The sequence below is a fragment of the Mesorhizobium sp. WSM2561 genome, assembly GCF_000513915.1.
GTDB lineage: Bacteria > Pseudomonadota > Alphaproteobacteria > Rhizobiales > Rhizobiaceae > Mesorhizobium > Mesorhizobium muleiense.
In genome coordinates this window covers 1-57,671 of record NZ_AZUX01000038.1, presented here as the reverse complement: position 1 = coordinate 57,671, position 57,671 = coordinate 1, and the positions used below count along the sequence as shown (strand labels likewise).

Genomic DNA, 57,671 nt, shown 5'->3' with positions numbered 1-57,671 from the left:
CGTCAGCGTCACCGTGTTCACCACACGGTCGAACCAGCTGTTGCGGTAGAGAGCGGCGAGAATGCCAAGTCCTAGCGCGAGTGGAACCGCTATAAGGGCGGTCATCACGGCAAGGAACATCGTGTTGTAGAGCCGGGGCGCAATGATCTCGGCGACTGTGCGCCGGTAGCCGGTGCGGCTTGCGAAGGAAGAGCCGAAATCCCCCTGCACGATCTGGCCGACCCAGGCGAAATAGCGCTCAACCGGCGGACGATCGATGCCGATCTCGCGCTGGAATGCGGCGACCGTCTCGGGCGTCGCGGATTGCCCGAGCATCGCCTTGGCGAAATCGCCCGGAAGCATGGCAATCGCCGAAAAGATGATGATGGAGACGATGAACAGCGTAATCAGGCCGAGGCCCAGGCGCTGCAGAACCGTCCTAACGACCGGGTTCATGGGCGGTGCCTTCGAGCCTTCCCCTGAAAGAGCGAACCGCCCGCGGCGCGGGCGGTTCGCCTGGCGAACGTCACGCGTTGGCTACCCACCAGCGCTCGGCCATCTTCAGTCCGTCATTCTCCCAGTTCGGCGCCAGCTCGCCGTGGGCCAGTTTCTTGGACTTGGCGCTGACAAAATTGTTGAAGACCAGAACGATGGCGCCGCCGTCGTCATGCGTCAACTGCTGCATTTCGGCATACATCGCGGAGCGCTTCGCCTCGTCGGTCTCCGCACGTGCCTGGATCAGCAGTTCGTTGAAGCGGGGATTTTTCCAAAACGTCTCGTTCCAGCTGGAATCCGCCGAGTAGGCCTGCGTGAACATCCAGTCGGCCGTTGCACGACCGCTCCAATAGGAGGCGCACCACGGTTTCTTGAGCCAGATATTGTCCCAATAAGCGTCCTCGGCCTCGCGCACCACATTGACATCGATGCCGCATTGGGCCGCCGTCTCGCGGATGAGGGCGGCAGCGTCCACGGCGCCGGCGAAAGCGGCATCGGCGACGGAAAGGTCGACCTTGAGATTCTCCATTCCCGCTTTTTTCAGATGGAAGCGTGCCTTTTCCGGATCGAACTTGTGCTGCGGCTCCGGATTGATGGCGAACTTGATCGCCGGGGCGATCGGGTTGTCATTTCCGACGGTTGCATGGCCAAGGAAGATCTTCTGCGCGATCTCCTCGCGGTCGATGGCCCATTTCAACGCCATGCGCACATCGGGGTTGTCGAATGGCGCCACCGTCACGTTCATCGGCAGCGTGTAGTGGCCGTATCCGGTGACCTCGAGGATTTCGATAGTCGGCTTGCGCTTCAGCATACCGAGCGTTTTCAGGTCGGCGCGGCCGATATAATCCACCTCGCCGGTCGACAGCGCGGCCATACGCGCGGCGAGGTCCGTGATGGCGATAAACTCCACCTCGTCAAAATAGGGTTTGCCGCTCTTGAAGTAGTTGGGATTGCGCTTGAGCTTCGCCGAGACGCCTGGCTGGAAGTTCTCAAGCGCGAAGGCGCCGGTCCGGATGCCCGATTCCCAGTCCGCCTTTCCGTCCTTGGCAGGCATGACGACAAGGTGATAGTCGCTCATGATGTAGGGAAAGTCTGCATTGCCGCTATTTAGCGTGAAAACGATCGTTTCCGGACCGTCCGCCTTGATATTGGTCACCGATTCCAGCAGCGACTTCGCCGCCGATTTGGTGTCGGCTCCCATGTGGTATTGCATCGAGGCGACCACGTCATCCGCTGTTACGGTCTTGCCGTTGTGGAAGGTCGCACCTTTGCGCAGCTTGAAGACCCATGTCGTCGCGTCGTCCGAGGTCTCGAAGCTCTCGGCAAGGTCAGGCTGGATGCTGCCTTTCGCGTCGACCTCGGTCAGGCTGTTGGACATGGCACCCGAAAAGGCGGTTTGCGTAAAGGTATCGGGATAGCCGGCCGGATCGATCGAATCAGTCGTCGCGCCATGTGCCATGCCGAGCTTGGCGAAGCCGCCCCGCTGCGGATCGGCCCGCGCCACGCTCACGAAGAGCGTGTCGGCGGCGGCGACCGTCAGGCCTGCCGTCAGCCCGAGCTGGATGAAATCACGGCGCGAAACCTTGCCGCGGCCGATCAGGTTTTGCGCCAGGCGCAGATTATATTCAGATTCTGACACTGCTTCCTCCCATTGCGGATTTCCCGCATTCTTGTTGTTGGCATTATCGAGCAGATCTGGCGGATTCAGCCGATTTGCCTCCTTTCGATTTTCAGCGTTTTCGACACAAATCTTACGCCGTTACATAGATTTCACCAGCTTCCACCGTGACCGGGAATGTTCGGGCACGTACGCCCGGATCGACCAGGGCCGCACCGGTTTTTATGTCGAATTCCCAACCGTGCCAGGCGCAGCGCACGATCTCGTTCTCGCGGTGATAGATGAATTGCGCTTGGTCGACCGGCGCCGTGGTTCCGCATTGCGGTCCCTCGCAAAGCGGAGCGCCGCGGTGCGGACAAACGTTCAGCAAGGCATGGAATGAATTTCCGATGCGGAATACCCCGACTGAAAGGCTGCGGATTTTCGCGATGTAGGGAGTTCCGGTCTCGATTTCTTCGACCCGGCAAATGTATGTCTTCTCAGCCATTGTCTGCTCCCGTCAGGCGGCATTAGCCGCTTGCGTGCGGGGAATGCGTTTATAGACCTCGAGCGCATTCAACCCCATGATCTTGCTCCTCCAGGCAGGCGGGATGTGCAGCGTGTTGGCATCGTCATAATCCCAATGCGGGTAGTCGGAGGCAAACATCAGCGTGTTCTCGCCGTCCATCGCTTCGAGAGTGGACCAGAGATGCTGTATGTTCGCGGGCTGCTCCAGCGGCTGCGTGGAAAAGCGGATATTGCGCCGGCAATACTCCGAGGGCAGCATCTTCAGCCACGGCGTTTCCTTGCGCAGCGCTTTGTAATCTGCGTCCAGACGCCATAATACCGATGGAACCCAGGCCACACCGCACTCGATGATCACGAAATACAGGTCCGGCCATTTTTCGAAAACGCCATGCGCGATCATGCTTGCCACATGCGACAAGGCCGACATGTGAAGAATAGCGTGCGTCTCCCAGAAGAAGGTCGTGGGAGCCGGTGCCACCGCGTTCCAGTTGATGCCGCCATGGCCGCCTAGGTGGATCGCGAATGGCAGCCCGACTTCGGCGCAAGCCTCGAAAATGGGATGGTAGAACGGATCACCGTAGGGTTTGACCGAGCCTTGGGAGGCCAGAACCTGCACCATACGCGGATGGTTGCCGAGGCGGCGGATCTCGGCTGCTGCGAGCTTCGGATCCTGCGGCGCGATGATGATGGAGCCCATAAAACGACTGTCTTTGGGAAGCCATTCGGCGATTTGGTAGTCGTTATAGGCGCTGACCAGTGCACTGGCGTAATAGGGATTGGCCAGCGTGGAGGCTTCGATCGGCTCATCGCCGGTGAGGATAGCAGCTCCGACATTGTATTTGTCGAGGTGCTTTTCTTTCATGATGAGATAGTTGTCGGCCTCCGTCTCGGGCCTGACGTCCTTCCGGGAGAAGTCCTGCGGGTGAAACCACGGACGGTGACCGTGGGGGAAGGCGCCTCTCGGACCAGTTTTTTCGCCTTCTGTGAACATGTCTTTCCAGACGCCGGAAAGATAGGGCTCGAGCACCGTAGCGCTCGACCAGTAATTGTGACAATCGCAATCGACTATGAACACCCTATCCAACTCCCTGGCGCGGCAGGCCGGCTAACCCAGCCGGCTTCTTCAACCGCAGCTTCCGCCTTGGGAATTATTTGATCAAGCTTGTGATCTGAGGTAATACGATCGGATTTTTCGATCGCGAGGCGACATGCAGCTGGATCACATCGAGACCTTTCTCGACATCATGGAGTCGCGAAATTTCAACCGTACGGCCGATCGTCTTGGGGTTACGCAGTCGACGGTCAGTACCCGCATCAGGAACCTAGAGCAGGCCATCGGTTCGGAGCTCTTCCTGAGGGGACGCGCCGGGGCCGAACCGACCGCGGCGGGGCGACGTTTCGAAGCCTATGCACGCGCGATGCTGTCGACATGGTCTCAGGCCCGCCATGACGTTCGGGCATTCAACCGGTTCGAGGGCACCTTGCGCGTCGCTGCGCAGGTCGGGATGACGCGATCGATATTGCCGGGTTGGGTGGAAACTCTGTTCCAGGTGCTGCCGAAATCGTCAATTCACGTAGAGTCCGACTACTCGCCGCAGATGATTTCCGACTTGAGCTTGGGAAACCTCGATATTGCTGTGGTCTACGCGCCCCGATACCTCCCTGAAATCTCCTACGATCCTCTCATGGTTGAAGAATATGTGATGGTGTCTTCGACGGCCAGGATCCTGTCGGAGGTCAACCCGGATACGTATATCCGGCCGGGCTACACGGTCGCGCTTGAAAAAGCCCACGCCGAGGCGCTGCCGCAATTGGCGATTGGCCGTCTTTCGATGGGCTCGGAAACGCTCGCCGAAGCGATGCTGCGGCGCATGGGTGGCACTTGCTATATGCGCAGTGACGATGCTCGGCGGTATACCGCCGAGCGGCCGTCTTTTGTGGTCGAGGGCGCGCCCGCGCTTCAGCAGCCGGTTCACACTGCTACTTTGGCGCGCCGCAAGCACGAGCCGATCATCCGCAGAGGGATTCGCGCGCTCCATCTGGCCGTTATGTCCATGGAAAGCTAGATCGAAATATCCGATTGTAAAGCCGACATCTGCCGCTTTTTTGAAAGTATCCCGGCTGCCATTCTGGTCGGGTCAAGCAGAGTCCAATCATGAACGCGCACGCTCCCTTTTCGACCACCGATTTCGCTCCAGCGCTGCGTCAACGGCAATGGGCGGAGAGCTCAAGACAGTTCGTGCGCTGCCGGCGCGTCATCGATGAGACACACGACGTTAAGACATTCGTCTTTTCAGCTGCTTCTGGCCACATGTTCAGCTTTAGTGCAGGCCAGTATTTAGTCCTGAACCTGACAATCGACGGCACCCGGGTAACGAGACCGTACTCGGTGTCGTCGCCCCCGACTCGACCGCTCGACCTGCAGATCACGGTGAAGAGGGTGAAGGGCGGGCTTGTTTCCAACTGGCTTCACGACAATCTCCGGCCGGGCCACAACATTGAAATCGAAGGGCCGGTCGGACGTTTCAACTTCGACGATCTACCATCCGAGAAGCCGCTTTTCCTTTCGGGCGGCAGCGGCATCACTCCCGTTATGTCGATGCTGCGGGCGCTAACCGACCGGGCATCTGGCCATGACATCCGTTTCATTCACTGCGCTCGGACGGCGGACGACATCGCCTTCCGCTCCGAGTTGGAGGCGCTCGCCGCGCGATTCTCCAATGTCGATGTAAGCTTCATCTGCAGCCAGGAAGGTTCGGCGTGGCAGGGCCCTTTCGGTCGCATCGACGGCCCCATGCTCTTGCGGCTGGCTCCGGACCTTCACCAGCGCACGTCTTACGTTTGCGGCCCCGAGCCGTTTATGCAGACGGTTCGGGCCTGTGTCGCGGAGATCGGCATCGCACCATCCCAGTATCACGAGGAAAGTTTCGGCGGCGCCGTGGGCAATTCCATGGCTCCTCAATCGGCTGCCGCTGGTCTTACGCGCGTCCGCTTCGTCCGGTCCGGCGTAGAGCATCTTTGTGCGCCCGAAGAGACCCTGCTCGATGCGGCGCGCAATTGCGGGCTCCACATTCCCACCGCATGCCAGCAGGGTATTTGCGGAACTTGCCGGACGGTCAAGCTTTCGGGTGAAGTCGCGATGGACGACCTTGGAGGGCTCAGCCTTGAAGAGAAGGCGGCGGGTTATGTGTTGGCCTGCTGCAGCCGGCCGCAAGGCACTGTTTGCCTCGAACTCTGAATCTCATTGCGAATCCTGATGGAAAGCCCGGCGCTAGGGCTGGGGTCTCTTTATATTAAATTATCGTGGTGCTCGCACACGAGGCGGTTCCGGCCGGCAATCGGTGCCTTGCCTCGCGCCAGGCCTGTCCAGCGACGGGCGGTCCAGCAGCCCAGGCCACGGCATCGCCGACATACGGAACCGAGGTTCGGTTCGGCAATTAAAGGAGGGCGAACTGGTTTTGCGGAGGTTTGAGGTGAACGGGTTTTTGAATGTGGGACTTTCGACGGCCGTGACGGGCACGGTCGTAAGCTTTGTGACGGCGGCGGTTCTAGCCCTTCTGGCCAAAGCCGAAGGCAAACCCGCACTGCAGCCGACCAACGCCACCAGCCACTGGGTGCACGGCGATAAGGCCGGTGCCGTCAGGAAAGCCGACCTCGCACACACTGCGGTGGGCTTCGGCACCCACCATGCCTCGGCCATGTTCTGGGCCGCTCCGTTCGAGGCTTGGCTCGCCCGAGACCCTCAGCGGTCGCCGCTGCTGATGCTGCGCGATGCCTCGGCAGTGGCCATGATTGCAGCCGTCGTGGATTATCTCGTCGTACCGAAGCGGCTCACCCCAGGCTGGGAGACCGTGCTTTCGAAGCGCTCGATCGCCGCCACGTATGTCGCGCTTGCTCTGGGCTTGGCTGCCGGCGGACTGATAGCGCAGGCGATGCGGGAGACGGATTGATCGGATTCCAAGACTGGCGAGAGACCGCCGATGGTATTCCGCTTTTCGCCTGGCAGGCAGGGCTCAACCGGCACCGGCAATCGCCAGAGCCCACCGACTCGGTCCAGATGTCCGACGCTGGTTCGCACTCCAGCTCTGTCCCTTACCCAATTAGCCGACGAATGTGGCCAGCTCACCGCTGGCGCGTTAAAGTTCATCCAGATGGTGCATGCGTTTCAAAAGGAACCAGTACAAGACCTGTTCGGGGTCATCAGCTTGCTCGCTGTGCACCGTTATGCCCGCCAATGGCCAGCACGGCCTTCTACACCGGGTTGGGGTCGGGCATGAAGGTCCGCATTGGTTCAGCTTAGGACCGAGCCTGCGCCGAGTTGAATGTCTGCTCACTTACATCTCAGATTAGAAGCTGCCTGACCGCTTTCGGCCCCCGAACGGCCTGTCCGAGAGGCGCGTCATGTCTGCCCAATCGTGAAGAGCCACGCTGCTCTAAAACGAACGCAGGCGGCGACTTGAGACTGCACGCCAACAGCGGAGCGTGCTGCTCGAGACGCGAGCGGTCGCAACCCTGTCATCGTTTCGCGGACAGGTCTTCTCGGGTCAGATTGAAGAGATCAGCGAAGAAGAGCGGTTTGTGTCTCCGCCACCCAACCGTCTGCCTCGATTTCTTTGAACAGCTTAAGAGCGCTGTGTAACAGCCCTTTTGCTTTATCTCTGTCCGCAACCAGTTCAAATCTGCCAAAGGCAAGCATGCTTTGGGCGAGCTCGGGTCGGGACTGGATTGTCTGGAGAACGTCAACACTTCGACGGAACTGCCCGTCCGCCGATTGGCGATCTCCCCTGGCCTCGTAGGCTTGGCCGAGCGCGCGACGGGCAGCGCCAATCTCGAGCCGCGCCGTTACACGCTCCGCGAGCTCCAGCGCGCGTTCCGCCGCTTGCAGCCCGGCTGCAGCATCCCCTTCGGCGAGGTGCAATTGGCTCAAGGCGATGTGTGGATAAATCTTGCAGAAATCGTTATCTATCCGCCGTGCCACTGTCTTCATCACCGGATCCAGGAAGGCCCTTGCGTCGGCAATCCGGTTCAGCTTCAGACAGGCGATGGCTGCCCAGCCCGACGCCCACAATACAACGCTCCACCTCGCGTTCTCCCAGGCCGTGGAGAGGTTCTGCTCGACCACCTCCACCGTCCGCTGCCAGAGTCCCTTGTAAAGCAAAGGCTCTGCTTCCATCGCCAGCCACGAGCGCACCTCGACGTCCTGCGTCGACGCGGCGATCTCCCGGACCATCTCGGCGAATTGCAGAGACCGCTGCAACCGCCCGGCGCGGGCATTGTAGCAACGGCCCGCACCTGCGGCGAGCGAACCGAGCTCTTCCAGGGCCCCGACTTCCTGCAACAGCGCCGCGGCCCGTTCAATCTTGCCGAGTGATTCTTCAAGCCGTCCGGTATTGCCGAGGAAGTTGGCATAGCGAAACGCAACTTCGGCCTGGCGCGCCGCATCCGCGAAACCGGCATGTCGTTCGGCGCTGACCAGCAACGGCTCTTCCAGCCAATCCACTCCCTTGAAGGACTGCAGCCCCGCCAGTGCCGCGGTGTCCCCGTCGGCAAACGCGATTGCCCTGTCGACCTGGTGAAGCGCTTCGGCACGTTCCTGCTTGCTCGCGTACTGCCGGCCGCTCCTGGCCCGCGCCAAGACCGTCTCGACGTAGGTTTGCCGGTGCGCCGCCGTGTCGGGAAGGCGTTCGAGAGCCTGGATGGCGCGCCGGTAGTGCTCGGCCGCCTCCCAGCGAGCCCCGCGACTCTCGGCTTTCGCCGCCGCCAGGAGTCGACAGTTCAAGACCTCGTTCCAGGCATTTGCACTCTCGTAGTGATGCGCCAGCAATCCTGGATCGTCGGTTTCCGCCTGTGCAAGCGCAGCGGCGATGCGCGCGTGCAGTTCCTTGCGTGTATCACGCAGCAGGCTGCCATAGGCCGCGTCCTGAAGCAAAGCGTGCCTGAAGACATACGTCGCTCCCGAGACGGTTTGCCGGGAGACCAGCAGCTCGGCCTCCACCAGGGCATCCAAAGCCAGTTGCAGCGCGGCTCCATCGAGATCGCATACGCGCTCGAGCAGTCCGATGGTGAACTCGCGACCGATTGCGGCCGCGGTCTGATAGACCCGCTTTCCGGTGGCGAGCCGATCGAGCCGGGCCATCAGCATGTCCTGAAGCGATGCCGGCACGCCCCGCTCGAGCGCGCCGGCGGCGTTCGGCTGGTTCTGTGCCTCGATCAAGGTCCGGGCCATCTCTTCGAGAAACAGCGGTATTCCATCGCTTCGCTTCACGATCTCCTCGACGACGCGCTCCGGCAGCACGTCGGAGTTGGCAAGCGAATCGATCATTTTCTCGGACTCGCGCCTGGTTATGCGATTTAACGCAACCGTCGTGACATGAGGCTGATCCGACCATGCCACGCTGATCCCGGGGCGCGAGGTGACGAGCAGCAGCACTGGCAGGGTCTCTACCCTGTCGACGAGCCGGTTGAGGAACTCGAGCGTCGACCGGTCGCACCAGTGCAGGTCCTCGAAGGTGATGACCGCGGGGCCTTTGGCGCAGGAATCCTCCAAGAGGCTCATAAGCACATCAAAGGTTCGTTCCGTCTGTTGAAGCGCATCCAGGCTCGGCGGAGCTTCTCCTCCATTCGTTGGGATGGAGAGAAAAGCGGCTAGAATCGACAATTGGACCTGAGCGCTCTCGCCAGACCTGGGAAGCATCGCCGTCAGCCTTCGCAATTTTTCGCCCGGATCGAGGTCCGAGCGAATGTCGGCCGCCTGTTCAAGCTGCGTGACCAGAGGGTAAAATGCTCGGTCCGCGTGCGACGGCGAGCACTGGTAGGTCAGGCGTACATGCGGCCGGTGCAGCAGCTTGGCTCGCACCGCCTCACAAATGCGCGACTTGCCGATCCCTGGTTCGCCCGAAATGAGAACGACCTGGCCCTCGCCCGCCTCCGCTTGCTGAAATCGCTTCGTCAGTTGTTCCACTTCATCGCCGCGCCCGATCAGCGGCGTATGGAGCCGGCCGTGCAGCGCTTCAAAGCGTGTCTCCTTGGCGGCCTTGCCCAGGACACGTGAAGCGCGTACGGGCTCCGGAAATCCCTTTAAGAGGTGTTCGCCAAGATCGGCAGTCTCGAAGAGGTTGCCAAGGAGCTGTCGGGTGCTGGCGGCGACCACGACAGTTCCGGGTTCCGCGATGCCTTGTAGCCGCGCGGCCAGGTTCGGTGTTTCGCCGACCACGGCGCGCTCGCGCGCCGTTCCAGTACCAGTCGTTTCGCCGACCATTACAAGACCTGTCGCGATACCGACACGAGCTGCCATAGGTCGTCCAATGGCGGTATCCAACGTCGAGACTGCCAATGTCAGTTCAAGACCCGCCTCGACGGCGCGCTCTGCATCGTCCTCATGGGCACGCGGCCAGCCGAAATAGACCAGCACGCCGTCGCCCATAAACTTGGCGATATGCCCATCCCATCGCCCCACGATTTTTGTGCAGCTTGTGTGATAGGAACGTATTACGTCGGCCACATCCTCGGGATCGAACTCGACCGAGAGAGGCGTCGAACCCACTAGGTCGCAGAACATCACCGTAAGCTGGCGGCGTTCGGGCGACACTTCTTGCGAGGGCTCAGCCGATGTGACCGGCGCAGCGGCCCCTTCGTGACGCTGCCCGATGTCAGGCGCTGAAAGGCTGGCGATCGCCCTCAGAAGCCTGCGCCGATCACCTACCGCGGCAACGCCCAACTCCTTGAGATCATCGCTCGTCAGGCTGGGCAGCACGTCGGCATCAATTTTGTTGTTGGCAAACGCACCCACGTATTCGCCAAGACCTTGGCTCTCCAGCCACTTGGCGATGTCGCGCATGGCGGTTCCTCAACTGGACCTGGCTAAAGCCGAACGAATTGCAGGCCGATCCCAGGAGCGGCATTCTCGCTCGCGCTGTGTCGGCCATGCAAGTCAATTGTCTGTCGCCTGCCTAGCTCTGAACCGGTCCTAGCGCCCATCGCTGCCCCGATCGCATCTCCGGAATCTTAACATTCGGGAGTTCAAGGAGCTTGGTGCCAGAGAAGGTAAGTCGAAGCCTAAAATGGCTCAAAACCGGGTCGGCTGATCCAGGAGAATGTCCGCGTTGTGCGCCTTTAACTCTCAAACCGGACCGACGGCTCCCGGCCCCAACGCAGTCGACGCGCTCTGCGTGCGGTGCCGACCAAAGCGTCGGCTGACAGTCGCCATAACCTAGGATACTAATCATCTCCAACCGCCATGGTGGACCACCGCCGATCACACGTCACGATTGCCCGGGCCCACCGGGCCTACACCTGCAGCGACGATGCTGTCCGAACCACTATCAAGCCGCGCCCAGACAGATCCACCTCCCGGACCTTTCACGGCTCAACGCGGTCCTCGCAGCATCGGGACGACTGTCGGCGACGAACCGACCTGGATGGCGCCGAGCGGTTCGAAGCCGTACCGGCGGTAAAACGGAATGTTGCGCGGATTCGAGGACTCTAAATAAGCTGGCGCGTGATCGTGATCGCACCGTGCGAGTGCGTACGACATCAAGGCTTTGCCGTGACCTTCGCCTTGGTGCGCCGGGTCGACACCGATCAGGGGCAGGAACCAATGCGGTTCGGTCGGATGGTAGGTGGCCATCTGCTCAAATACAGCCGCGGTTTCGCCGGCCAGAGAGGGCGCAACTGTGCTCTGGAGTAGCGCATCAAGCTCTTTGTCGTCAGGATGCACCCCGGGCGGCAGCCACAGCGCCGCACCGGCGTAGTCCTTGGTGAAAAAGGCGCTTCCCCAAGAGAATGCCGCGCCTCCCAGCGCACGAACCATCCGTGGCAAGGCCGCAAGGAACTGGTGCGAATTAGGCCAAGTCCATCGCGCCATAGGGTCCGCCGTAAACGCCAGAACGACCGTACCGACCACCGGATTTTCATCGGCGGCGGACGCAACTCCTACTGTCTCTGACTTCACGCAATCCTCCTTAGGCAGACAGTCCGCCGAGGTCACACGCCTTAGGTAGTGCGATTTTGCAATCTGTCCAAGCTTCCGCTCGATCGCAGCGCCGCTAGCTGCAGCGGAAGGGTGAGGCCGGCGAAAACGGAGGTATGAACTTCGTCTACGCTGCGCGCGACCACCCAACGTTAACAGCAGTGCAACCAAGACGACCAACGGCTTGAATTGAGGTCGGCTGCCGAACGTCAGGTATCTGCGCAACGGCAGCGAAGAGCTGACGGTCCGGTCTCGGCCCCTAATGCGACACATTTGGTTCTCGGCTCGGAAGGGTCGCTCTTGGCACAACTGAGCCCATGACGAACAGCGGATCCCAGCATGTGAGCGAAGTCGTTCTGACTTGTTCGATGTTTGTTCGCCCAAAGTCGCATAAGATTGCAGTGCGGAACTCAACGGCGACCTGTGCAGGGGTCGCCCGATCACAACCAGTCCAAAGAGAAGATCCCGCCCTTTCACTACTGTTTCCTTCGCGGCCGCCTAACGGCAGGTCGTGTGCGCAAAGCTTACTCTAGGTGGGATCTGTTCGCGACCGCCTTCGATGGCCATAACGGCGAGACTGTTGATCATGTGGAAGATGTTGGCGGTGATACGACCAGTATCCACCACTGCCAGACATTGCACGGCTCGGTAGCGCTAGGGTGTCCTTTGCGGGTAGTGCCTGAGCTCAACCCTAGTCGTTCAACGCCTTTTTCCGCGACCGCTGGTGAAATTGCTGCCACGAGGCCGGGTTTGAACTGGCGTGTTGTTGCGATTTTCGTCGGAGAGTTTGCGCCAGCGAGCAAGACGCTCAGGATCCAGCGTACCAGCGGCCAAAGCTGCTTGTACCGCACAGCCCGGTTCATGAGCATGTGTGCAGTCGCGGTATCTGCAGAGCGGGGCAAGCTCGGTAATTTCGGCGAACAGTGTGTCGATGCCGTAAGCCACATCGCTAACCTGCAGCGTTCGCATTCCTGGCGTATCGATTACCCACCCGCCACCTGCAATGGGGTGCAGAGATCGCGAAGTGGTGGTGTGGCGTCCTTTGGCGTCTTGTTCACGAATGTCTCCGGTCTGTTGAGGTAATTGCTGCGCTGATCCGGCTAGCGTGTTCACCAGCGTCGATTTGCCCACGCCGGAGGAACCGACCAGTGCAACTGTTTGTCCAGCGCCGCACCAGGCGGCTAGGGCGATTGCGGCATCAGCCGTGCGGGGGTTCAACGTCACTACGATCAGCCCCCGCTGTAGTGCGGCGGCTTGCTTTTCGTACTCCCGGGCGTCAGCCACGGTATCGGCCTTGGTCAGCAGGATCACTGGATTTGTTCCGGCCTCGTTCGCCAGCGCCAGATAGCGCTCGAGCCGAGCCGGGTTGAAATCAGCATTGCATGAGGTAACGATAAGCAACGTGTCGACGTTGGCTGCGGCAAGCTGCGGCACCTTGGTGCCCGTGCGGCGTTCCAGCACTGTCTTGCGGGTCAGGCGGCGGTGCAGCAGGTGGGAATGGGGATCGACAAGGACCCAGTCGCCAACGGCGTAGTCGCCAGTGTTCGCTTGCGTCGGCAGTGTCAGGTCCATTTGCCCTGTTTGAGATATGCCGGTCAGGCGGTCACGGTGCACCGTGGCGATACGCGTTGGGACGAGGTTCGCTTCATGCGGACCAACCTGATCGCCGAAAAAATCCGTCCATCCCAGGCTTGCGAGGGACATCGATCGAGTGGCGGTGGAGTGATCCGTCACGGCTTTGACCAAAGGTACGGCGTCGCAGACATCGAACAATATCCTTGGCAAAATGAGATGAGCGCGGAAAACAGGCACTCGGGATGGGCGCGATTGTTCGCGCCGCTATATGGGCGGCATGGCGGGGATTTGGCAAGCCGGCGCCGCGGATCACCGATCGATGGATCGATCCGCATTCGTCGGGAAGCCGGCTAGCGTTTGGCACGCTCGGGGATAATGATACCACCGTTTCCCGCTTGAAAAGACTTAACTGGCCAAACGGCCGCTTTTGGTGCGACCGAGCCGGCTCTGCTGTACAGCCACGGAGCGTCCTACGTCGCGGTTGGGTGGTGATAGCCCATCAAGGCAGGAGATCGTGATAATTTTGACACCAACTCCACATGCTTGTATCCGACAGGGCAATTTCCCAGTTCAGTGCCGAATGCCTGCGCGTAGTGATCGACGGCGGTCCAGCCGTCGCATGATCGGAGTGACCGCCACACCATGCATGACTATTGAACTCAAGACGGCGAAGCAGACGGTGACCCAAAGAATCGTCTCACCCTCAAATCGCGCTTGGCCCAGCGCAAATGCGAGGTAGTAAAACGAACCGAGGCCGCGAATTCCGAAAAATGCAATGACACCCCTTTCACGTGCGGGCGCTGGAAATCCAATTAGTCCCACCCACGCGGATAGCGGTCGCACCACAAACAGCATCAGGGCAGTGGTGGCGATCACCTCCCAGTTCAAAGCGCCGAAGATTGAGCCTTCAGCTATGGCCACCCCAAAACAGACCAGGAGCACCATCATTAGCAATCTCTCGATTTGCTCAGCGAAATTGTGCAGGCTCTCATGATATTGGTGCTGCCGCTCGACCGATCGTAGAGCCACGGCTGCTACGAACACAGCGAGAAAGCCGTAGCCATGTATCATTTCGGTCGAGCCATAGGCGAGGCAGGTGATTCCGAGTGCTACAAAACCGTCCTTCGTCTCTGACAACCCGGCTCGTTTCGGCAAACGAAAGGCTAGGTAGCCCATAGCCTTGCCGCCCAGCCATCCGATGCCCAAGCCCGCGGCAATTTTCCACACAACATCAACAAGAAGCCAGTCGGTGAAGAACGGTTCTCCCGACGCTGTCGACAGCGCAACGGCGATGGCGAGATAGACGAACGGAAAGGCGGCTCCATCGTTGAGGCCAGCCTCGGAGGTAAGTGCAAAACGCACCTCGTCCTCCTTACCGGATTGAGGGGGCCCCACCTGTATGTCGCTTGCCAGAACGGGATCAGTTGGCGCGAGAGAAGCCCCAAGCAGAAGTGCGGCAGCAATGCCCAGGCCGAGAATTGACCAGCCGAGAAGTGCGGTTCCGATAATAGTCAGAGGCATCGCGATGCCCACCAGCCGCCACGAGGTTTCCCAACCTCGCCAGCTCACCGGCCGGTCCAGCTTCAGACCAGCTCCCATAAGAGCGACGATGACAACGAACTCGGTGATGCGCTGGATGAGATAACGGTTCTCAAACGGGTTTACTCCCGAGAACGGAGAGAATGGTGACCAGACTAGGAGCATCCCGATCCCAATGCAGACCATCGGCAGCGAAATAGGGAGCTTCTTCAGAAGCATGGGCAGCCATGCCGTTAGGAGCACGACTGCTCCGAAGGCCGCTAGGAGAAGGGCGTAGGATTCCATGCGAACCTAGGCCGTCAACTGCAATAGAGGCTCGTCAATCAAAACCGGCTCCGGGGTGCTGTCTTGACCTTGGTATCCTTCGCTGGGCTGATCAGCAACATTGCTGCCAAAGGTATCGGCACTGTGTCATGACAAAGGCTCAGAACGCCACCAGTGCGAGCGGCGGCGGACGCGGCTGGCAGGCGTGACTTGAAATGGCTGAGCGCAGGACGCCTGCCGGTATTTCCATAAATGCTGACGACACACGGTCCTTGTCGTTGGCAAGTTTTGTGGACTACCTCACAAAAAAATGGCGGACCGGGCAACCCAGAGGCGTCTAAGTATAAGCGGGAATTGGCCTGGTCGCTGCTGCAGAAGCACGCCAACTGTTGGGATCCCGGCTCGCTCAATCTGGGCGCGACGCCGGTCACTGCGGGCAGCCATCTGGTTTACCAGATCAAGATCGAGACAGTTTCCGGACGGCAGGCACTTCGCTAGCCCTTGGACCTCGATACCGGGCGGAAGGCGCAAAAAAACCCGCGTTCCGGAGGGGGGTCGGGAAGCGGACTCTTCAACGACCGAACGCTCGGGGCGTTCGATGTGTCTTATCAACACAGCAGCGAAGGATTGGTTCCACTTGGAATCACCTAATGCGCCATAGGGTGCGTCTGAATCATGATCCCCGGAAGCGCTGCGATTCCATAGGGATGGATGAGGCTACGCTGCCCGCGGTATGCGCGAGGTGAACGTCGCCCTGGTCACCGACACGCTGGTGCCCTTGGTGTCGCTGATGACCTCGATCTTGGCCTCCAACTGCTTGACCAGCGCCTCGACGATGGCTGTCCCCAAGCCCGCGCTCGACGGCTCGCCGGCGGCTTTCCCGGTGCCATTGTCCGAGACCGTCAGCTTCCAGTCGTCGCCGTCGGTTTCGTAAGACACCTGGATCAGCGCCTTGGCCTTTTCCATCGGAAACGCATATTTGACCGCGTTGAGAACGAGCTCGGTGACGATCAGGCCGAGACTTACCGCCTTCTGCGAGTCTATCCTGCCGCCTTGTGCCGTGACGTTAACCGCGATCGGCTGGTCTTCACCAACCATCGAGACGGCCAGGCTGCTGCACAGCTTCGACAGATAGGACACCACGTCGATCTCTTCGACGCCGGTCGTGGTGTGGAGGTGGCGCTGCACTTCGGCGACCGACAGAACCCGCTGATGGGCATCCTTCAAATGCTGACGAGTTTCCTCTGATGTGACGGAGCGGGCCTTCAACAACAGGATGCTGGCGATGATCTGCAGGCTGTTGGCGACCCGGTGCTCCATTTCGCGCAGCAGCACATCCTTTTGCCGCAGCAGGTCTTCGGTGCGGCCGCCACGCCATTGTTCTTCAGGATGGCACTGATGCGCTTGGTGACCTGGAAGGCATCACCGCGATCGAAAACGATCCTGCTGGCCAAATAGCGATTTTCAACCCGCACCAGAAGCGGGTTCAGAAATCGTCTCGCGAAAGCTGAATTCGAAAACCCGTGCTCGGAGACGCTAACTTGATGGCAGCTTCACGCAGCGCCCTTTTGCCCATCAGGTTCTGCGCGGTGAATTGGTTGCACCAGATGATGACACCGTTACCGCGTCGCAATGCGGCCTGCAATCCATCAACGCCGCTAAGGCGGATACGCGGTTGCCAGCGCAACCGCGTTAGTTCGCCTGCCAGCAGCATGATGCGGCGATGGCGCGCATCGCGACCAGCGCGAAAGAGCGCCCGGGCCTGCAGTTTGGCGGCGCCGCCAATTACCGCCGATACGCTCTCGACAAACCCGGAAAGGTTCTTGCGGGCATGCTTGCCGAGCCGCGCTCCGGCCTGGAAGTGGCACAGGTGAGCCCAATACCGGCGCGGGACGATGACGGCGACCAGAATATCGATGAGGATCAGCAGCGCCTCGCGAAGATCTTTCTCCCGCACGACCCGCGGCTTTTCTTTCTTCACGGCGCGACGGGAATAAAACACGACTTCGTCGGCCTCGTTGACAAAGACACGCTGCGTTACCTCTATTTTGAAGTATTGGTCGGCGGGTGTCTGATCGGCCAACTTCCTCTCCGGATCAGCCAGAATTAAGGGTATGGCACCTGGCCCCGAAACGCTGAGAACGGCTAACGCGGGCGCCGCCCAAAGCATGTGAGAGGTGGACAGTCCCGATGGCACGAAGCGAAGCCGCTGTGAAGCTCTTTATGTCACGGAACGGCAATTCCGGCCTCGTGGTTGAGGAAAATGAGGAATCCATTGGCGCGCGCTAAAGAGTAGGGCCTAACCGCGCTCGCTCTGTTGGGCGTGATCTGTCACTGGTTATCGACTTAATCGGTCGACTGTCTCGATGATCGCTTTTGCGAGCGCCTCGCCCTCGTGGATCGGCTCGCTGTGTGCTATACTCTGTGCTGCTGTGGAGGCACGCGTGCGGCAGGCGCTACTGCCTGATTGTCCGACTCCCAACCGACCAGACAGAGTAGCGGGACTCCTTCGCTGCAACCATGCCGGCGGTGCCGTTATCTGTTGTGTGGTCAGGGTCACGCCGCTTTGCAAGCTTCCCTTGAGACCGCCTGCAGCAAAGTGGTGCCGCACTTGCGACTGGCTGCTTCCGCCTCGCGGATATTGTTGGGAAGTCGAGAAAATAGCTCGACAGCGGGTTCGAAACGTCGGGTATATCGACAGTGATGGCGACAGCATGAAGCGAGGCCCATCTGCTCAACGACGGCAACTGGGTTCGCCGCTATTTTCGGAGGGGTCGGGTGCGGGTACGTCGTCAGTGACAGAGATGCTATTGGGTTCATCAGATTTCGCCTCCGTTGCGGCAAGATCATGCGACCTCACGTCAGTGCAGGCTATCTGTGGAGGCAATGGACAGTGTCCAGCTTTGATCCACCGCAAATACGCGTGATCAAATACCAAAACGTTGACGTCAGATACCAAGTAGGGCCGCAGGTCTCGATCAGCCTTCGTCCGGACTTCTCCCCTTCGTCAGGTTGGGCCGATCTGCCGATGCCGCCGACAAGCGCATGGGCGACCGCGCTACCGACGCTTCAGACCTATCCGAAATTCTCCTGCTGCTCTAGCGTATTTGTCTCATGACGAGAACAGGACATCGTTCGGCCAAGGAATACGAACCGCTGGGCACCAACCGAACCTCTTCAAAAAGAATTTCGGCTTCCTCGACCAGCCGCGCAGTGGCGGCAAATGAATATATGGCATCGGACTTCAGGTAAGCATCGATCGTGCCGATCTCCTCGAGCCTCCAGCCGGTGGCTGCGGAAAGTTCGGCCCGATCCGGGAACAGCTCGTCGATTGCGTCACGTATCTCAGTCACCCTGACTCTGTAGTCCGGTTCTGGCCCCGCCAGTGTCATCGCTACCCGCCATTTGAAGGCATGGAAACCATCGATCCGCCGAGCGCGCACGTCATCCTTGATCGCCCCGATACCTTCGCGCCGATCCGGACCAGCAAAGACACGGATCGCAGCGCAGCCTTCAGGCCGCAGGATGCGCACCGTCTCCCGCAGCAGGACCAAACGCTCGGCGGAGGTACCGAGCGAGTTCAAGCTGCCGTCCCCGATGACAGCGTCGACGCTGCCGCTTGCCAGCGGAAGGTCGAACCAGCTGCCTACGACAGCTTCCCTCGACGGCATGCTGGCTTTCCACAATGCGGAGATCATGCCTCGCGACGAATCGACCGCGCGCAGCGTCTTGCCCAGTCCAGCAAGTTCCGGCGTCACTCCGAGCAGCAAAACATCCGCGTCTGCCGTGGCGGCTTCCCGTTCGATGATACTGACCGTTTCCGCCGGCGGGCGGAGAGGCGCATCCAACAGGTTCCAATGTCGGTGATAATGCTCCCAATGGTTTGTCATCGAAGGCATTCTCGATAAAGTTGCATCAGCGGGCCTTGACCGGTTCGGTTATGGACGTTTGCGAGTCGGAGGCGAGTTGGCGCGGATCGTTGTGATCACCCATGAATATGACGAGCTGCTGAAACGGCGTGGCATGTTGCGGCGCTGGACGAGCAGCTACATGCTCTATGACATCGTTGGCGAGCTGCAAAGGCGCAAACATGAGGTCGTAGTGGCAAGAGGCCTGTTGTCGCGGCCTACAGGCCACGCCGCGCTTCTGCACGTGGACGCGACCGTGACGCCGGACGACTATGTCGACTACGGCCGGAGCTTCCCACTGTGCCTTAACCTTGCTGCGGCCGACATCTCCAAGCGCAAGGTGAGCGGTGCGGTGCTCGACGCGAACGACGGCTGGAATGGACCCGTAATCGTCAAGAGTAACCGCAATTCGGCGGGCGATCCCGAGCGCCGGATGAACAGGCGGGCAAGGCGTGCGGGGCAAACCGAGCCTTTCCCCGAAATACCAGAAATCGGCGAGTACCGGATATACGACACTCCGGGAGAGATCCCTGACGGTGTCACGGCCGATCCGAACCTCTCAGTAGAGCGGTTCGTGGCGGAAAGGGAACCGGACGGTTTCGCGCTTAGGTTCTGGGTGTTTTGCGGAGAGGCGGAACGGTGTACGCGATATGTCTCGTCGCACCGGCTCGTAAAGGCAGCGAGATTTATCCGCAAGGAGGCCGTGCCCGTACCAGACGAACTCCGCCAACGCCGACGCCAGCTTGGCTTCGACTATGGAAAATTCGACTTCGTGGTCCACGAAGGAAAGGCTATCCTACTCGACGCGAACAAAACGCCGGGACGTCCACAAAATCTGACGAATTTGCTCGCCGAAGGAGCCGCCAATCTCTCTGACGGATTTGAAGGTATGCTGTTGCAGCATGGGTTATAGGATCGGAATGTCGCGACTCCGCAGGTCGGTCCATTGAGCAGGCGTTGACTGAGATGGGAACAAAGCCTGCCATCTCAGTCATAACGCCGACTTACAATAGGTGCGCAAGCGTGATGCGGGCTATCGCGAGTGTGCTTTCGCAAACGCACACGGATTTCGAGCACATCATCATCGACGATGGCTCGACCGACAGCACGATGGAGGCTCTGCGAGCGCTCCACGATCCCCGACTCATCCTGCTTCGCTTGCCGGAGCGGCAAGGCGCTAACTTGGCGCGAAACATCGGTATCGATTCCTCGCGTGCCGATATCGTCACTTTCCTTGATTCCGACGACGTCTTCTCTCCTTGTCGATTGCGCGACACGTTAGCGCAATTCGAAGCCGATCCTGACCTCGAACTCCTGATCAGTTCCTTCACCACCATTCGCGGATCACGACAGACTGTCTGCGCAAATCGCCATGGCTATATCGACGGATCCGTCCTGGAAAAGGCGCTGGCCATGCAGGTCATCTTCATCGCCGGCTCGGCGATCACCGTGCGCCGGGACAGCCTGGTTAAGATCGGAGCGTTCGATGTGGCACTCCAGCGGATGCAGGACCGGGAGATGCTGCTGCGGCTTGCACTGCGCTGCGGAGCGCTGCTGACGCAGGAAACCGATTGGACAAAACATACTTCCGATGATTCGATCTCAAGGCAGCCTGACGGCTATTTCAATGCTTATTCGATGCTGCTCAGCAAGCATCCGCGACTTCGGGAAAGATATCCCGGGGCGGTACGCTATATAACGGCCAGCCGATTGCTTCATGCTCTGACAAAAGGTCATTTCGCGGAAGCGATGTCCGGCTTCCGTATCAATCGCTTGTCTCAGGCCATGGGCTTTTCGCTTCTCCAGCTCCTGTGGAGCTTGATGAAGGATCGGCGCCAAAGGCGCGCGCTCCGCACTGCGCTCAGGGCGAGGATTCCTGCCACATCATTCATTGACCCAACTCCGCCGTTCAGTCCCGGCGACTGAGCACGGGAGAAGGGGAACTGCTCAAGGAGCGCGACGTCAACCCCCGATAACCCAGACCTGAGCCTAGCAGACAAAAGGTTGAGGCATGCGGGTTATTGCCGTCCATTTCCAGCGGCACGTGCCCTGGCTGCTCATGCCAGATGACCTGTCGAAGGTCGCGAGAGTCAACCAACTGGCCACACGAGGAGTATTCATAGAAATGCCCGCGCTCGTCCCTATCCGGCTCGTGCCGGGAAGCGGGGTGCTAGGTCGGATAGCTTCGTCATTGCCGGTCAACATCGCCTCCGAAAGGTTCCTCCACTCGCTGACCGTAAGCGCGAACGATCCAGTTCGCCTTGGCTAGCACGGCCTCTCGCATTTGCTGTCGCAGATCATCATCGCGACCTCGAGAGCGAGGAGTGACTGTCAGCCGAGGAAAATCTGCGGCATGCTCTAGCATGCCTATGTTGTCGATTAGGTAGAACAGTCCCGGCGCGGCATCTCCGACCTAATGGAGCCATGCGCCATCGGCGGTTTTGGCGTCGAAAGTGACGGGCACGCTGTGAATCACGCACGCTGCCGCCAAAATCTCCTCCAACTCGTGATCGGTCGCCTTGCAAGCCGGCATGAGTTTCCGAAGGTCGCAGATTGCCTGTCCGATCGATAGGTATCGGGCCCTGCCTCTGGAGAGAACGTAGACTTCGGCCACTGTTTCAACGGTGATCGTGGGAAAAGAGTGAGTCATCGAGAATTACTCCTGAAAGACCTCACCACACGATTTGCGGCCAACATTCGGCCTTAGGCTCAGGCTCGCCGCCGTTCTCGGCAATTGCGGTAGCCATTCATTCAGATTTGCCCTTGGAAAAGGCCGGCGGCTCGGTCCATGGCACGGGGCGATCGCGAGCTTGGCCTCGACCTTGGCGTTCTCCTTTTGCGTCATGTTGTCGGCGGCGACCAGCCGGCGTAGCGAGCGCATGATCTCTCCCGCGTCCAGCCGGCCTCCAGCATGCAATCGACGATTGCCCGAAAACCTCGTTCCATCGCCCCCTGACAATCGATCTCGCGATCGGGGTATTCGTCGGGTCGATTCGGCGGGTTTGTCATCCAGTGCCACTTTGTCCAGCTTGCGTTGTGATCCCGCATGCCATGCCAGCACCCAGTCGAATACATCCGGACCGCGCCCTATCAGTTGCGCGCCCTGAACAACCTCAATCGTCACGCCCAAAAAAGTGAGGAGAACAATCAGCTTTGCCTTGTGTTCCCTCCAGCCGAGAATTGCCGAGGCCGCCAAAACGGTAAATGCGACGGAGTGGATGAGCTTGCCATCATGCGTGAAGGTCACTCCCAAATCCTGCAGGAGCCACTCCGGAAGAAGGGCGAGCAGGAGAGCGCCGGCCAACGCGGCAAGGAAAGCAACCCTTGCCAGGATCGGATATGTGCCTGCGCGCAACAATATAGGTCAGCCCTTCATCCGAAGTCTGCAGAGGCGACCGCCAGTACGAAGCTGGTCCAGAGCTATGGCAGATTGTCAATTTCCAGCGGATCAGCGCATCGGCCGAACAGATGAAGGCTATTGAAGCTGCATCCAAAGGAGGCAGCGATGCTATTCCCTTGCGATCGGGGTCCTTACGGCCGGCTAGGAGCTCTGGTCAGAGGAAGCGCTCCCGTCGCACGGTGCTTGGCATAGAATCGGGGGCGGGGTCCGCAATCAGATGCGCCGCAAACGCAGCGCTCGTTGCCGCCCAGGGACATTTCGCCAATACGGTGGTTGGGTAAGGCTGGTCCGCCCTTGAGGCGCCAAATAGTTGATGCCGGCGGGCTTTTGGGAGGAAGTCATGATCCGTGTCACGCCTTCATTTCGTGTTTCGCGCCGCCGCGCATTGCAATTTGGCCTGGGAGCCACGCTCGCCACGACCGCCGGCTTGCCCCGGTTTCCCGCGCCTATGCGCAGGATGAGGTCAAGGACGAAGACATTTTCCGGTTCGCCCTCAATCTGGAATACATGGAAGCCGAATATTACCTGCGCGGCACTACCGGGAAAGGAATCGACGATTCCGACGCCGGCCCGAAAGCAGGGGATGCAGCACCTTCTGATCCCGTCGATCGTGCCGCGCCCTTCGAGCTCAAGGCCGAGCTCGCGAAAGAAATCAATCGTCCCCTCAAGGTCCTCGACGACGATCCCTACATTGTCGATCCGTTTGAGCGCCAATGTGTCCAACATCCAAGGTTTCGTCTAGATCGTCAAAGACATCTGCCGGTCTGGTTCAGCGCGGGTTACGTTCAAATTCGAAAGCCTCACCGCAAGCAAGCGCATCCCCTTGCTGACGGGAAACACCTGTTCGAGGAGCATGCCGGCGACGGCCGCGAGTTCAGCTTCGCCCCCAACGGCGCCGACGCTGTGCGGCTCCGTGTGATCTGCTGAAAATCGGCGAACTTGACCTTGAGCGTCACGGTCCGGCCCTGGATCGATCGCTCCTCGCGATAGCGCCGGACCCTGCCGACCAATGGCGCGAGTTCCTTGCGAGCACCTTCGAGGTCAAACAAAGCTCACGAAGGTGTCCTCGGCTCACGGATTTGCGTTCGCGGTCGGCCCGCACCGGACGTTCGTCGATGCCGCGCGCGATCCAGTAATAGTAGGGGCCCGCTTTCCCGAACCTTTCCTCGAGAAACGCCAGGCTCTGCGCAACGCAAGCAGGCTGTTGTATCGCCGTAGCATCAACCCGCTGAAGTCCTGCGGTGCTTTCTCAGCCGAGTGATCGCCGATTTGTCGACCGTAATCACCCCGCCGCAGTCAATCCGCACAGCGAGTTTGTTCGCTCCGCGATCTATGCGGGTGACGTCCCCAACAAGATCCACTCGGTCTCCGGCCCGGGCTTTGGGCGGCGGATCAATCGTATACGGATGGTCATATGATGGAATGCTCACTCTGGCGCGGCCGCTAGGGAGAATCGTGATGACGGTACTTGCCAGCGCAACCTCATCGCCGACCTCAAATTCCCGAGGCATGTTAACGTGCAGCATGGTCTTCCTCCCAATGCTTCCAAATTAATGCCTGGCAACCAGGTTGGTTGCTTGCAATCCGCTTCGTACGGTTCCTCACAATTCCAAGCTTGAATGTGCCTCCCTTGGCCCGGGATCGAAGTTGTATGCGTCAAGATTTGCACTGGAGGCTCGAGGCATCCGAGCACCCGGCAGCTGGTCTGGGTGCTTGCCATGTGGATGTCGTGCGCCTACGGCAGGTCATCGGTCTCATGCGTCGGGGTCATGAAGGCCAGCGACTCCATAATCCGGCAATGTTCAGCCATGCCCGAGGGCTTCCGTTCGCTCAGGCTCCCGGCGGGTCATTCCTACCGCCGTGAGATGTTCGGCTGCGGAGGAAAGAGCTCTCTCAGTCGTTGATTCCTGCAAGTTCACGGGAAGGAGCCCATCGAGAATAGTGTCCAGCAAGCCCGCTGGTTACTCGCTCCGGTCTTCGCAGTTTCGATCAGCAGGACTGGACCGTCGGGCTCAAGATGGCTCACTATGCCGGCATCCTTTACATTGAGGACGTCGAGCACGGCCGCTGGTCTCCTGGCGAGGTCGAGACCAAGCTGAAGAACATCGCGACGCACGACGGTTTGGAAGTCACCATAAGAACGCCGCAGGACCCCGGATCGGCTGGCCTAGCGGATGCGGCGACCAAGACAAAGCTGCTGGCAGGCTACGCCGTAAAAGTCGAGACCATCACCGGCGACAAGGCCACGCGGGCGAAACCGGCATCGGCCAAAGCGGAAGCCGGCAACGCAAAGCTCTTGCGAGGCCGGTGGAACGAGACATTCCTCGACGAGGTCTGCTCGTTTCCGAATGGACAGTTTGACGACCAGGTCGATGCCTTCGCCGATGCTCTGAACGAATGGCGCTTGGGTCGACCTTCACGCTCGACAATGTCTGACGGTTAGGCTGCTGACGTCAGTCAATGTGCTCGGGCAACTGCTTCAACTGGTCGGTGGTCATTTGCGTGATGGCATGCACGGTGCCGTCTTCGTCCCGCATGAAATCGAGCTGGCTCGCATATAGCGCGACGCGCTTTGAGCCAATGCCGAGGAACCCGCCAACATCGAAGACGACCTGGGCCTGGTCTCCGGTTCCATGGACGTGGTCTACGGTACTGATTTCCTCATCATCGCGACCGTAGATGGTCGCTCCTTCTAGCAACTCAGCGCGCAGTTCAGCCTTCGTAAGCCGTACGTGATTGGTGTGGTCCATCTGTGGGGTCTCCTCTCATTTGGTCTGAGGTAACCCCCGGCACGGCCAACCGTTCCGAACGATTATTCACAGGATAGGCCGTGGCGAACATCATTACGCTGTTTCGCGACAGCCTGACCAATCTCGCCTCTCGCATGGGGACGGAGCGAGACAAGGCGTCGAGCAGCTACTATGGCGTGCCGCTCCTAGATGACGCGTCGAGTTGGTCATGAAGGATCTGCGGCCGGTCCCGCCGGCCGGGACGCCGGTCGCGTATATCGCTTTCGTGGCGGGTTAGCCGCCGAGCGATATCCCAGAAAAGAGCGACGCCAGCGACGACCGCATGTGAGACTTGGCAACAGCGATGTCCCCTTCGAAACCGGAAAAATCGATCTCCATATGATCGAACGTGGACAGTGCCNGCTCTTCCATGTCAGCCAATGCCCGATCTGGGTCANCCGATTGCTCAGCAACCATTGATGCAATTGCCATGAGTGCGATGCGAAGCACCACAAGCTCCGTCGAATGATGGGCCAAGACATCCATACCAGTCTCCTTTTAAGGTCCGGAACGAATGCTCAAACGCCTATCCCCGCGTGATCGTTTCGAACAGCTTGTCTCGACCTATGAGCCGATGCTGCGGACCGCGTTTTTCGAGGCGATCGACGACATCCGCTCCAACATCGTTCTGCGCCGTGTGGTGGAGAGCTTGGAGCGCGGCGACGTCAAGGACGCCATTGCAGCCATGAACCTCGACGAGGCCGCGTTTCGGCCGCTGGAAGAAGCCATCCGGCAGGCCTACAACGGCGGCGGTGTCGCCACGGTCGAACAGATGCCGGCGCTGCGCGATCCGAGCGGCCTTCAGGTCGTTCTTCGTTGGGATGCGCGCAATCTTACGGCTGAGACCTGGTTGCGCGAGCACTCGGCGCAACTGGTCACCAACATTGTTGCTGATCAACAAGTTGCGATCCGTGCCGCTTTTTCTAAGGGCCTTGCCCGTGGCGCCAATCCAACGAGGGCCGCATTGGAGGTAGTAGGCCGCGTCAACAGGGTGATTGGCCGCGGAGGAGGTAGGGTGATCGGGCTCACCACAGTTCAGAGCGACTATGTTGCCCGAGCCCGCGATGAACTGCTTTCCGGCGAGCCCGACCAGTTGCGGGCCTATCTGAATCGGAAGCGACGCGACAAACGTTTCGACCGCACGATCACAGCTGCGATCCGAGATGGTAAACCAATCCCTACCAACCTGGTGGCGCGGATCATTGGCCGATATTCCGACAGCCTTTTGAAGCTCCGCGCCGACACGATTGGACTGCACGAGACGTTTGCCGCGCTTGGAGCTTCGAAAGACATCGCATTTCAGCAGGCGATGGCCAAGGGCGCGGTGAGGGCGGAAGCCATCACGAAGGGCTGGAAACACACGCCGCAGGATCATCCTCGCGTTCAGAGGGTGGTCGATGCCGATAATTCTCGCTTGGACCGGTTCATAGTCATCGTCTTCGTCCGCCATCGTCCCCCCCGTATCGGACAGCGGCGCTCTGAATTCACAACGATGCAACCACTGCCTTGTCTTCGCGTTTAGCCGCCTTCAAACCTGGTGAGCGACAAAGATGCCGGCGTTTATTCCGATTACAATTTACCTGAATGACAGATCGATGCTGATTGCGTCGATCCCCGATGCTGAGACGGCGCTTCAGCAACCATGGCCATTCATGGACAAGCCATCCCGACTTGAAGCAATTCGAATGATCGAGGAATGCCTGGCTGGACACTGCACCCAACAAGCCGCGTTCGACGCCTTCAAGGCGGCCGCAAGTGAACAGGGGCTTCTTAAGCGAAAGCCTCCAAGCATAGGCCTCAGGAAATTCGACGGGGTTGCCGAAGACCTGCTGTGAGGTGATGGATCGAATAATGGGAACGCTGGCCAGCATGTTTTTATTGCCGCAGGCGGAATTACGTTCTGTTCGCTCTGGCTAATATAAGCCGACCACCTAGAATCGAATGGGTGCGTAAAATTGTAAGTACCGGTGAAGGCCGGCTTGAGTTCATTCCGCCGATGATGCCAACCCTGGTCGCCAAGCCGCCCCAAGGCGATGACTGGATGCATGAAGCCAAATTCGACGGCTACCGCACCCAAATCATCATCGACGCCGGCAGTGCGCGGATCTTCACCCGCCGCGGACTCGACTGGACCTCCAAATACCGCGACCTAACTGCGGCGGCGCGAACGCTGGACGTCGAGAATGCCATCATCGACGGCGAAGTCGTCGTCTTGAATGAGGATGGCATTTCGGATTTTGCCGCCCTGCGGAAGGCGATCACGCGGCGCCAGCACGACCTCTACTTCGTCGCTTTCGATCTTCTACACCTCAACAGCCACGACCTTCGCGACATGGCACTGGAAGACCGGCGGGAAATTTTGGCCGGACTTATTGAACCCGGCGGCCGAATCCACTTCAGCGAGGCGCTGCCAGGCGAGGCGAACGCGATTTATCACCTCGTCGACACGGCCGGCCTGGAGGGGATGCTATCAAAGCGCGCGGGCTCTAAATACCGCAGCGGTCCGACTACCAATTGGCTGAAGACAAAGTCCTTCACCGAAAGCGAGTTTGAACTTCTCGGCGTCGAACGCGAGAGGGGCAAGCCGGCATTCGCCCTCATGGCCGAGCCCGGCACCCGCAAATACGTCGGCAGTGCCTTCGTCAGCGTCAATCGCGAGATGCGGGAGCGGCTTTGGAAACGAGTGCAGGAACACGCCGGGCCACCGCCCAAGGACATGCCAAAGCGGCCGGCAACGCAGTGGGTCAAGCCGGGGCTGATCGGCCGTGTCAAGCATCTACGCGGCGAGGACGACTTGCGGCACGCGTCCTTGCAGGATTTCCGGGAAGAGGGTTGAGCCCGCGCATCAATTGAGCGAGGTCGAGCAGCGCGACCTTGCGGACCGACACGGCTATTCGCGTTCAGGTGATGCATCGTGGGTCCAGGTCGCCCGGTTCAATGCGAAATGGTATGCTCTTCATATTTATCGGCAAGGGAGGTTCGTTATGCCTGTAACGGTTGGGGCGCACCATCTGACGTTGTTCACACACGACATGGATCGTTTCATTCGCTTCTATGTAGAAATCTTCGACGCGGAAACGAAGTTCGATCTGTCCGAGCCCGGTCCCGGTGGCGGCACTCTTCGTCACTCACTTATCGACGTTGGAGGTGGCTTTGCCCTTCATCCGTTCCAAATGTCAAAACCAACGGGGTATGAAGATGGATCGATGCAGATGGGGAAGAGAGGTCACATAGATCATCTCGCGCTGAAGGTAGACGATGAAGAACGCTTGCAGGAAGTCAGGCGACGTCTGGTGAAGGCAGGCGCTTCGGATGGGACCATTACAGATTTCGGCGCTGTCCGTCTTGTGACCTTCAAGGACCCCGATGGAATGGAGGGCGAGGTCGCACGGTGGACCGATAGCAAACGCGTGCTCGGCTTTGAAGAACGCAAGCAGGAGCTTTGGCNAGCTTGTCTCGACCTATGAGCCGATGCTGCGGACCGCGTTTTTCGAGGCGATCGACGACATCCGCTCCAACATCGTTCTGCGCCGTGTGGTGGAGCGCTTGGAGCGCGGCGACGTCAACGGACGATGCGCCAGCCGCCAAACAGCGTGCCTAGCGCCAGCATTGCCTGGCAGGTGATCACCACCCAGAAGGGCACGTAGAACTCGCCCCCGAGCATGCCCTGCGAGTAGAGCAGCACCGCGATGATGCCCATCGTTTTCTGCGCATCATTGCCGCCATGGCCGAGCGAATAGAGTGACGCCGACACGAATTGCAGGGTGCGGAAGGTGTTGTCGACCGCGAACGGCGTCTGGCGCACGAAAATCCAGGAGACGGTGAGTATCAGCACCAGAGCCAGCACGAAGCCGGTGAGCGGCGACAGCACGATGGCCGCGACCGTCTTCAGCAGCCCCGACCAGACGATGGCGACGCTTCCCGCCTTGGCGACAGCCCCGCCGACCAGCCCGCCGATCAGCGCATGCGAGCTCGACGAGGGTATGCCGTAGAGCCAGGTGATGATGTTCCAGGCGATTGCGCCGACGAGCGCCGCGAACACGACCTGCGGCGTCACGATGTCGGCGCTGACGATGCCCCTGCCGATTGTCTCGGCGACGTGGAGCCCGAAGAACAGGAAGGCGATGAAATTGAAGAAGGCCGCCCAGAAGACCGCATATTGCGGGCGCAGCACACGCGTCGAGACGATAGTGGCGATGGAGTTCGCAGCGTCATGCAGGCCGTTCAGGAAATCGAAGAACAAAGCGACGCCGATAAGGCCGACGAGAAGCGGAAAGGCGAGAGTGGGGTCCATCCGCTCAAACGTTCTCGATCACGATGCCGCTGATCTCGTTGGCGACGTCTTCGAAGCGGTCGACCACCTTTTCCAGCTGGCCATAGAGCTCGCTGCCGACGATCCACGCCATGGCGTCGGTCCTGCCGTGCCGCTGGAACAGTTCCTTCAGGCCTGCGTCGTGCAGCCCGTCGGCGCGCTCCTCGACCTTGGTGATCTCCTCGGCAAGGGCGCCGAGCCGTGTGACGTTGGCGCCGACTTTTTCCAGCAGCGGGATCGCCTCGGCGGTCAGATGCGCGGCCTCGACGATGACGGCGCCCATCTCGCGCATACGCGGCTCGAAGCTCGTTTGCTCGAACAGCCTCACCATCTTGACCACCTTGTGCATCATGTCGATGGCGTCATCCATCGACTGGATCAGGTCCTTGATGTCGCCACGGTCAAAAGGGGTGATGAAGCTCTGCGCACGGCGAGCAGCACCTCGCGGGTGACCACGTCGGCCTGGTCCTCGAGCTCGACGATCGCACGGCAATGGCGCTCGACGCCCTCGCCGCCATCGAGCAGCTTCTGCAGCGCCTCAGCGCCGGCGACCAGGATGCGGGAATGGCGCTCGAAGAGGTCGAAGAACTTGTCCTCGCGGGGCAGAAGCGCACGAAACCAATTGAGCATGTTTTATCCTGTAGCGTTCAGAAATGAGCCAGTTCAGGCGCTATAGATTCCAGTAGGGCAGCCAACTCCGGTTCATCGACCAGGAGTGCTGCTTGATCCGGCTTAAGCCAGGCCCGTCTTCGATACTTCTGCTCCTTCCATTCATCCAGCTCCTGCTGCACGTGAAGCGGGTATACTTCAACGGTTACCGGGACAAACGTGTCCTTCAATCGTTTCCAATAATGGAAGCTGCCAACGGATTGCTCATGCAAAGTGCCCACTACTCCGGCCTCCTCACCCGCCTCTTGAGCTGCAGCCTCGCAGTCTCGTCGAGCCTTCATCGGCCACCCCTTGGGCAAGATGAAGCGGCCCGTTTGCCGAGACGTTAGCAGCAAGATTTCAGTATCTCCGTTTGCAGCGCGGCGATAAGGCAAAGCGGCAACCTGTGCGATGGGCTTACCACGGCGCGCTCGCTTCCCCAGCTTCTTTTTCTTCAAAGGCCTGGCCATCCATTTCGCAAGATATTAGCCCGTATGTCGGTAGCTGGCTAAATTTTTTGCGAAAGCCAAAGGATCTTCGTTGAGTCAATAGTGCTGCTTGCTGTGAATGTCAGCTATCAGGCAGCAAACATCCTCATGAAGGGCAGCTCAGGGTCAGAGGTGTCGGTTCAGGGAACGGTTACTTGCGCCACCAACGTGCCCGCCCGTTTCGGCCACTATGTCTAGGAACAGATCATGGAAGCCGGCTCGGAATACGACATCGTCCCCTTCGGGACCGAGGCGTTGCATGTCCTGCGCGCCGAGCGCGGCTTCGTAGCGGTCGGACAGGACACTGACGGGACGGTCACTCCCATGGACCTTGGCATGGGCTGGATCGTGTCGAAGAAGAAAAGCGACTTCATCGGCAAACGCGGATTCTCCGCTCCGGAGGTGGCACGCGAGGGTTGCAAGCAGCTGGTGGGGCTTCTGACCGAAAAGCCCAACTACGTGATCCCGTTCGGCTCGCATCTGGTCGAGAATGCCACCCAGAAGCCGCCAGTCAAAACGGTTGGCTGGGTCTGCTCGACCTATTGGTCCGAAACGCTGGGGCGCTCGATCGCACTCGCGTTGGTGGAGAACGGCCGCGCGCGCATCGGCCAGTCCTCGACCGTCCGCAACATCAACGGCGATGTGGAAAGGTAACCTTCACGCAGCCGTGCTTCTTCGATCCAAAAGGAGAACGTTCAAATGCTTAGTCGTGTCGGATTCGAGCCCGTTGCACGCTCGCTAATTTCGGCAAAGGCGCCCGTACGCGGCGTGGCAAGCCTGGACCAGGTTGACCAATTCGGTGCGATCAACCTGCGCCTACCCGATGCAACCCTGCCTGCCAAAGCGACGAAGGAGTACGGATTGCTGCTGCCCGCAAGCCCCAACACCTTCACTCAACAAGGCGACGTGACGGTGCTATGGCTGGGCCCAGACGAGTGGATGATCCACGCGCCTCTCAAAAAAACCCACGACCTCAAGCAGGGACTGGAGGCGAAGCTGGGGGGCCGGCACGCTGCGGTGACAGATGTTTCGGACAACTCTGTAGCCATGGAACTCGGCGGCCAATCCGCCCGGCGCATTCTTGAGAAGGGATGCCCGCTCGACCTCCACCCGCGCGCGTTCGGCGCCGGCCAATGCGCTCAGAGCCATTTTCTCCAGGCGGTGATCCTGCTCGCTCAGATCGAAAGCGATCGTTTCCTGCTTCGGGTGCGCCGATCGATGAGCGAGTACCTTTGGGATGCCCTCGCCGACGCCATCCTGAAAGAAGGTCGGAACTGAATCTTCCAAGCGGCCCTGCGCTATCGCTGTGGGGATGAACGCCATGCTACATGTGCACTGCTGGTCGACGGCGGTGCGCCGCGCAACAACATTTATGATATGTGCTTCGAAAGTCGCATAAAAGGGCAGTCTGGAACTGGCCTCTCGCGAGGGCCATCGACCGATCGCATCAGGCCGTATCTAAGGCCACAAGAAAAACCGGCGGTTTGCAATCCTTGCTGCGACTGCGCTGAGTCAAGCTCTGATCGGGCGCGTTGCCCGACCGTTGTGCGGGAGGGACTCTATGGCCCAGCAGGAGCAGGTGCAGCTGGAGGGCAGCGCCGCGGACTTAACGAGCGCTACTGTTATGACAGCAGGAACGAAGAAGCAGTCCTCATTGGCCGATGCATGCTATGCACGCCCAGCATGGTGCGGACATAGGCGAACTCCGGCGAAGAGTTTGACAGCGGAGATCAGCGCAAGATGTCCGACAGGCTCTCGGGCTTCTTCTCGCCAAGCGACAGATCAAGGCCCGACAGAAGGTCGATGAGATGACTTCGCATCAGGTCGGACGCGTTTTTTGCGTCGTGCTTTTCGATTGCATCGACGAGAGCGCGATGGGCGTGGCTTTCGCAGGTAGTGTCGCGGCGGTGCCAGTAGAGCGCGATGATCAGCGACGACCGCGACAACAGGTCTTTGACGAAGCCGGTCAGGATCGAATGGCCGGCGATTTCGGCGATGCCGACATGGAATTTTGCCGACAGCATTATGGCGTCGCTGTCGCGGCCGGCATGCAGGGCCTCGTGCTCTTTTTCGAGATGAAGCCGCAGTTGCGCGATCTCGGCCGGCTTTGCCACGTCGGCGGCAAGCGCCGCTACCTTGGGCTCGATCAGCGCCCGCGCTTCGAACACCTCGCGCGCTTCCTGCTTGGTCGGCTGGGCGACGAACGCGCCGCGGTTCGGCTCGAGCCGGGCCAAGCGGTCATGCGACAGCGCCTGCAGCGCCGCGCGTATCACCGCGCGGCTCACCGAATAGATCGAGGCGAGTTCGTCCTCGGGTAGTTTTGTGCCCGGTGCGAGGCGGTGGCTGACGATGGCGTCGCGCAGGCCGGCATAGACCGGAAACCAGCGCATCGCCGGCTTGTCGTCCCGTGTCTTTGGTCGAAGCAGGTCCATCGTCTCATTGTCCCGGCGGCCGGATGGCATAGCGGCGCGAGCACCGCGTTTCAGGCCGGACATCGAACATCCTGTGCGGGAATGTCAACAAATTTGCACGCATCAGGGTGCACGGCCGGAGGGCGAGAAGGGCGCAAAGATTCCGGCGAAGGATTTTTCGAGTGGAAGCTGGTAGCCGCCGCGCTTCGAGGTCGACAGGCCAAGGCCGACGAGGCTCTCGCAGAGTTTTACCGCGCAGGCGACGCCGTCGAGCACGGGAAGGCCATGTTCGCGGCTGAGCGCGGCGGCGAGATCGGCCATGCCGGCGCATCCCAGCACAATCGCTTCGGCCCGGTCGTCGCGGATGGCGCACTCGATCTCCTCAGAAATTCGATGGCGGGCGTTGGAGCCGGGCACTTCGAGCTCCAGAACGGGAACGTCGCTTGCCCGCACCCTGGCGCAGCGGCTGGCGAGGCCGTAGCGCACCAGATTGTGCTCGATCGCCGGCACCGAACGCGACAGCGTCGTCACCACGCTGAACTTGCCGGCAATCAGGCTCGCCATGTGAAACGCCGCTTCGCCGATGCCGACCACCGGCATCTCGCCGACGCAGCGTACTGCGTCGAGGCCGGTGTCGTCGAAGCAGGCGATGACACAGGCGCTCGCCGCCGGATGTCTCTGGATCTCGCCGATCATTCCCGGGATGGCGAAGACCTCGTCGAAATAGCCTTCGACGCTCGGCGGCCCGTCCTTCGGATTGACGGCGATGATCCTGGTGCCGGCCGAAGCCGCGCCGCGCGCCGCCTCGCCAATCTTTTCGGTCATAGACGCGGTGGTGTTGGGATTGACGACGAGTATGTCCATTTGCGCTTTCATATTTCGCCGCCGAGATAGAGTTTCTTGACCCGGTCGTCGCCAAGCAGCTCAGCCGAATGTCCGGCCAGCGCGATCTTTCCGGTCGTCAGTGCGTAGGCGCGCTGCGAAATGCGCAGCGCCATGCGCGAATTCTGCTCGACCAAGAGAACGCTGACCTTTTCGTCGCGATTGATCGCCACGATGGAGCGGGCGATGTCCTGGACGAGCTTCGGCGCGACGCCGAGCGAGGGTTCATCGAGCAGCAGAAGCTTCGGTTTGGCCATCAGCGCCCGCCCGATCACCAGCATCTGCTGTTCGCCGCCGCTCATCGTGCCCGCCGTCTGGGAATAGCGTTCCTTCAGGCGCGGAAAGCGCCCGAGCACCATGTCCAGCGTGCTGGCGATCTCGGACTTGTCGGTGCGGGTGAAGGCGCCCATCATCAGATTGTCGCGCACTGTCATGTAGGAAAAGACGCGCCGACCCTCCGGCACCATGGCGATGCCCATCCTGACCAGCTCGTTCGGGCGCGTTCCGTCGATGCGGTGGCCCCGGAAATGAATCTCGCCGCTGCGGACTTTCTTCAGGCCGGTGATGGCGCGCAGGATCGAGGATTTGCCCGCGCCGTTCGCGCCGATCAGCGCGACGGTCTCGCCCTCGTTGACGTTGAGCGACACGCCCTTCAGTGCATAGACATGATCGTAGTAGAGTTCGACATCGGAGACTTTCAGCAGTTCGCTCATGGCTAAAATCCGATCGTCTCATCTTCGGCGCCGAGATAGGCCTCGATGACCTTTTCGTTCTCCTGGATTTCCTTCGGCGTTCCCTCGGCGATTTTCACACCGAAGTTCAGGACGACGATGCGGTCGGAAATGTTCATGACGGCGGGCATATCGTGCTCGACCAGCAGGACAGTCACGCCGCGCTTCCGCACGCCGCGCACCATCTCCACCGCGCGCACGGTTTCGTCATGGTTCATGCCGGCGAAGGGCTCGTCGAGCAGAAGCACGGTCGGGTTGGTGGCGAGCCCGATGGCAATCCCGAGCGCGCGCAGATGGCCGTGCGGCAGAGTGCTGGCGATCTCATGCCGTTGCGCGCCGAGATCGAGGAAGTCGATGATCGCGTCGGCCGAGCGGCCGAATTCATCCTCGTCGCGCCGTGCGGTATTCGTGCCGAGATAGAAGCCGGCAAGGCTGGCATTAGAACGCAGGTGATGCGCGATGATGACATTGTCGCGCACCGTCATGCCCTTGAAGATCGTCGTCTCCTGGAACGTGCGCACCACGCCCTTCCGGGCGACGATATGCGGCGCCAGGCCTGAAATCCGCTCTCCCCGGAACAGCACTTCGCCCGAGGTCGGATTGAGGAAAGAGGAAATCAGCTTGAACAGCGTCGACTTGCCGGCGCCGTTGGGGCCGATGACGGAGAGGATTTCGCGTTCGCGGACCGCGAAGGAAACATTGTTGACCGCGACCAGCCCGCCGAAGCGTTTGGTCACGGCCTTGATCTGGAGAAGCTCAGTCATGGTCCTAGCCCTGCTTCTTGCCGAACAGCCTGAGGCTGAGCAGGCCGTTGGGAAGGAACAGCATCAGCGCGATCAGCACCGAAGAGAAGATCAGCAACTGGAACTCGCCGGTCTCGAACAGGAAATCCCAGCCGAAATAGAGCACGAAGGTGCCGATCATCGGCCCGAAGACGTGGCCGAGCCCGCCGAGGAAGCAGTTCAGCATGAAGTTCACCGAGTCGGTGACGGTGAAGCTCGACGGATAGATCGACTGCGAGATGGCGACGAACATCGCACCGCCGAGACCGCCGAGGAATGAGGAGATGGCGTAGGCGATAACGCGCAGATAGGCGATGTTGACGCCGATCGAGGAGGCCAGTTCCTCGTTCTGCTGCAACGACTGGCAGAGTTTGCCGATGCGCGAATGGACTAGGCGGTAGAGTGCCGCAAAGCACAGCACCATCAGCACAACCGACACCAGATAGAAGGCGGGACGCGGATTGGCGAGCGTCGCGAAATCTGGAAGGATTGTCAGCCCGAAGATCGAGATGCCGCCGGGGAGCGGAATGCTGACCATGCCCTTGGCTCCGTTGGTGATCGGCAGCGCCAGCGCGAGCAGCCGCGCCACTTCGGTCAAAACCAGCGTGACCATGGCGAAATAGACGCCGCGAAGCCTGAGGATGGGCAGTCCGATCAGCACGCTTGCAGCGGCGCAGAATAGCCCGGCCAGCGGCAGTGTCAGCCAGAACGACACACCGTACTGAACGACAAGAATGGCCGAAACATAGCCGCCCATAAGCGCGAAGGCGCCCTGGCCGATATTGATGCGGCCGATGTAGAAAGTCACCCACACCCCGGCGCTGGCTATGCTGAGCAGCGCGACCGAGGTCAGCGTGTAGTAGAGGTCGAGCCGACCGGTCGCCTCGATCAGCCAGGGCACGCCGACGAGTACGACCAGCAGGAAGACAGCGACGGCGAGGATGTTGCGTGTACGCTTCATGTCCATCATCCCCACGGCTTGCCCATGAGCCCGTTCGGGCGGATGCTCAGAAACACCATGAGCGCGGCGAAGATGACGAGATACGTGACGTCGCCATATTGGCGTAGCACCGTCAGGCAGACCGATTCCATCATGCCGAGGATGAAGCCGCCGGCGATCGCTCCGCTGACCACGCCGGCCCCGCCGATCATCACCATCAAGAACGCCTTGATCGAGATCGGCCCGCCGATGCCCGAATTGACGCCGGTGATGGCGACAAGCAGCCCGCCGACTATGCCGGCAAGCATGGCACCGAGCGCAAAGCCGATCATCGAATAGCGGTCGACCTCGACGCCCATCAGCTGCGCCGCGACCCGGTCCTGCGCCAGCGCCCTCATGGCGCGTCCCGGCTTGCTGTACTGCATGAAAAGCACGAAGGATGCGATGAACAGTATGGCGAGAGCGCCGACCAGCAGCCGGTCGTAAGGCATTATGAGGCTGTCGGAGACGAAGACGCCGTTGACGATCTTCGGCACGCCGCGCTGCTTTTCACCGAACAGGAGGAGGATCACGGCGTCGAGGAAGAATGCGACCGCCGCCGCGAGAAGCATCGTACTTTCCTCCCGCACACTTCGCTTAATCACCGTCCTGAAAAGGAATTTCTCGACAAGCGCTCCAATGACCAGCAGCGTGATCCCGGACGCGACGAGCGCGACGACGAAAGGCATGCCGAGCTGGCCATAGACGGTGTAGGTGACGAAGCCGCCGAGAACGTACATCTGCCCATGGGCAAAGTTAAGCACGTTCATCAGCGCGAAGATTAGGGTCAGACCGAGCGCGATCAAGGCGTATTGCGCGCCAAGATAAAGCCCGTTGGCGATGACTTGTTCCATCAGGATGGTTCCGGCCGTTCAGAGGCTGAAGACGAATGCTCGAGCCTCTGCGGCAATCCGCTTCGGTGCAGTTGCGTCAATCGACTTGAGCGACGAAGAGCGTCTCGAACTTGCCGTCGCGGTATTCCGTGACCACCATCGGGACCGAAAGCTGGCGCTTCTGGCCAAACGACGTCATTCCGACATAGGTCAGCTTGGCATCGTCCTTCAGATAGGGATTGGGCGCCGAGAAAGTGTCGATCGTCTTCTTGAACTCCTCGACATTGTCGATCGCGGCCGGGTTCGCCTTTAGCGTCTCGATGATGTATTCCAGCGCATAGACCTTGGTGTTGGACTCGTCATTGTATTCGCCGAACATTTTCGTATAGCGTTCGACGAACTCCTTCATCGTGTCGGACGCGATTTCGGGCGTCGATGCGCCGCCGACCGAGATGAAGCCGTTGGCCAACTCGCCCGCGCCCTCTTCCAGCACCTTGGCATCCTGCGCCGTTTCGGTGGAGATCAGGCCTTCGTAGCCGAGCTCGCGCGCGGCGCGGATCAGCAGCGGCGCATTCCCGGGCGCGACACCCGAAAGCACCAGCAGGTCCGGTTTTTGCAAAACGATCGGCGTCAGTACCGGCGTGAAATCGCGAGTATCGTTTTGGTAGACATCCGTGGCAGCCACAACCTCGAGCCCGAGCGCCTTTGCCGCGGCAACACCGCCATCCCGCTGGCTCAGCGGATCGGATTCGTTGGCGGCGACAAAGGCAACTTTTTTCACGCCCCTGTTTTCCATGAGATATTTGTAGATCGCCGGAGCCGACTGGTAGTTGGCGATCATGCCGAGCACGGCGTTGGACGCCGGCGGGGTGTAGAGTTCCTTCGGGAATGCGTAGGGAAAATAGATGATGCCCTTGGATTCTGCCACGGGACGCACCGCCGCCGCGCCGTCGTCGACATTCGGACCGACGACATAGTGGATGCCCTCCTGGGCCATCTTCTCCATGCCGGCGATCGCCCGCTTCGGGTCCTTCTGGTCGTCGAAGGTGACGATTTTGATGTCATAGGTCTCGTCCCCAATCTTCACACCGCCGGTTTCGTTGATCCAGGTGGCGCGTGTCTGCATCGAGCGGACGTTGGATGTGCCCCACGCAGCGGCCGCGCCACTCGTCACGCCGACAAAGCCGATCTTGAGTTCCTTGTTGGCGGCGTGCACCGTGATTGTGCCGCCGGCCATAATTGCCAGCGCGGAGACGGCGCCGAGCGCGGCGAATGTGATTATTGAACGTCTGTTGATCATTGTTCTTTCCCCTTTGGAGGCCGCGCATTGTTGCGACAGAACTCGACCGATACGCGGACTTTTGTGAGTGAAGGCTCAAATCCATCACATGTCAACCAAACGTTCTCAGATTGTTGACAATCTTGTGAGCGGTCGTAGATGAAGAACGTAGGACCGATCGCGGTTCGGTGCTTTGCTCGAGAGATCGGGTACAGCGATGGGCTGCTTGAGTAAGCCTGCGGTTACCTTTCGGATGCCCTGAGGCTCCGCGCCGCCTCATCGAGTGCCAGCGGATCGTCACCGAGGCGATCGATAAGGTCTTGAGCTTGGTCGCCGGTTATACCTGTTCTCATCGCCAGCGCTTCCGCTGCCTCAACATCCGATTGACCAGCGGCGCGCTTGCCTTGCTTCTCTCGGCTTTGGGCCTGCGCGGGAGCTGGTACGTCGGCGCCGGACATTGCCGGTGGACGAGCACCAAGCGAGCGGTCTTCCTTCTCGATTTCCAAGGTCGCCTGATTCCAATGACGCTCGTGCAGACCGTGCGTCTGGCCTTCTCGTTCCCAGATCTCATATGCGCGGCGCCGAATGCGTTCCTGTTTGTCGTCTGACATGAACGTTCCTCCTTGTGGGTTCTCACCCAACGCGAAGGAGCGTCGGAACGATCCGACCCTAGACGCCTATTTCGGAGAAAAGAGAGACCCGGAAGGCTAGCTTCCGGAAGACCGTGCCTGCCGCGTTTGCGATGCCGCGATGCGTGAGGTGGCCTGGAGAAAATCCTCGTGCGCTGCTCGGGAGCAAACACCACGAAGGAACGTGACAGGCTCTGCGATCGTTGAAGACCTTTGATCGAGCCATATCATGCCATCGACCTCGATACGAAAAATGGCATACGATCCCGACAGCAGAATCCTCTCGGTGTGGTTCGTCGCCAGCGGCAAATGGTACGAGTTTGAGGACGTGCCGCCGGAGACCTTCGCCGCGTTCGAAGCCGCCTTTGCCAAGGGCCGCTTCTTCAACGAACACATCCGCAATCACTTCCGCTACCGTCTGGTTGGACCCGCGGTCGACTGAGCAGCATCAGCGGACGATCTCTCTTTTGGCAGGGATGCGGCTCATTCGTCGCGGCCGCCAGCCTTTGCGAGGGCAAGGTCGGACATCGGAACGAAAGGCGGATTCGCGAATTCTATTGCTAGATAATCGGAATCGTCGTCCATGAGGCTCGCGACCCTCCACCTTGAAACTGCGAGATACGGCGATGTATATCGCGCCGAAAGGCTCGCGCGGCTGAGGCAGCAAATGATCCGGCACATCAAGCGTACTGACGCCTCGGCTCAAAAAGTCGAGCAAGCGCTGGCTAGTTTGGCCGAAGCAAACGCACCCATGCACCGGCTCGCGCGGCATCAGTAGGGCCGCGCTCATGCGCGCCCCGCATCGGCACGATGTGCGGCGGTTGCTGCATGTGGCGTCCTCTCCACATCCGTTTCGCGATGCCTGTCCTTTACCCCCCTTGGGGCGCGGGCTTCATTCGTCCATGGTGGCTAAGACCAGAACGGCCCGAGGACGAACACGGCCATTAGCGCAACAAAAAGCAAAGCGGCGATCACGGCGCCCCACATGAGCACCCTTCCGGTGCCGCGTTTCTCTTCCTCGCGAGATAAGTCTCTCAACATCGCGCGAATCCTTTTGTGAAGTTCGATGACTTAGCAACGTGTTCTTGTCGACGCCGGTTCCCCCACGCGATCCCTCCTACCAACGCGCGGCAAAGGTCCGGCTCGCCGCCACAACCTTGCTTGATTTCGATGGCCTCATGCTCGGACTTGGCTCGGCACTCAAATGCCAAGCGCGACGGATAAGCAATTCGGGAAAAAGTTCTCCAGTTATTTTGCCGGTTTGGCAGAGTTCAACGACGTTCTAAATGCAGCCGGCTTTTTGATGTCGGGCGGCGACCACGAAACTGAGATCGCCATTCTCAAAGGGCGATGCGGCGCGCCAAAAACCTAATATCGGTGGCTTCGGCTCTTGGCGTTCCGTTGGCGTTCATCGGGTTAGCCGGTTGACAGTCTCGATGATGGCTTTAGCAAGGGCTTCGCCCTCATGGATGGGCTCCGGGCCGTAGAGCAGCACAACGGCTTCCTCGCTTGGCAGCACGCCGGCGGGGCAGGTCTGTTCAATAGCCATGCGAACCAGCTTGAGGGCGGCCCAGGCGTTGCGGATGTTCTCTTGGCCGTCCATGCTTTCTCGCTGAGATGGGGCGGCCCAGCAGTCAGTTGGAGTTTGGGTGGTGACCGCTGGGCCTAACCGGGCGGGGCGTCTTGCGGGACGGTCGCCGGCTACTTCTACCATAAGCAGATACATGCAACATTACTAATTTAGTAAAATGGTCACGTTCCGTTCCTCTGGCTGTCAAATCGGATGAGCCTAAGAGTCAATTTGGTGCCTAAAAGAGTGAATGCCGGCGGCCGGCTTAAGTTCATTCCTCCGATGATGCCTACCTTGGTCGCCAAGCCGCCCAAGGCGATGACTGGATGCATGAAGCCAAATTCGACGGCTACCGCTCGCAAATTATCATCGAGGACGGTGGCGTTCGCATTTTCACTCGGAGAGGCCTTGATTGGACTGCCAAGTACCGCGATCTCGCCGAGGCAGCCAAAGGTCTCAACGTACAGAACGCCATCATCGATGGCGAAATTATCGTCTCGAATGAGGATGGCATTCCGGATTTGCCGCCCTGCGGAAGGCGATCACGCGGCGCCAGCACGACCTCTACTTCGTCGCTTTCGATCTTCTACACCTCAACAGCCATGACCTTCGCGACATGGCACTGGAAGACCGGCGGGATATTTTGGCCGGACTTATTGAACCCGGCAGCCGAATCCAATTCAGCGAGGCGCTGCCAGGCGAGGCGAACGCGATTTATCACCTCGTCGACACGGCCGGCCTCGAGGGAATGCTATCAAAGCGCGCGGGCTCTAAATACCGCAGCGGTCCGACTACCAATTGGCTGAAGACAAAATCTTTCACCGAAAGCGAGTTTGAACTTCTTGGCGTCGAACGCGAGCGGGGCAAGCCAGCGTTTGCACTCATGGCGGAACCGGGCACTCGCAAATATGTCGGCAGTGCGTTCGTGAGCGTCAATCGCGAGATGCGGGAACGGCTGTGGAAGCGTGTCCAGGAACATGCCGGGCCACCGCCCAAGGACATGCCAAAGCGGCCGGCAACTCAGTGGGTCAAGCCGGGCATCATGGCCCGCGTGAAGCACCTGAGAGGCGAGGAAGACCTAAGGCACGCCTCGCTGCAGGATTTCTGGGACGAAGGAACTTAATACGTTCCGCCGGCTTGTGACGGAATGAGCACCCGCGGTACGGACTTCTTGCACAATGTGAAGCCCGCGCAAGCTTCCACACTGAGGGGCCCTTTTACGGGGCTAAGTCTGATCGATCCGGTGCTGGGCCTGTAGTACCCCACTGCACCCAAGGAGCAGTCTTTCCGGTTACGTCGATAACGGATTGCAACAGCGCCTCGTTCAATGTCCGCAATGTCCTGTAGTGGTCGCTGCGAGGCGATATGAGCGGCCGAGTGATGCTTTTGTGGAGCTTTTCAGCGTCCGCGAGAAAGCGTGCGATTTCGGCTTCTGAAAGCTGTTTGGAAAGTTTGTGTCTGGCCATTTTTGCGATCTCCGTTTGAGGATCGCCGCAACGGGGGTATGAGGACCATATTCCTATTGGCTCAGCAAGGGGCGGCCAAGGCTAGTTCTCTGCCTCAAGCGATTTTCGCGCCAACTGAGCGCAGCGCGCATCTTATCCACGCAGCGACGCGAATGGCATCTGGCGGAGGGGGTGCCCTGGCCGCTACCTCCGTCTTCCGGCCAATTCGTGCGGCTCGCTGCTCCCGGCAGCGGGCCGCTTCTTTCGCGCACGAGGCTGACATCAGCGGCAAGTCGTCTGCTACTTTTTCTTTGTCGCCAATCTGGTCCGGTCTGGACACATATGACGCGACGCTAATTTAATGCCAATGGCACGTTTTCTGTTGAGCCTCGTTTCGGTTTTATTTTGCAGCACGCTTCTCCAAGCGCAAGCGTGGCAGCTTTTCGGCGTCAGGCAGTTTGGCTTCATATTCGATGTTCCCCCTGGCTTTGTCCTGACGCAGCGTTCGGACCAGGGCGCGGAATTTCGGGGCGAAAACGATGCCCTTCTTACCGTGTGGGGCGCAAGGCTCGGCGAGCACAGTTTTCGCGCCGAGATCGAGCACCGCATGGTCGAGGATGAAAAGGAGGGCTGGAAACTGACGTATAGGCGCGTCACGCCGAGATGGGCCAGCTACTCGGGTATCAAGAACGAACAGATCCGGTATGTCCGCGCCATTGCGGTCTGCAACGACCGTGCCGCGCTCTTTGTCATAAATTACAGCAGCGATGAAAAAATCCCGTACGATCCGATTGTGGTGCGAATGGTGCGATCCCTAAAGGCGGAAGGTTGCTGAGAACCGTTAAACAGTCCATCCATCTCAAACCCGTCATGGCGCTTTCCGCCGTTGCTTCGAAGACGGATCGTCAGCCGGTCCAACGCCATCCTTCTTCACAATCATTCCTGACTACGAAGGCCAGCAGCGGGCAGCGCAATCGCGATTGGAAGCCAACTTACGAAGGAGGGGCTGTGAGGGTGGCCGGCGCCGCTTGTGGGGGGCGTTGGGGTAGATTGCCTGTAGGGCGCCGGCCAGGCGGATTGGGGTCCGCCGCACAAACAAGCTAACAGAGGTTGGGGGCGGGCGGAGGTACGCGATCACGGAAGTCATAAGCGGGTTTAATCCACCATGTCCCGTAGCGGCTTTTTTCGCTTTGGCGGACTGTACTTCTCGACCAGCCTAATCTTCCCCATGTCGACCGTCACCAGCGGTCCGAGATCGACGGTCACCCTGCCGCCTTCCTCGTCCATGCGCGTGACCTCGCCGGTAAGCTCGATCTGCTGCCCCTTCTTGACCGTGGTATGATCGATGATCGAATGCGGGAATCCATAGCTCGGGATGGAAACGCTAACGCGGTCCTCCGTGACCCGTCTGCGGACGGTGACCGTGATCGCCACCAGATCTCCAATCCCCATTCCCCACACCATTCCATGAGTCTGGAGCGGCCGGCACCTTAGTAAAGTGATAGCTAATATAGGTGACCGCTTCATCCAATCGATGGACGAAGCCCATCAAGGGCCGGTGCTATTTTGGATGGATGTCGCGACCTTGCTTATCCCCGAGCCAGCTTGCCATCGCTATGCTCGCGATCAGCGTCAGCTATGCCGAAGCCGCGGACCGTAAGGTCGAAACCGCGGCGCCCGGTACGTACGCCAATTCGAAGAACCTGGTCAAGCTCACTCTTCGAAGTCCTCGGTGACAAGTGTTTTCTCGTCAAAGGTTCGATGATCTATGGCGATATCGCCGATCTCTCCCAGATAGCCACTTTGAGCCGGTAACCGAAGCAACAGCAACAACGGCACTAGACGCTAATCTTCCGCTGCCTTACCCCGGCGCCTACATCGGGATGACATTCCCCCGCTCAGAATATCTACCAAGACGATCCTCGACGCCATTGTGCATTACGACGCCGGTTTAGCTGACGATCCTCGTCACGGCCCACTAGCCGTTCGACCGTTGGTAGTGTCTCAGTTTGAAATTCAACGCGGAAGATTTGCATTTCGCACTCCGGCCCGACTCTCCTATATGCAAAGCGGAAAGCATGTGGAGCAGCGCCGTGATTGTCACCGGCGATCTGATCGGCACGAATTTCGTCGAACCGGTTTTCCAGTTCGACGCTCTTGCGGGCGAGACGCGACTTGGCGGTTTTGAGATCTTTTGTGCGCAAGGATCGGACCACGAGTTGTCGCCCGTATATAGGGGCAATGTCCGTAGGAACCCAAATTCGACAGTAAAAAGTGCCGCTGCGCGTCATCATCCGTTCGGGCAGTGTCGCCCTCCGATTCGAGCCCCGACTATAACAGTCACTGTTACAACTGGGCCGAACTGGAAAAGCGAATCAGAACCTGAATGAAATCAGGTACTTACAAGATGATGGTGCCCAGAAGAGGACTCGAACCTCCACTCCTTGCGGAACACGGACCTGAACCGTGCGCGTCTACCAATTCCGCCATCTGGGCTGGTGCGGGCTCTTTAGGCGGGCAAAGGGTGAGTGTCAACGCGCTTTTTTGAAAGCTGCCCCGCCGGCTCAGCCGGCCAGCACTTCCTTGGATGCCACCGTCGAATCGGCGTTGAGCCTGTAGATGACCGGCACGCCGGTGCCGAGCTCGAGTCTGACGATCTCCTCGCCCGACTTGCCGTCCAGCGCCATGATCAGCGCGCGCAGCGAATTGCCGTGCGCCGCCACCAGCACTGTGCCGCCGCGCAGCACATGCGGCTGCAGGTCGTGCAGATAATAGGGCCAGACGCGCGCGCCGGTGTCCTTCAGGCTTTCGCCGCCGGGCGGCGGCACGTCGTAGGAGCGGCGCCAGACATGCACCTGCTCCTCGCCCCATTTCTTGCGCGCGTCGTCCTTGTTGAGGCCGGAGAGGTCGCCATAGTCGCGCTCGTTCAGCGCCTGGTCGCGAATAGTCTCGAGATCGCTCTGGCCGACGGCGTCGAGAATGTGCTGGCAGGTCTTCTGCGCCCGGATCAGCGACGAGGTGAAGGCGATGTCGAATTTCATGCCGCGCGCCTTCAGCTTGGCGCCCGCCTCCCTGGCCTCGGCGTGGCCCAATTCGGTCAGGTCGACGTCGCGCCAGCCGGTGAAAAGGTTCTTCAGGTTCCATTCGCTCTGGCCATGGCGCACGAGCACGAGAGTTCCCGACATTTTTGCTCCTTCAGTTTGGTGGATGAGATCGTCTCAGGCGAGTCCGAGCACGTCGCGCATCGAATACAGGCCCGGCTTCCTGCCGCGCGCCCACAGTGCGGCCTTGACCGCGCCGCGGGCGAAGATCGCCCGGTCCTCGGCGTGATGGGCGAGCGTGATGCGCTCGCCGGTGCCGGCCAGCAAGACGCTGTGGTCGCCAACCACTGAGCCGCCGCGCAGCGTGGCGAAGCCGATCGAGCCGGTCCTGCGCACGCCGGTATGGCCGTCGCGCGACCGCACGCTGTTCCCGTCAAGGTCGATGCCGCGGCCAGCGGCGGCGGCTTCACCGAGCAGCAGCGCCGTGCCCGACGGCGCGTCGACCTTGTGCCGATGGTGCATTTCCAGGATCTCGATGTCGAAATCGTCGGCATCGAGCGCGCGCGCCGCCTGCTCCACCAGCACCGCCAGCAGATTGACGCCGAGGCTCATATTGCCTGACTTGACGATCGTCGCGTGGCGCGCCGCCGCCGCTATCTTTGCATTGTCGTCCGCCGAGCAGCCGGTGGTGCCGATGACATGGGCGATGCGCGCCTGCGCCGCATAGCCGGCGAATTCGACGGTCGCCGCCGGGCTGGTGAAATCGAGGACGCCGTCGGCCCTGGCGAAAGCCGGCAGCGGATCGTCGCCGATCACCACGCCGATAGTGCCGATGCCGGCCAGTTCGCCGGCATCCTTGCCGAGATGCGGCGAGCCGGCCCGCTCGATCGCGCCGGCGACGCGGGCGCCCGGAATGGTGTGGATGGCGCGGATCAGCGCCTGGCCCATCCTTCCGGCCGCGCCGACCACCACCAGGCCCATTTCACTGACGGGGGGGTCGTTTGTGGCCGTACCGCTCATAAATTTCTCCCAATCGCTTTTTTCGCGCGCCGCAGCAGAGTTTGGATTGGCTTGCCGTCGTCGACAAGCCCCAGCCCCTTGTTGCCCTGCAACCGGTGGAACCGGGCATAGACGCTGTGCGGGTCGGCCATCAGCGAGGCATGCGTGCCTTGCTCGACCAGCCGGCCCTGTTCCAGCACGATGATATGGTCGGCATTGACCACGGTCGACAGCCGGTGCGCAATGACGATGGTCGTGCGCCCCGCCATGATCTGGGTCAGCGCCTGCTGGACGCGCGCTTCCGCTTCGTTGTCGAGTGCCGAGGTCGCCTCGTCGAGCAGCAGGATCGGCGCCTGCCGGACGATGGCGCGGGCGATCGACAGGCGCTGGCGCTGGCCGCCCGACAGCGTCAGGCCGCCTTCGCCGACAGGGGTGTCATAGCCCTGCGGCTGCTGGCGGATGAAGCCATCAGCCTCGGCCTGTTGCGCGGCCAGCTCGATCTCGGCGTCGCTGGCGCTCAGCCGCCCGTAGCGAATGTTGTCGCCAATGCTGCCTTCGAACAGATAGGGCTGCTGCGAGACATAGGCGATGCAGCGGCGCAGCGACTGCTTGGTGACTTTCGAAATGTCCTGGCCGTCGACCTCGATGCTGCCCGCCTCGACATCGTAAAAACGCTGCAGCAGCGCCACCAGCGTCGACTTGCCGGCGCCCGAGGCGCCGACGATGGCCGTCATCTTGCCAGCGGCGGCAACGAAGCTGAGATCCTGCAGCACCGGGGAGTCGGCGACATAGCCGAACGACACATTGTTGAAGCGCACCTCGCCCCGGGTAATCTTCGCTTCTGCCGGTCCGGGCGCGTCGCCCTGCTGCGGCTCGAGGTCGAGCAACTCGTAGATCATGCGCGCATTGACCAGCGCCCGTTCCATGCCGACCTGCATGCGAGCCAGCCGCCGGGCCGGGTCGTAGGCAAGCAGTAGGGCGGTGATGAAGGAAAACACCGCGCCGGGCGGCTGGCCGCCGACGGCTGCCCGGTAGCCGGAATAGGCGATGACGCCGGCGACGGCGAAACCGGCCAGCATGTCGGAGATCGGCGATAATCGTTCCGAGACGCGGGCGATGCGGTTTGCCCGCTGCTCGGCGCCGGCGACAAGATCGCTGATGCGGCGCGACAGCTCGTCCTCCAGCGTGAACGCCTTGACGATGGCGATGCCTTGGGTTGCTTCCTGCATGGCGCCGATCAGCCGCGCGTTTATCTGCACGGCTTCGCGCGTGGCACGCCTTATTCTGCGGGTCAGATAGACGACGGTGTAGATCAGCGGCGGCCCGATCAGCAGCGACATCAGCGACAGCATCGGATCCTGCCAGATCATGACGCCGATCAGCGCGATCAGCGATACGGCGTCGCGTGCCAACGACGTCAGCGTCATCGACAGCAGGTCGCGGATGCCGTTGACGTTCTCGTTGATCTGGGCGGCCAGCCGTCCCGAGCGCGTGTCGTTGAAGAAACCGATGCCGAGCTTCATCAGATGAGCGAAGATGCGGCGCTGGTAGCGCGCCACCAGATTGTTGCCGATCCTGGCCAGCGTCACCGCCTGGCCGTAGGTAGCCAGCCCGCGCAGCATGAAGGCGCCCAGGATCAACAAGCAGATCAGCGCAATGAGATCGCCGCGCTGCTGGTAGAATATCTGGTCGACGACATCCTTCATGATCCAGGCGGTGAAGGCGGTGGTGGCCGCAACCATCACCAGGCACAGAACGGCCAGAACATAATACCAGCGATAGTCACGGCCGTTCTCGGCGAGGATGCGGCGGATCACCGCCACGACCTCGCCGGGCCGGGCTTTGGCTTGGGTGTTTGGGGCTTGGGTGTTTGGCGACTGGTTCAAGTCGGGATCGTTCCGCGATGTCGGTCCGGCTCCGGCCGGGTTAATTCGGCAATCCTCTTAGCGTCCCGGTGCCGGCTTGCCTATGGCAATGGCCGGCAAAACTTCGTGCGGTCAGGCCCGCCAGCGCCGCCCTGCGGTCTGGACGCCGAACAGCGATGGGTTTCTGGCATAGGCGGCAAGGCCAGAAAGCGCTGCCAGCGGATGGGTGATCACATAGACCGGCATGGTGCGCATCAGTTCGCTGTGCGGCGCCTTGTCCTCGAAGGCGGCGCGGAAATTGCCGGTCTTCAGCGCCGGCAAGATTTTCTGCGCGATGCCGCCGGTCAGGAAGACGCCGCCGCGGCTCATGAACACCAGCGCAAGGTCGCCGGCGGTGCGCCCGAGGCAGGTGACGAACAGCGACAGCGCTTCCTCGGCCACCGGATCTGACTTCGCCAGCGCCGCGGCGGTGACCTCGGCCGGCGTGGTCAACGGCGCCGGCTTGCCGTCCGCCCTGGCCACCGCCCGATAGGCATTGACGAGGCCGCGCCCGGACAGGATCTGTTCGCCGGAGATTCTGCCCTCGAGCTTCTCGATATGCGCAAACACCTGGAAATCGCGCGGCGAGCGCGGCCCGATATCCATGTGACCGCCCTCGCCGGGCACCGGTATCCAGTGATTCAACGCGTGGACCAGGCCGGCGACGCCAAGCCCGGTTCCGGGGCCAAGCACCACGCGCCCGGCATTGGGCTCCGGCGCATCGCCGCCGATCTTTTCCATATGCTCTTCGCCGAGCGCCACGACGGCCAGCGCCTGCGCCTCGAAATCATTGAGCACCACGACGTCGCCGAGGCCGAGGCTGGCAAACATTTTTTTCGGCTTGACGATCCACGGGCAGTTGGTGAGCGGGATCTCGTCGCTGTCGACCGGGCCGGCCACCGCCAGCACGGCGGAGTTGGGCCGCACCGACGAGCGGTCGAGCACCGCCGCCTGGATCGCTGAGTCGATCGTGTTGAAATTGGCGGTCTGGACGATCTGCGGTTCGGTTGGTTCCGAAGTCGCGTCGAGCACCATCGAAAAGCGCGCATTGGTGCCGCCGATGTCGCCGATCAGGACCGGAAACTGCAGCACTGTGTCGTCGTCGCCTGGCATGCTCTCGTCCGTCCCAGTTCCCAGTGGCGTTCCGCCGTTCTTTTGTTGACTAGCGCATGACCCGGGAAAGGGAAAGTCGCTTCAGGGGAGTGCGTTGGCGCCGCCCCTCACCTGCCTGCCGGCATCCTCTCCCCGTATAGACGGGGAGAGGGGCGGTCTTGTCACCGGTTTCGCCAATCACCAGCGTCGCAGGCAGGGCGCCAAGGCAGCGGCCAGCCCTTTCTCCCCGTCACTATACGGGGAGAAATGCCCGGCAGGGCAATGAGGGGCGGCGCCAACCCCAACAGTTGGTTGACTCCAGTTGGAAGCCGAGGCGCTGGCCTCAGCCTCCCGGCCGGGGTCGCGGCAGCGGAATGCCGATCTCGGGCGTTTCGGCGTAGGCGTTGGCCGTGGCCGGGAGGGCTGCCGCGCCGCTTGCCGATGCCCGCGCCGGCGACGGAGCCTTGGTGAGAACGGGTGCAGCCGCGACCGGCACGCCGTCGCCATAATAGGTGACCGCCTCCGCCGAAGCCGGATCTGGCCCGTCGAGCACAGCCTGGCATGCTGCGGGCAGGCTCGCCATCGTCATCAGGTCGCGCGCTTTCGGCCTGTCCGGGTTCTTGTTGGGGCGCCACGGCTCCTCGGTGAACCACCATGCCAGCGACTGGTCGCAGCCGTCGCCTAGCGCCGTGTTTTCCTGCGCCTTGCATTTGGGCGAGCCGGGCTGGCAGCCGATGCGGATGTGGAAGTGATAGTCGTGGCCCCAGAACGGCCTGACCTTGCGCAGCCATCCGCGGTCGCCTTTCACCGTGTCGCAGAGCTTCTTCTTGATGCCGGGATTGACCAGGATGCGCTCGACTTCCGCATAGCTTGCCGCGCGCTTAAGCAGCCGCGTATGCGCCGGCGCCCAGAGCGCATCTTTAACCAAATGGGTCTTTTCGTCGACAAGCAAGGTGGCGCTCATGTTTTCGCGCTGCTCGAGCGAAAGCTTGCGGTCGGGCATTGGCGTCAGCCAGATGTCTGCGTCGAGGCCGATCTGGTGCGAGGCATGGCCGGTCAGCATCGGACCGCCGCGCGGCTGCGAAATGTCGCCCACCAAAAGGCCGGGCCAGCCATCGGCCGCGGCGTCGCGCGACAGTTTCTCGATCAGCGCGATCATCGTCGGATGGCCCCAGCGGCGGTTGCGCGAAGGCCGCATCACTTCCCATTTCGGGCCGTTCAGGGGTATGGCGACGCCGCCGGCAAAGCAGCCCTTGGAATAAAAACCGATCGACTGCGGCGCAGCCACGGCCGGCAGCTGTTTGGCGCCGAACAGGTTTTTCGCCAGTTCCTCGGCCGCCGCAGGTCGCGCTGCAAGCCCCGCCACGGCGAGGACGGCGAGTGTTGCTAATGCATGTCGCCCAAAAGTGCGCAGCGGTTTTGGGACAACGACATGCGTAAACAGAGATCTAAAGCGCGTTGCGAAGCGCTTTAGCAGCAGCGATTTACCGCGCAATGATCGCTTCAACATCGTCATGAAAGCAGAACCCCTCTGCAAATTAAGTCGAATCATAGCACGCCCGGCGCGCGATTTCGATCACGACCGCTTCATCGGGCTGCGCGCCTCGCCGTCGCGCCAGTTGCCCGAAACCCACATATGGTCGAAGGCCGACCGGTAGTCGGGAAAGCGGAAGCGATAGCCGGCCGCCTTGATCGCCGTGTTGGCGACACGCTTGTTCTCGCCATAGAAGGACCGCGCCATCGGCGAAAGTTGGGCGGTCTCGAACGGAATTTCCGGCGGCGGTGTGACGCCCATCAGCCCTGCGGCATAGGTGACGACGTCCTGCGGCGGCGCAGGCAGGTCGTCGGTGACGTTGAAGATGCCGCCGCTGATGTCCTTGAGCAGATGCCAGAGCGCCCCGGCAATGTCGTCGCAATGGATGCGGTTGAACACCTGGCCCGGCTTGACCAGCCGCCGCGCGGTGCCGTTTTCCAGATTGACCAGGGCATTGCGGCCCGGCCCGTAAATGCCGGAAAGCCGCAGGATCGCCACCGGCCGGCCGATGTCGCGACCCAGCTTCAGCCAGTCCTGCTCGGCGGCGACACGCAGCATCGAGCGCTTCGACAGCGGCCGGCATTCGGCGGTCTCGTCGACCCAACCGCCGCCATGGTCGCCGTAGACGCCGACGGTGGAGAGATAGGCGATCCATTCGAGCGCCGGCATCTTCGCGATTGCCTGGCGCGCCGCATTCAGCACCGGGTCGCCGGCCTCTTCCGGCGCCACCGAAATGACGAGGTGGGTTGTTTTCTCGAGCGCGTCGCTGATTTCAAGCGTCAGCGCGCCATCGAAAAGCAGCGGCTGGATTCCGGCTTGCCGCAGCGCTTCGAACTTCTCCGCTGCGCGTGTCGTGCCAAGGATCGTGGCGGCATCCGTGCTGGCGCGGGCAAATGCCTTGCCCGAATAGCCGGCGCCGAAAGTGAGGATCTGCTTCTCGCTCATGCATGCGCCTCGATCTGGTTTGCCAGCGCCAGGCGCCATTCGCGTCGCACGGCCTCGTCGCCTTCTGCTTTCACCGCAGCGCTGGCCGATTTGGCGAATTCCGAAGCCGGCACAAGCCGCGACAGCGCCCAAACCGCTGCGCCGCGCACCAGCGGCGAGGCGTCACCGAGCAGCGCACGCACAGCGTTGCCGAGCGAGGGTTCGCCGGAATTGCCGGCGGCGATCAGCACATTGCGGACAAAGCGGTCGCGACCGATGCGCTTGACCGGCGAACCGCTAAAGAACGACCGGAAGGAAGCGTCGTCGAGCGCCAGGAGCTCGGCGAGCGGCGGCTCGCGCAAATCGGCGCGGGCGACGAGCTTTGCCTCGGACGCTGCCCGGGCAAACTTGTTCCATGGGCAGGCGGCCAGGCAATCGTCGCAGCCATAGATGCGGTTGCCGATTTTTTCGCGGAATTCGTGCGGGATCGGCCCCTTGTTCTCGATGGTGAGGTAGGAGATGCAGCGGCGCGCATCGAGCCGGTAGGGAGCCGGAAAGGCGTCGGTCGGGCAGGCGTCGAGACAGGCGCGGCAAGAGCCGCAATGGTCGTCTTCGGGCGTATCGGATGCAAGCTCGGCCGTCGTGAAGATGGTGCCAAGGAACAGCCAGGAGCCGTGTTCGCGGCTGACCAGATTGGTGTGCTTGCCTTGCCAGCCGAGGCCGGCGGCTTCTGCCAGCGGCTTTTCCATCACCGGGGCGGTGTCGACGAACACTTTTACGTCGCTCCCAGAGCGCGCCACGATCTTGCCGGCGATCTCTTTCAGCCGGCCTTTGATCACGTCGTGATAATCGCGGTTCTGCGCATAGACGGAGATCGCGCCGCGCTGGCGCTTGCGCAGCACCGCGCCCGGGTCGTGGTTCGGCCCGTAGTTCATGGCCAGCACGACGATCGAGCGAACTTCGGGCCAAAGCGCCATCGGCTCGCCACGGCGTTCGAGCGTCTCGGCGATCCAGTCCATCGAGCCGTGGAAGCCGTCGGCGACGAATGCGGCAAGCCGGGCCGGCGCCTGCGGGATCGCATCGGGCGTGGTGACGGCAACGGCATCGAAACCGGCGCGCCGCGCCTCGCGGTCGATCAGCGCGCGCAGGTTTTGCGCTCTAGAAATCGAGGTCCGCATAATGTGACACCGGCGACAGGCCGCGCACCCGGTCGGACAAAAGCGGCCGGAATGATGGCCGTGATTTCACCCGTGCATACCATTCGCGCGCTGCAGCGTGTTCGCGCCAGTCGATCTCGCCGAGATAGTCGAGCACGGACAGCGCAGCCGCAGCGGCGAGGTCGGCATAGGTGACCTTGCTGCCGGCCAGCCAATGGCGGGTGCCGGCCAGCCAGTTGGTGTATTTCATATGCTGGCGGATGTTGGCGCGCGCGGCACGGATCGCCGCCGAATCGGGCGAGCCGCCGCCCGCCGTTTCCGGCATGATCGGCTTCAGCACGCGCTCGCGCACCAGGTGCCGCGTCACCTCGCTATCGGCCTTGTTAAGATACCAGTCGGTCAGCCGGCGGATTTCGGCGCGCTCCATTGGGTCCTCGGCGAACAGCCGCTTGTCGCGCTTGAGCACGCCGCGCGTCTCGTCGAGATATTCGCCGATGACCATGGCGCCGACGATCGGCACGTCGCCCTCGGCAAGCAGGATCGGCAGCGTGCCGGCCGGGTTCAGCGCCAGGAACTCCTTGCGCCGCATCCACGGCTTTTCCTCGATCAGCGCCAGCTCCTCGCCATACTCGCCGAAAGCGAGGCGAACGAAGCGGCAGGTGGCGAACATCGGGTGGTGGAAAAGCGTCAGCATGGTCCCGCGATAATAGAGCGCACTGGCAAATCGCCGGCTGCGCCGGTAAGTCTTGGCCGCCCCGACTCCGGGGGGCCGCCCCGATTCAAAGGGCCGTCAGGGTGCTGCGACCTATAGGAGGAGTTCCGCGCCATGACAAGCAAGCCGTTCTTCAAAGCTCTCACTCGAACGCCGAGGTTTCCATGGAAAGCCAGACCATTGTCGAAGCGCTGCTGCTCGGCATGATCGAGGGCATGACCGAGTTCATTCCGGTCTCGTCAACCGGCCATATCCTGCTTGCCGGTCATTTTCTCGGCTTCCATTCGACCGGCAAGGCCTTCGAGATCCTGATCCAGCTCGGCGCCATACTGGCGATCCTCAGCGTCTATTTCCATCGCCTGTGGCAGATGCTGGTCGATCTGCCGCGTGATCGGGTGACGCGGCATTTCGTTCTCGGCATCCTCGTCGCCTTTCTGCCGGCGGCCGTCATCGGCGCGCTGGCGCATGGCTTCATCAAGACGGTGCTGTTTGAATCGCCGAGGCTGATCTGCGTCATGCTGATCATCGGCGGCTTGGTCCTGTTGTGGGTGGATCGCTTCAAGCCGAAGCCGCTCTATCACGACGTCGAGCGGTTTCCGCTCCGGCTCTATCTGCAGATCGGGCTGTTCCAGTGCCTTTCGCTGATCCCCGGCACGTCGCGTTCCGGTTCGACGATCGTCGGCGCGCTGCTTCTGGGCGTCGACAAACGGGCGGCTGCGGAATTCTCCTTCTTTCTCGCCATGCCGACGATGGTCGGCGCCTTCGCCTTCGACCTGTTCAAGAACCGCAATGTGCTGACCAGCGCCGATCTGCCCATCATCGCCGCCGGTTTCATCGCCGCCTTCGTCGCGGCGCTTATCGTCGTGCGCTTCCTGCTCAACTACGTCTCGCGTCACGGCTATTCGCTGTTCGGCTGGTGGCGGCTGGTCATCGGCACCGTCGGCCTGGCGGCGCTGTTCGTCTGGGGCTGAGGCGGCGCAGTTATTGGCCAGGGCGCGGTTTGCTTTAGCCTAGCTGAGGACCCACTAATCCAGCAGGGTGAAAGATCGCTTTTAGGCGCTGCGTTTTCTGGGAAATGCGCCTGCCGTGGCGCTCTGCTACAGACATAAAAATCGTCCTCGCCGGGTTGTCCCTGCTACGGCCAGCTGAGGAGCGGCATCGTTTCAATGCCCCGTTCCTAATCACAGACTCAGCCTGCGGGTATTACCGGCGCAGCTGGATCGTGCGGCCCAGGAACATGGCCTGCAGGGACCACTGCCGCCGCTCCAAACACATGCTTCTCCTGGTCGTCGAAGAATATGTGAGCACCGAGCGCCTTCAGGATGGGTGCCTTCTCGCGGCTGCCGACGAAGTGCGCCTCGTCGGCTGGAGTTCCCCAAGCCCTTAGCGTGCGTATGACCCGCTCATGCGCAGGCGCGTTCCGAGCAGTAACAAGCGCGATCCGAACCTTGCTGACGTTGCCCTCATCGAGGAAGACCCGGCGCAATGCCGACAGCTTATGGAGAAAATTGCCAAATGGACCGCGCGCCATCGGATTGCTAGCATTCGCGGTCTCATGTGCTAGGAAGGCGTCAATGCCTTGCTCCTTGTAGATTGCGTCGGACTCAGGACCAAACACGACTGCGTCGCCGTCGAACGCGACCCGAACCTCGCCGGCCGGCGTTTCGGCACGGTCCTTGGGTGCCACGCCGAGCCGAGCGGCAGCCGCACCGCCGACCACCGCTCCTTTCACGTCTGCGTCCGCGTTCGAGAGAAACAGGTCGATGCCCCACGCCGGTACCAAGGGCGCAAGCGAGCGCCCGCTAGTGAAGCTGCCGGTTTTTACTATAAGGCCATGGTGATCAATCGACTTAAACGCCCGGAGAGAGAGATCGGGCGAATTCTGCGACAAGAGGATCACCTCGACATACGGAGCCGCGCCAGGATTGTTCAACGCAAGAAGGCGCTCAACAACCTCAAAGCCCGCGCCCCTGCCCAGGATCACGTCCTCCCGATCAAGCTGCATTGCGGCATAAGCCTTGACGCCATTTTCCTCGAATACGCGATGCTCCTCCTCCAAATCGAAGAGCGCGCGCGTCGAGATTCCGATTCGCAGGGGGTTGACCCTCAGCTCATCCCCAGCGTCGCCACTCCCATTGCTGTCCCTGAGCTCAAGCGAGGGATCGACAACTTCCATGTGCTTACTCCACCTGAACTTTCCACCGTCGGTCGTATCGCTCCCCACGGCCTGGTCCGAGGCGAACCGCTCGCCAGAGAACCAACCAAAAAATCGGTCGTAGCTCGTCACGATGTCCTATCCGTCAGCCGCTCTTTTAAATCAAAAAACACGAGACAGCTCCAGGCGGCCGGCTGGTGCGTACGCTGAGCAACCAGGTTGATGGACGAGTGAGACTACGGCAAACATTTATTTGCCGAGCATTGCTGGAAAGTCTGTCTTGCCGGGTTGGTGCGCGAACACTCTCTCCATAAATGGCGAGCCGGCAACTTTCTGGTACGCCCCTTCTGCCAGCCCAAGAAGGGTCTCTCGCCTAGCGGGCGTGGCCAAATCGAGGCCAAGGTCGATGATCTGTTCGTTCGAGGGCCGCGCATCGATACGCAAGTATCGATCCTGCAGTTGATGCTCGACCATAAAGTCCACAATCTGCTGTTGGGAGGACATTACCGTTGAGATTAGGCGCTCGTTTTGCATCCACCCGGTGACGCCCAGATCTGGGCCCAGTGATGTTGGCAGCGAAAACCCTGTGGTAGTAGTGCCCACACTCAAGAGCGTGATGTCTGACATCTGCTGGTTGCAGAAATGCACAGCCTCGTGGAGCGCGCAAGCGTCTGGGGAGTTTGCGACCAGACCTCCATCTGCGTAGTAGCTGCTCTCAATTTTGGCCATCGGAAAGAATGTTGGTGCAGCAGATGTCGCCATGGCAACGTCAACTGCCTTGCGGTGAAGATCGACAACGACACCGGAACTGTGTGGCGTTTTAAATATCTGCACGCTTCCTTTCGTCATATTCACCGCTGGTACCAGCAATCTGGTTCGCGCATGTCCGATGAGTGTGTCTTTTCCGACAATCTTTTCGATGGTCGCGCGGAGAGCAATCCCATCGTACTTGGGACCACCTGTATAGAGTTTGTACTGAGCTACCTTCCTTCCGATCCACCCCGCAGCAGGCTCCCCTTTAGGGAAGATCGAGGGCCCCTGTTCTAAGAATATATCTCTTATGTCCTTGGCAGTTTTCTCCATGGCCAGCCCGATGGCGATAATCCCTCCGATCGAGGTCCCGGCGATGAGATCGAAGCATTGGCCAATCGGCTTGCCGGCTTGCCGCTCCAACCTTGCCAACACCTCAATTGTGAACAATCCGCGATAACCGCCACCGCTTAAAGACAAGATGTTGAATGGCATTTATTGGCTCCGAATGACTTGTGAAATACGGCCTTCATGCTACGCGACGCTAACTCGACTTCTAACAGATAAAAGAACGTCAAATTTTATATCGATGTCAGGCGCACAAACAATCAATCAAGATTAACGACGACGCGGTTGCGGCCGCCGTTTTTGGCTGCGTAGAGCGCGAGGTCGGCGCGCTTCATCAGCCCGGCAACTGAGTCGACACCCTTCAGCACCGACGACACGCCGACGCTGACGGTAACCTCGATCGTCTTGCCGTCGTGACCGACGGCAAACGGCATATGGGCGATTTCGGCGCGAATACGCTCCGCGACCTTTTCGGCGACCGTGCCGTCCGTGTCCGGCATCACCACGACGAATTCATCGACGCCGAAAACGCATGCAAGGTCGATGCCTCGGATATTATTGCGCAATCGCCGCGCGCACTCGCGCAGCACGTCGCCGCCTGCGTAGTGGCCGTGTGTGTCGTTGATCGATTTTAGATGGTCGATGTCGGTGATCACCACCGACAGTGGCCGCCGCCGCGCCACGGCGCGGTCGAACAGCGTCTGCAGATGGCTGTCGAGATACCGGCGATTGTGCAGCCCCGTCACAGAATCGGTGACCGCCATCTCGATGGTCTGGGTGACGCTGCCGCGGAGCTGGTCGTTGTAGCGCTTGCGCCGCACTTGCGTGCGCAGCCGGGCGGTCAGCTCCTGCTGGTCGATCGGCCGCATCAGATAGTCGTTGATGCCGAGCTCGAGGCCGCGGACGATGCGTCCCTCCTCACCCTCCTGCGCCAGAAGGATGATCGGCACGAAACGGGTGCGATCGAGCGAACGCAGTTGCGAGCAGAGCCTGAGCGGATCGAAATCGGCAAAACCCGTCGAGA

At 60.8% G+C, this 57,671-nt stretch carries 52 protein-coding genes, 1 tRNA gene and 6 pseudogenes (1 of these 59 running past the window's edge); 20 read left to right on the top strand and 39 right to left on the bottom strand.

The features are described from left to right. The 4 genes from M727_RS0125850 to M727_RS0125835 all read right to left on the bottom strand — a co-directional run. Positions 1-435: the beginning of an ABC transporter permease gene (locus tag M727_RS0125850; RefSeq protein ID WP_027155061.1), read on the bottom strand. Its footprint begins 612 nt before the window's first position; only the first 435 of its 1,047 coding nucleotides appear in the window; the start codon lies at positions 433-435; its stop codon lies off the left edge, out of view. Between the two features lie 70 nt (positions 436-505). Next, positions 506-2,113, bottom strand: a complete 1,608-nt coding sequence (locus M727_RS0125845) for an ABC transporter substrate-binding protein (RefSeq protein WP_027155060.1) — start codon at positions 2,111-2,113, stop codon at positions 506-508. A gap of 112 nt (positions 2,114-2,225) precedes the next feature. After that, positions 2,226-2,579, bottom strand: a complete 354-nt coding sequence (locus M727_RS0125840) for a Rieske (2Fe-2S) protein (RefSeq protein WP_027155059.1) — start codon at positions 2,577-2,579, stop codon at positions 2,226-2,228. A 12-nt stretch (positions 2,580-2,591) separates the two neighbouring features. Continuing rightward, a complete protein-coding gene (locus M727_RS0125835) occupies positions 2,592-3,674 on the bottom strand; it encodes an amidohydrolase family protein (protein WP_027155058.1) in 1,083 nt (360 codons plus the stop codon). 133 nt (positions 3,675-3,807) lie between these two features. Here M727_RS0125835 and M727_RS0125830 point away from each other — a divergent pair, with 133 nt between their 5' ends. The 3 genes from M727_RS0125830 (at position 3,808) to M727_RS0125820 (ending at position 6,549) form a co-directional block, all read left to right on the top strand. Further along, a complete protein-coding gene (locus M727_RS0125830) occupies positions 3,808-4,665 on the top strand; it encodes a LysR family transcriptional regulator (RefSeq protein WP_027155057.1) in 858 nt (285 codons plus the stop codon). Positions 4,666-4,754: 89 nt separating this feature from the next. After that, positions 4,755-5,837, top strand: a complete 1,083-nt coding sequence (locus M727_RS0125825) for a hybrid-cluster NAD(P)-dependent oxidoreductase (RefSeq protein WP_051505744.1) — start codon at positions 4,755-4,757, stop codon at positions 5,835-5,837. 235 nt (positions 5,838-6,072) lie between these two features. Beyond that, positions 6,073-6,549 (top strand): hypothetical protein, encoded by a 477-nt coding sequence (locus M727_RS0125820; RefSeq protein ID WP_027155055.1) that lies wholly within the window; start codon positions 6,073-6,075, stop codon positions 6,547-6,549. Positions 6,550-7,157: 608 nt separating this feature from the next. On the opposite strand, the gene M727_RS37510 is transcribed toward M727_RS0125820, so the two are convergent. The 4 genes from M727_RS37510 to M727_RS0125800 form a co-directional block, all read right to left on the bottom strand. Further along, entirely contained in the window at positions 7,158-10,436 is a 3,279-nt protein-coding gene (locus M727_RS37510; protein ID WP_051505743.1) for an AAA family ATPase, read from the bottom strand. A 528-nt stretch (positions 10,437-10,964) separates the two neighbouring features. After that, positions 10,965-11,549: a GNAT family N-acetyltransferase gene (locus M727_RS0125810; RefSeq protein ID WP_027155054.1), complete on the bottom strand. Its 585-nt coding sequence runs from the start codon at positions 11,547-11,549 to the stop codon at positions 10,965-10,967. A gap of 717 nt (positions 11,550-12,266) precedes the next feature. Beyond that, positions 12,267-13,271, bottom strand: a complete 1,005-nt coding sequence (gene rsgA / locus M727_RS0125805) for a ribosome small subunit-dependent GTPase A (RefSeq protein WP_051505745.1) — start codon at positions 13,269-13,271, stop codon at positions 12,267-12,269. Between the two features lie 441 nt (positions 13,272-13,712). After that, the gene (locus M727_RS0125800) at positions 13,713-14,966 is read right to left on the bottom strand and encodes a cation:proton antiporter (RefSeq protein WP_027155052.1); all 1,254 of its coding nucleotides are present in this window, start codon (positions 14,964-14,966) and stop codon (positions 13,713-13,715) included. 333 nt (positions 14,967-15,299) lie between these two features. On the opposite strand from M727_RS0125800, the gene M727_RS40510 reads away from it, so the two are divergent. After that, a complete protein-coding gene (locus M727_RS40510) occupies positions 15,300-15,443 on the top strand; it encodes a hypothetical protein (protein ID WP_198032695.1) in 144 nt (47 codons plus the stop codon). A gap of 219 nt (positions 15,444-15,662) precedes the next feature. Here the strand turns inward: M727_RS40510 and M727_RS37505 are convergent. The 3 genes and pseudogenes from M727_RS37505 to M727_RS0125775 all read right to left on the bottom strand — a co-directional run. Then, positions 15,663-16,310 (bottom strand): annotated as a pseudogene (locus M727_RS37505) (sensor histidine kinase); the annotation flags it as partial. A gap of 121 nt (positions 16,311-16,431) precedes the next feature. Beyond that, positions 16,432-17,028: a hypothetical protein gene (locus tag M727_RS37500; protein ID WP_051505742.1), complete on the bottom strand. Its 597-nt coding sequence runs from the start codon at positions 17,026-17,028 to the stop codon at positions 16,432-16,434. A gap of 1,015 nt (positions 17,029-18,043) precedes the next feature. Beyond that, complete coding sequence (locus M727_RS0125775) at positions 18,044-18,835, bottom strand: methyltransferase domain-containing protein (RefSeq protein ID WP_027155051.1); 792 nt, start codon at positions 18,833-18,835, stop codon at positions 18,044-18,046. Between the two features lie 76 nt (positions 18,836-18,911). Between M727_RS0125775 and M727_RS0125770 the strand changes: the two genes are divergently transcribed. Together M727_RS0125770 and M727_RS37495 are read left to right on the top strand one after the other, a co-directional pair. After that, on the top strand, positions 18,912-19,766 hold the full coding sequence (locus tag M727_RS0125770; protein ID WP_027155050.1) for a hypothetical protein: 855 nt from the start codon (positions 18,912-18,914) through the stop codon (positions 19,764-19,766). 53 nt (positions 19,767-19,819) lie between these two features. Then, positions 19,820-20,779, top strand: a complete 960-nt coding sequence (locus M727_RS37495; protein ID WP_051505741.1) for a glycosyltransferase family 2 protein — start codon at positions 19,820-19,822, stop codon at positions 20,777-20,779. Between the two features lie 730 nt (positions 20,780-21,509). Here M727_RS37495 and M727_RS43225 read toward each other — a convergent pair. After that, positions 21,510-22,211 carry a hypothetical protein gene (locus M727_RS43225; protein WP_245269005.1) on the bottom strand — a complete coding sequence of 234 codons (702 nt, stop codon included), beginning with the start codon at positions 22,209-22,211 and terminating at the stop codon, positions 21,510-21,512. A gap of 382 nt (positions 22,212-22,593) precedes the next feature. Between M727_RS43225 and M727_RS41770 the strand changes: the two are divergent. Further along, positions 22,594-22,835 (top strand): annotated as a pseudogene (locus M727_RS41770) (ferritin-like domain-containing protein); the annotation flags it as partial. 18 nt (positions 22,836-22,853) lie between these two features. On the opposite strand, the pseudogene M727_RS40485 reads toward M727_RS41770, so the two are convergent. After that, positions 22,854-22,967 (bottom strand): annotated as a pseudogene (locus M727_RS40485) (VOC family protein); the annotation flags it as partial. 1,303 nt (positions 22,968-24,270) lie between these two features. Between M727_RS40485 and terL the strand changes: the two are divergent. Further along, on the top strand, positions 24,271-24,696 hold the full coding sequence (gene terL / locus M727_RS0125730; protein ID WP_027155044.1) for a phage terminase large subunit: 426 nt from the start codon (positions 24,271-24,273) through the stop codon (positions 24,694-24,696). A 10-nt stretch (positions 24,697-24,706) separates the two neighbouring features. Here terL and M727_RS0125725 read toward each other — a convergent pair whose 3' ends face one another. Beyond that, on the bottom strand, positions 24,707-25,003 hold the full coding sequence (locus M727_RS0125725) for a PRC-barrel domain-containing protein (protein ID WP_027155043.1): 297 nt from the start codon (positions 25,001-25,003) through the stop codon (positions 24,707-24,709). Between the two features lie 80 nt (positions 25,004-25,083). Between M727_RS0125725 and M727_RS43845 the strand changes: the two genes are divergently transcribed. The 5 genes from M727_RS43845 (at position 25,084) to M727_RS37475 (ending at position 28,509) form a co-directional block, all read left to right on the top strand. Further along, the gene (locus M727_RS43845; protein WP_280944178.1) at positions 25,084-25,215 is read left to right on the top strand and encodes a hypothetical protein; all 132 of its coding nucleotides are present in this window, start codon (positions 25,084-25,086) and stop codon (positions 25,213-25,215) included. A gap of 467 nt (positions 25,216-25,682) precedes the next feature. Continuing rightward, on the top strand, positions 25,683-26,564 hold the full coding sequence (locus M727_RS37485) for a head morphogenesis protein (protein ID WP_245269007.1): 882 nt from the start codon (positions 25,683-25,685) through the stop codon (positions 26,562-26,564). Between the two features lie 28 nt (positions 26,565-26,592). Further along, complete coding sequence (locus M727_RS37480; protein WP_051505740.1) at positions 26,593-26,877, top strand: DUF982 domain-containing protein; 285 nt, start codon at positions 26,593-26,595, stop codon at positions 26,875-26,877. Between the two features lie 164 nt (positions 26,878-27,041). Beyond that, complete coding sequence (locus M727_RS0125705) at positions 27,042-27,878, top strand: ATP-dependent DNA ligase (RefSeq protein WP_027155041.1); 837 nt, start codon at positions 27,042-27,044, stop codon at positions 27,876-27,878. Between the two features lie 13 nt (positions 27,879-27,891). Further along, positions 27,892-28,509 carry a VOC family protein gene (locus tag M727_RS37475; RefSeq protein WP_245269004.1) on the top strand — a complete coding sequence of 206 codons (618 nt, stop codon included), beginning with the start codon at positions 27,892-27,894 and terminating at the stop codon, positions 28,507-28,509. 101 nt (positions 28,510-28,610) lie between these two features. On the opposite strand, the pseudogene M727_RS37470 reads toward M727_RS37475, so the two are convergent. The 3 genes and pseudogenes from M727_RS37470 to M727_RS0125685 all read right to left on the bottom strand — a co-directional run. Next, positions 28,611-29,336, bottom strand: a pseudogene (locus M727_RS37470) (anion permease); the annotation flags it as partial. A gap of 4 nt (positions 29,337-29,340) precedes the next feature. Beyond that, positions 29,341-29,984, bottom strand: a pseudogene (locus M727_RS37465) (DUF47 domain-containing protein). A 17-nt stretch (positions 29,985-30,001) separates the two neighbouring features. Then, positions 30,002-30,460, bottom strand: a complete 459-nt coding sequence (locus M727_RS0125685; RefSeq protein ID WP_348627184.1) for an NUDIX hydrolase — start codon at positions 30,458-30,460, stop codon at positions 30,002-30,004. A 237-nt stretch (positions 30,461-30,697) separates the two neighbouring features. Between M727_RS0125685 and M727_RS37460 the strand changes: the two genes are divergently transcribed. Both M727_RS37460 and M727_RS37455 read left to right on the top strand, forming a co-directional pair. Beyond that, positions 30,698-31,144 carry a glycine cleavage T C-terminal barrel domain-containing protein gene (locus M727_RS37460; protein ID WP_027155039.1) on the top strand — a complete coding sequence of 149 codons (447 nt, stop codon included), beginning with the start codon at positions 30,698-30,700 and terminating at the stop codon, positions 31,142-31,144. Between the two features lie 45 nt (positions 31,145-31,189). After that, on the top strand, positions 31,190-31,768 hold the full coding sequence (locus tag M727_RS37455) for a sarcosine oxidase subunit gamma family protein (RefSeq protein ID WP_084646888.1): 579 nt from the start codon (positions 31,190-31,192) through the stop codon (positions 31,766-31,768). A gap of 452 nt (positions 31,769-32,220) precedes the next feature. On the opposite strand, the gene M727_RS0125670 is transcribed toward M727_RS37455, so the two are convergent. The 8 genes from M727_RS0125670 to M727_RS0125635 all read right to left on the bottom strand — a co-directional run bounded on the left by M727_RS0125670 (position 32,221) and on the right by M727_RS0125635 (position 38,998). Then, the gene (locus tag M727_RS0125670; RefSeq protein ID WP_031254144.1) at positions 32,221-32,922 is read right to left on the bottom strand and encodes a GntR family transcriptional regulator; all 702 of its coding nucleotides are present in this window, start codon (positions 32,920-32,922) and stop codon (positions 32,221-32,223) included. Between the two features lie 102 nt (positions 32,923-33,024). After that, complete coding sequence (locus tag M727_RS0125665; protein WP_027155037.1) at positions 33,025-33,765, bottom strand: aspartate/glutamate racemase family protein; 741 nt, start codon at positions 33,763-33,765, stop codon at positions 33,025-33,027. An 8-nt stretch (positions 33,766-33,773) separates the two neighbouring features. After that, a complete protein-coding gene (locus M727_RS0125660) occupies positions 33,774-34,496 on the bottom strand; it encodes an ABC transporter ATP-binding protein (protein WP_027155036.1) in 723 nt (240 codons plus the stop codon). A 2-nt stretch (positions 34,497-34,498) separates the two neighbouring features. Continuing rightward, a complete protein-coding gene (locus tag M727_RS0125655; protein ID WP_027155035.1) occupies positions 34,499-35,278 on the bottom strand; it encodes an ABC transporter ATP-binding protein in 780 nt (259 codons plus the stop codon). Positions 35,279-35,282: 4 nt separating this feature from the next. Beyond that, complete coding sequence (locus M727_RS0125650; RefSeq protein ID WP_023797267.1) at positions 35,283-36,257, bottom strand: branched-chain amino acid ABC transporter permease; 975 nt, start codon at positions 36,255-36,257, stop codon at positions 35,283-35,285. Between the two features lie 5 nt (positions 36,258-36,262). Then, positions 36,263-37,129, bottom strand: a complete 867-nt coding sequence (locus M727_RS0125645; protein ID WP_027155034.1) for a branched-chain amino acid ABC transporter permease — start codon at positions 37,127-37,129, stop codon at positions 36,263-36,265. Positions 37,130-37,205: 76 nt separating this feature from the next. Continuing rightward, positions 37,206-38,408 (bottom strand): ABC transporter substrate-binding protein, encoded by a 1,203-nt coding sequence (locus tag M727_RS0125640; RefSeq protein WP_027155033.1) that lies wholly within the window; start codon positions 38,406-38,408, stop codon positions 37,206-37,208. Between the two features lie 221 nt (positions 38,409-38,629). After that, positions 38,630-38,998 carry a DUF2934 domain-containing protein gene (locus tag M727_RS0125635; RefSeq protein WP_027155032.1) on the bottom strand — a complete coding sequence of 123 codons (369 nt, stop codon included), beginning with the start codon at positions 38,996-38,998 and terminating at the stop codon, positions 38,630-38,632. A 247-nt stretch (positions 38,999-39,245) separates the two neighbouring features. Between M727_RS0125635 and M727_RS0125630 the strand changes: the two genes are divergently transcribed. Together M727_RS0125630 and M727_RS41765 are read left to right on the top strand one after the other, a co-directional pair. Next, on the top strand, positions 39,246-39,458 hold the full coding sequence (locus tag M727_RS0125630) for a KTSC domain-containing protein (protein ID WP_027155031.1): 213 nt from the start codon (positions 39,246-39,248) through the stop codon (positions 39,456-39,458). 762 nt (positions 39,459-40,220) lie between these two features. Further along, complete coding sequence (locus M727_RS41765; protein WP_156941629.1) at positions 40,221-40,388, top strand: hypothetical protein; 168 nt, start codon at positions 40,221-40,223, stop codon at positions 40,386-40,388. Between the two features lie 36 nt (positions 40,389-40,424). On the opposite strand, the gene M727_RS0125605 is transcribed toward M727_RS41765, so the two are convergent. Then, a complete protein-coding gene (locus tag M727_RS0125605) occupies positions 40,425-40,619 on the bottom strand; it encodes a hypothetical protein (protein WP_027155029.1) in 195 nt (64 codons plus the stop codon). Positions 40,620-40,871: 252 nt separating this feature from the next. Here M727_RS0125605 and M727_RS37450 point away from each other — a divergent pair. Beyond that, a pseudogene (locus M727_RS37450) lies at positions 40,872-41,709 on the top strand (ATP-dependent DNA ligase). A 689-nt stretch (positions 41,710-42,398) separates the two neighbouring features. Further along, positions 42,399-42,866 carry a hypothetical protein gene (locus M727_RS0125590; protein ID WP_027155027.1) on the top strand — a complete coding sequence of 156 codons (468 nt, stop codon included), beginning with the start codon at positions 42,399-42,401 and terminating at the stop codon, positions 42,864-42,866. Positions 42,867-43,186: 320 nt separating this feature from the next. Here M727_RS0125590 and M727_RS0125585 read toward each other — a convergent pair whose 3' ends face one another. The 10 genes from M727_RS0125585 to M727_RS0125535 form a co-directional block, all read right to left on the bottom strand. Next, positions 43,187-43,495, bottom strand: coding sequence for a hypothetical protein (locus tag M727_RS0125585; protein WP_027155026.1), 309 nt, complete (start codon positions 43,493-43,495; stop codon positions 43,187-43,189). A gap of 947 nt (positions 43,496-44,442) precedes the next feature. Continuing rightward, a tRNA-Leu gene (locus tag M727_RS0125575) sits at positions 44,443-44,527 on the bottom strand. A gap of 68 nt (positions 44,528-44,595) precedes the next feature. Then, positions 44,596-45,216 carry a 2,3-bisphosphoglycerate-dependent phosphoglycerate mutase gene (locus tag M727_RS0125570; RefSeq protein WP_027155025.1) on the bottom strand — a complete coding sequence of 207 codons (621 nt, stop codon included), beginning with the start codon at positions 45,214-45,216 and terminating at the stop codon, positions 44,596-44,598. Positions 45,217-45,249: 33 nt separating this feature from the next. Further along, entirely contained in the window at positions 45,250-46,092 is an 843-nt protein-coding gene (dapB, locus tag M727_RS0125565) for a 4-hydroxy-tetrahydrodipicolinate reductase (protein ID WP_027155024.1), read from the bottom strand. Then, positions 46,089-47,957: an ABC transporter ATP-binding protein gene (locus M727_RS0125560; protein ID WP_027155023.1), complete on the bottom strand. Its 1,869-nt coding sequence runs from the start codon at positions 47,955-47,957 to the stop codon at positions 46,089-46,091. Before M727_RS0125560 ends, dapB begins: the two co-directional genes overlap by 4 nt. A gap of 111 nt (positions 47,958-48,068) precedes the next feature. Further along, on the bottom strand, positions 48,069-49,088 hold the full coding sequence (locus M727_RS0125555; protein ID WP_027155022.1) for a glucokinase: 1,020 nt from the start codon (positions 49,086-49,088) through the stop codon (positions 48,069-48,071). A gap of 322 nt (positions 49,089-49,410) precedes the next feature. Next, positions 49,411-50,619 (bottom strand): penicillin-insensitive murein endopeptidase, encoded by a 1,209-nt coding sequence (gene mepA / locus M727_RS0125550; protein ID WP_027155021.1) that lies wholly within the window; start codon positions 50,617-50,619, stop codon positions 49,411-49,413. 24 nt (positions 50,620-50,643) lie between these two features. Further along, complete coding sequence (locus M727_RS0125545; RefSeq protein WP_027155020.1) at positions 50,644-51,546, bottom strand: SDR family oxidoreductase; 903 nt, start codon at positions 51,544-51,546, stop codon at positions 50,644-50,646. Then, a complete protein-coding gene (gene queG, locus M727_RS0125540; protein WP_027155019.1) occupies positions 51,543-52,703 on the bottom strand; it encodes a tRNA epoxyqueuosine(34) reductase QueG in 1,161 nt (386 codons plus the stop codon). The genes M727_RS0125545 and queG overlap by 4 nt, the downstream gene beginning before the upstream one ends. Further along, a complete protein-coding gene (locus tag M727_RS0125535; RefSeq protein WP_023803685.1) occupies positions 52,684-53,376 on the bottom strand; it encodes a glutathione S-transferase family protein in 693 nt (230 codons plus the stop codon). The genes queG and M727_RS0125535 overlap by 20 nt, the downstream gene beginning before the upstream one ends. A gap of 182 nt (positions 53,377-53,558) precedes the next feature. Here M727_RS0125535 and M727_RS0125530 point away from each other — a divergent pair, with 182 nt between their 5' ends. Then, positions 53,559-54,365: an undecaprenyl-diphosphate phosphatase gene (locus M727_RS0125530; protein WP_027155018.1), complete on the top strand. Its 807-nt coding sequence runs from the start codon at positions 53,559-53,561 to the stop codon at positions 54,363-54,365. Positions 54,366-54,583: 218 nt separating this feature from the next. Here M727_RS0125530 and M727_RS0125525 read toward each other — a convergent pair whose 3' ends face one another. The 3 genes from M727_RS0125525 to M727_RS0125515 all read right to left on the bottom strand — a co-directional run. Further along, a complete protein-coding gene (locus tag M727_RS0125525) occupies positions 54,584-55,681 on the bottom strand; it encodes a 5'-nucleotidase (RefSeq protein ID WP_245269003.1) in 1,098 nt (365 codons plus the stop codon). A 117-nt stretch (positions 55,682-55,798) separates the two neighbouring features. Continuing rightward, positions 55,799-56,794, bottom strand: coding sequence for a CBASS cGAMP-activated phospholipase (locus tag M727_RS37445; protein ID WP_051505738.1), 996 nt, complete (start codon positions 56,792-56,794; stop codon positions 55,799-55,801). A 113-nt stretch (positions 56,795-56,907) separates the two neighbouring features. Continuing rightward, the coding region (locus M727_RS0125515) for a diguanylate cyclase (protein ID WP_027155016.1) at positions 56,908-57,671 on the bottom strand (764 nt) is incomplete at its 5' end.

Coding starts and splice junctions, on each gene's coding strand:
- M727_RS0125635 (WP_027155032.1), bottom strand. CDS start 38,998: ATGTCAGACGACAAACAGGAACGCATTCGGCGCCGCGCATATGAGATC.
- M727_RS37445 (WP_051505738.1), bottom strand. CDS start 56,794: ATGCCATTCAACATCTTGTCTTTAAGCGGTGGCGGTTATCGCGGATTG.
- M727_RS0125590 (WP_027155027.1), top strand. CDS start 42,399: ATGGCACGTTTTCTGTTGAGCCTCGTTTCGGTTTTATTTTGCAGCACG.
- M727_RS0125630 (WP_027155031.1), top strand. CDS start 39,246: ATGCCATCGACCTCGATACGAAAAATGGCATACGATCCCGACAGCAGA.
- M727_RS0125775 (WP_027155051.1), bottom strand. CDS start 18,835: ATGACAAACCATTGGGAGCATTATCACCGACATTGGAACCTGTTGGAT.
- rsgA (WP_051505745.1), bottom strand. CDS start 13,271: ATGTCCCTCGCAAGCCTGGGATGGACGGATTTTTTCGGCGATCAGGTT.
- M727_RS0125545 (WP_027155020.1), bottom strand. CDS start 51,546: ATGAGCGAGAAGCAGATCCTCACTTTCGGCGCCGGCTATTCGGGCAAG.
- M727_RS0125840 (WP_027155059.1), bottom strand. CDS start 2,579: ATGGCTGAGAAGACATACATTTGCCGGGTCGAAGAAATCGAGACCGGA.
- M727_RS0125830 (WP_027155057.1), top strand. CDS start 3,808: ATGCAGCTGGATCACATCGAGACCTTTCTCGACATCATGGAGTCGCGA.
- M727_RS0125535 (WP_023803685.1), bottom strand. CDS start 53,376: ATGCTGACGCTTTTCCACCACCCGATGTTCGCCACCTGCCGCTTCGTT.
- mepA (WP_027155021.1), bottom strand. CDS start 50,619: ATGATTCGACTTAATTTGCAGAGGGGTTCTGCTTTCATGACGATGTTG.
- M727_RS0125650 (WP_023797267.1), bottom strand. CDS start 36,257: ATGAAGCGTACACGCAACATCCTCGCCGTCGCTGTCTTCCTGCTGGTC.
- M727_RS0125655 (WP_027155035.1), bottom strand. CDS start 35,278: ATGACTGAGCTTCTCCAGATCAAGGCCGTGACCAAACGCTTCGGCGGG.
- M727_RS37460 (WP_027155039.1), top strand. CDS start 30,698: ATGGAAGCCGGCTCGGAATACGACATCGTCCCCTTCGGGACCGAGGCG.
- terL (WP_027155044.1), top strand. CDS start 24,271: ATGGCTCACTATGCCGGCATCCTTTACATTGAGGACGTCGAGCACGGC.
- M727_RS0125725 (WP_027155043.1), bottom strand. CDS start 25,003: ATGGACCACACCAATCACGTACGGCTTACGAAGGCTGAACTGCGCGCT.
- M727_RS37480 (WP_051505740.1), top strand. CDS start 26,593: ATGCCGGCGTTTATTCCGATTACAATTTACCTGAATGACAGATCGATG.
- M727_RS41765 (WP_156941629.1), top strand. CDS start 40,221: ATGCCAAGCGCGACGGATAAGCAATTCGGGAAAAAGTTCTCCAGTTAT.
- M727_RS0125570 (WP_027155025.1), bottom strand. CDS start 45,216: ATGTCGGGAACTCTCGTGCTCGTGCGCCATGGCCAGAGCGAATGGAAC.
- M727_RS0125585 (WP_027155026.1), bottom strand. CDS start 43,495: ATGGTGTGGGGAATGGGGATTGGAGATCTGGTGGCGATCACGGTCACC.
- M727_RS0125605 (WP_027155029.1), bottom strand. CDS start 40,619: ATGGACGGCCAAGAGAACATCCGCAACGCCTGGGCCGCCCTCAAGCTG.
- M727_RS0125665 (WP_027155037.1), bottom strand. CDS start 33,765: ATGGACATACTCGTCGTCAATCCCAACACCACCGCGTCTATGACCGAA.
- M727_RS37455 (WP_084646888.1), top strand. CDS start 31,190: ATGCTTAGTCGTGTCGGATTCGAGCCCGTTGCACGCTCGCTAATTTCG.
- M727_RS0125825 (WP_051505744.1), top strand. CDS start 4,755: ATGAACGCGCACGCTCCCTTTTCGACCACCGATTTCGCTCCAGCGCTG.
- M727_RS0125660 (WP_027155036.1), bottom strand. CDS start 34,496: ATGAGCGAACTGCTGAAAGTCTCCGATGTCGAACTCTACTACGATCAT.
- M727_RS0125670 (WP_031254144.1), bottom strand. CDS start 32,922: ATGGACCTGCTTCGACCAAAGACACGGGACGACAAGCCGGCGATGCGC.
- M727_RS37495 (WP_051505741.1), top strand. CDS start 19,820: ATGGGAACAAAGCCTGCCATCTCAGTCATAACGCCGACTTACAATAGG.
- dapB (WP_027155024.1), bottom strand. CDS start 46,092: ATGAGCGGTACGGCCACAAACGACCCCCCCGTCAGTGAAATGGGCCTG.
- M727_RS37510 (WP_051505743.1), bottom strand. CDS start 10,436: ATGCGCGACATCGCCAAGTGGCTGGAGAGCCAAGGTCTTGGCGAATAC.
- M727_RS0125705 (WP_027155041.1), top strand. CDS start 27,042: ATGCCAACCCTGGTCGCCAAGCCGCCCCAAGGCGATGACTGGATGCAT.
- M727_RS0125800 (WP_027155052.1), bottom strand. CDS start 14,966: ATGGAATCCTACGCCCTTCTCCTAGCGGCCTTCGGAGCAGTCGTGCTC.
- M727_RS0125645 (WP_027155034.1), bottom strand. CDS start 37,129: ATGGAACAAGTCATCGCCAACGGGCTTTATCTTGGCGCGCAATACGCC.
- M727_RS0125640 (WP_027155033.1), bottom strand. CDS start 38,408: ATGATCAACAGACGTTCAATAATCACATTCGCCGCGCTCGGCGCCGTC.
- M727_RS0125555 (WP_027155022.1), bottom strand. CDS start 49,088: ATGCCAGGCGACGACGACACAGTGCTGCAGTTTCCGGTCCTGATCGGC.
- M727_RS0125530 (WP_027155018.1), top strand. CDS start 53,559: ATGGAAAGCCAGACCATTGTCGAAGCGCTGCTGCTCGGCATGATCGAG.
- queG (WP_027155019.1), bottom strand. CDS start 52,703: ATGCGGACCTCGATTTCTAGAGCGCAAAACCTGCGCGCGCTGATCGAC.